We start from the raw sequence: 57,671 nt of genomic DNA, 5'->3' as shown, positions 1-57,671 counted from the left end.
TCGGAGAACTGGCACGGCGGGGTGGCACGACCACCCGCGCGCTGCGCTACTACGAGTCCCTCGGCCTGCTGCCCGCGCGCCGCGCGGCGAACGGTCAGCGGGAGTACGACGAGGACGACCTGAGGCTGGTGCACGAGATCCGCTCGCTCACCGGCATCGGGTTCGCCCTGGAGGACACCCGGCCGTTCGTGCAGTGCCTGCGCGACGGGCACACCACCGGCGACGCCTGCGCGGCGTCCGTCGAGGTGTACCGGCGCAAGCTGGCCGAGCTGGACGACTGCATCACCCGGCTGCACGCCGTGCGGGACCAGGTGCGCGCGCAACTCGAGGAAGCCGAGCAGAGGAGCAGGCCGTGCGGACGTTGACCGACGACGAGTTCACCGGGGCCGTGGCCGCCGGGAACGTGCTGGTGGAGTTCGGCGCCGACTGGTGCGGGCCGTGCCGGATGCTGGAACCGGTGCTGGCCGAGATCGACCGGGAGCGCGGGGACTTGACCGTGCTGAAGGTGGACATGGACGCGAGCCCGCGCACGGCGCGCGACCAGCGGATCATGTCCGCGCCCACGCTCCAGCTCTACAAGGACGGCCGGTTGGTGGCACAGACCGTGGGCGCTCGGCCGAAGATCCACCTGATCGCGTGGCTCGAACCACACTTGTGATGCGTCGGGGGGTGAGGGCGGTCACTGTAGGGGGATGCTGCTGCCGGCGCTGGGTTCGTCGTCGTCGTCGTCGTTGTCGTTGTCGTTGTCGTTGACGTCGTCGTTGGGGGTTGGGTCGGGGATAGCGGCCAAGGTCGCGCTGCGGTTCCCCCAGCGGGAGTTGACGTACGAGCAGTTGGCGCGTGAGGCGCGTCAGGTCGCGCACGGGTTGGTGGGCAAGCGGCGGGTGGCGGTGTGGGCGCACGTCAGGGCCGAGACGTGCGTGGTGGTGGTCGGGGCGTTGTTGGCCGGTGTGCCGGTCGTGCCGCTCAACCCCAAGATCGGGGAGCGGGAGCTCGCGCACATCCTCGCGGACAGCGAGCCCGAGTTGGTCATCGACGACGAGTTGCCGTTCGGTGAGGCGGTGGAGCTGCCCGAGCCGGATGGTGAGGCGCCCGCGTTGATCGTCTACACGAGCGGCACGACAGGACCACCCAAAGGTGTGGTGCTGCCGAGGCGTGCGTTGGCGACGAACCTCGACGCGCTGGCCGAGGCGTGGGCGTGGACCGAGGACGACGTGGTGGTGCACGGCCTGCCGCTGTTCCACGTGCACGGCCTGGGGGTGGGGGTGATCGGGCCGTTGCGGCGGGGCGGGACGGTGCACCACCTCGGGTCGTTCAGCGTGGCGAAGGCCGCCGAGGCGTTGCGCGACGGCGGCACGATGCTGTTCGGCGTGCCCACCATGTACCACCGGATCGCGGCCGAACCGGAGCACGCCGAGGCGTTCGGGAAGGCGCGGCTGCTGGTGTCCGGATCCGCGGCGCTCCCGGCTGCGGTGCACGAGCGCATCGAGCGGTTGACCGGGCAGCGGGTGGTCGAGCGGTACGGGATGACCGAGACGTTGATGAACACCAGCGTCCGCGCGGACGGCGACCGGCGGCCCGGCACGGTGGGGTTGCCGTTGGACGGGGTCGAGGTGCGGGTCGTCGCCGACCAGCCGGGTGAGGTCGACGTGAAGGGCGTCGGTGACGAGCCCGGTGAGATCGAGGTGCGCGGGCCGAACCTGTTCCTGGAGTACCTGAACCGGCCGGACGCCACGCGTGAGGCGTTCCGCGACGGCTGGTTCCGCACCGGGGACCTGGCCGTGGTCGAGCCGGACGGGTACGTGCGGATCGTCGGCCGCCGCGCCACGGACCTGATCAAGAGCGGCGGCTACAAGATCGGCGCGGGCGAGATCGAGAACGCCCTGCTGGAGCACCCGTCGGTGGCCGAGGTCGCGGTGACCGGTGAGCCGGACGAAGACCTGGGCGAACGGGTGGTGGCGTGGGTCGTGGCGGACGGGGAGCCGCCCGCGCCGGAGGTGCTGAGCGACCACGTGGCCCGGCTGCTGTCGCCGCACAAGCGGCCGAGGGTGGTCCGGTACGTGGACGCGTTGCCGCGCAACGACATGGGCAAGGTGCTGAAGCGGGAACTGCGGTGAACCCCCTCGGCTGGCCGGGGTACGAGGCGCAGCTCGACCGGGCGCGGGAACGGTCCGGTGCCGTCGAGTCGGTGTCGTGGCGACGGCTGCCGCAGGCCGTGGAGATCACCTTCGACTTCCGGTTCCTGGGTGGGTCGATCGGCACGGCGGCCGGTGAGCTGATCGAGGAGGCGTTCACCGAGGCGCGGTCGGCGTGGCTGCCGGTGGTGTCGAAGATCGCGACCGGTGGCAGCCGGATGCAGGAGGGGATGCTGTCGTTGCGGCAGCTCCAGCGGGTGGCGCGGCTGTGCGCGCTGCACCGGGAGGCCGGTCTGCCGCACGTGTCCGTGCTGGGCGACCCGACGACCGGTGGGGTGTGGGCGTCGCTGGGCGCGGGAGCGGACGTGGTGATCGGGGTGTCCGGCGCGCAGGTCGGGTTCGCCGGCAGCCGGGTCCGGCCGGTGGACAACCCGGCCTACACGGCGGAGGGCCAGTTCGCGGCGGGCACGGTGGACGTCGTGGTGGGGCCTGAGGACGTCGACCCGACCGTGGCGAAGGTGCTCTTCCTGTTGTCGCGCGGTGATGCGGTGCCGGCGGAGGTGCCGCGCGCTCTGGGTGCACAAGAGCTGCCCGTGGACGGGTGGAGCGCGGTGCAGCGGGCACGTGCCGCGGAACGTCCCCGGGCGGTGGCCTACCTGGACGACTACTTCGACCTGCGGATGCCGATCAGCGGTGATCGGGCCGGTGGGGTGGACGCCGGGATGCTGTGCGGGATCGGGCGGCGGGGTGGGCGGGCGATCGCCTTCGCCGCGCAGACCGGCACGGCGAACACCCCGGCCGGCTTCCGGACCGCGGCACGGCTGGTGCGGCTGGCGTCGCGGTTCGCGCTGCCGGTGCTGACGTTGGTGGACACGCCCGGCGCGGCGAACGACGTGGCGGCCGAGCGGGCCGGTGTTGGGGCGGCGATCGCGGAGCTGTTCGCGGCGGTGGCGGAGGCGCGGGTGCCGATCACGACGTTGGTCATCGGGGAAGGCGGGTCCGGTGGGGCGTTGGCGCTGTCGTCGCCGGAGCACACGTGGATCACGCCGGACGCGTACTTCTCGGTGATCGCGCCGGAGATGGCGGCGGCGATCTTGAAGCGGGAGGACGTGCGGCGGCTCGCTGACGAGTTGCGGTTGCGGCCGCAGGATTTGGTGGAGTTGGGGGTGGTGCGGGGTATTTCGGAGGGTTGAGGGGTTGGGAGGTGGGGTTAAAAGCGTTAAAAGCATGTCCTCGCCGGACGGGCAGATCAGCAGGATGACGCCTGGTTTGGTGGTTATGCGCCGGGTCCGTGGTGGTGCGGGTTTCGTGTCATCCCACCGACCTCCCTCCGGGCTACCACACGTATCAAGGGGGCAGCCAGCAGTGGACGTGTCAGGCAAGGGACACACAGGCCCCCTTGACACGCGCGGTAGGGCACAGCCAGGTCGGCGGGATGACACGAAGCCCTCCCTTTGGTGGGGAAGGCGTGCCAGTGGGCGGGAAAGGGCGGGGTGGCGGCGAAGGGCCGGGGTTCCTGGTGGTCAGGTCGGTAGTTGGCGGTTGAGCCAGGTGCCGTGGGGGTGGAGGTGGGCGATGCGCACGTCGTCGTCGCGGCGTTCCAGCCTGATCAGCAGGTGGTCTTCGGAGAGCCGTTCGGCGGCGCCTTCGCCCCACTCGACGGCGACCACGGCGTCGACGAGGTCCGTGTCGAGGTCGAGGTCGTCCAGTTCGTCCAGGTGGCCGCCGAGCCGGTAGGCGTCGACGTGCACGAGGGGGACGCCCCGGCCGTCTGGGGCGGGGTCGTGGACGCGGGCGATCACGAAGGTCGGGGAGCTGACCCGGCCCGTGACGCCGAGGCCGTCGGCGAGGCCGCGCACCAGTGCTGTCTTGCCCGCGCCCAACGGGCCGGACAGCAGCAGGAGGTCGCCGCCTTGCACCAGTTTGCCCAGTTTGCGCCCGAACTCCTCGGTGTCGTGCACCTCGGGGAGCGTCACGGTCACGCTCGTCGCCACCACCGCCGCCTGCTTTCCGACCGTTCGGCGGCACTGCGCCGAACCAATCCGACCAGGTGTCCGGTGACCAGGTCGGGTTGTTCCAACATGAGCATGTGGCCCGCGCCGGACACGCGGACCAGTTCGCCGTGCGGCATTTCCTCGGCCATCCGCTCGGCGTGCGAGAAAGGTGTCAGCTTGTCCGCGTCGCCGCTGATCACGAGCACCTCGCAGTGCCGGAGACCCGCCAGCGCCTTGTAGCGGTTGTGCGTGCCGAGGGTTTCCAGGAACTCGGTGAGCACCTGCACCGTGGTGCCGTTGATCATCTGTTCCATCAGGTCGACCAACGACGGGCTGACCTTGCCCGTGCCGAAGGCCAGTGCGCGGATTCCGCTCCACGTGAGGGTGGAGGCGCGGCGGCGGACCCATTCGACCAGGCTCGGTTGCAGGCCCGCGAGCCTGCCGACGCCCAGGGTCACCGGGTTGTAGCGGGACAGGACGGACTTCGGGAGGCCGGCGCCGCCGACCGCGCCGGCGGCCGTGCCGACGAGGGCGACGCCGCGCACGCGGTCGGCGAAGAGGTCGGGTCGTTGCTCGGCCAAGGCCATGATCGTCATGCCGCCCATGGAGTGGCCGACCAGGACCAGCGGGCCGTCGGGGGCCATGGAGCGGATCACGGCGTCGAGGTCCTTGGCGCACTGGTCGATCGTGCTGCCCTCGGTGGTGGAGCGACCGGAACGGCCGTGGCTGCGCTGGTCGTAGAGGATCTGGCGGACGCGTGGTTCGGCGAGGGTGGCCAGGTCGCGGCGTTGGAAGTGCCAGCAGCGGCGGTCGAGGGCGAAGCCGTGCACGAGGACGACGGTGACGTCGGGTTTGCCGCCGTCTTCCGGGTCGACTTCCTCAACTGAGAGCGGCACGCCGTCGTCGGCGGCGACGGTCGACTCGCGGGTCGGGGTGAGGCGGCCCAGTGGTTCGTCGGCGAGCGGGTCGTCGGCCTGGCGGTCGTTCGAGACCTTCTTCTGGTTCGCGGCCACGCCCACCGCGACACCCGTCGCGGCGGCGCCGAGGATGCCGCCGGCCCAGCCGACGGCCTTCCACAGCGTGTTCACGGGCGTGTCCCCACATACGTCCGGGTGACACGCGGTCGGTACATGCCGGTGACGATCTCGTAGTCGATGGTGCCGGTGGTGTCGGCCCACTCGCGGGCCGTCGGCTCGCCCCTGTCGCCGGATCCGAACAGCACGACCTCGTCCCCCTCCGCCACCACGTCGTCGCCGCAGTCGACCACGACCTGGTCCATGCAGATGCGGCCGACGACCGGGCGGCGGCGTCCGGCCAGCCAGACGTCCATCCGGTTCGACAGGCTGCGCGGCACGCCGTCGGCGTAACCGACGGGCACCAGGGCCAGGTTCGTGTCGCTCTTCGCGGTCCAGCTCAGACCGTAGGACACGGATTCCCCGGCGGGGATGCGCTTCGCCAACGCGACTGCGGACCGGAACGTCATCACGGGGCGCAGGTCGGTGGGGACGGGGACCGGGTTGAGGCCGTAGATCGCGATGCCCGGGCGGACCAGGTCGAGGTGCAGGTCGGGGCGGGTGATGAGGGCGGCGGAGTTGGCGATGTGGCGGCGCGGGTCGAGGCCCGCGGCCAGGGCCGCGCGGTAGGCGTCGTCGAAGCGCTCGGCCTGGGCGTCGGTGCCGCGGTGGCCGATCTCGTCGGCGACGGCCAGGTGTGACCAGATCGAGTGAACTTCGACGTTGTAGGTCTTGGCGGCGCGTTCGACCAGCTCGGCCCAGCCGGACTCCGGGCAGCCGTTGCGGGACAGGCCCGTGTCGATCTTGAGGTGGACGCGGGCCGGCTTGCCCGCCTTGTCGGCCGCCGCCGAGATTTCCTCCAGTTGGGTGACGGAGGAGGCGGACAGGTCGACGTCCTGCTCGACGCCGGGCGCGTAGTCCGTGCCGGGCGGGTCCAGCCAGGCCAGGATCGGCACGGTGAGGCCGGCCGCGCGCAGCGCCAGGGCTTCGGCGAGGGAGCAGGAGCCGAGCCAGGTCGCGCCCGCCTCGACCGCCGCTCTGGCCACCTCCGCGGCGCCGTGCCCGTACCCGTCGGCCTTGACGACGGCCATCGTGTCGGCGTTGGGCGCGAGGGCGTCGAGGTGGGCGACGTTGTGCCGGAGGTTGTCGAGGTCGATCACGACCTCAGCGCGAGGAGCAGCCATAACGCCGCTCATGGTGACACAGCCCCACCAACCCCGATCGCGCGTGTCCTACGTTCGCGTCGCGTGTGTCGTACCTCCAGAACGCGCGTGTCCTACGTTCGGAACGACCGTGTCCTACGTTCAGGTCGGCCGTGTCCTACGTTCAGGTTGACTGAATTCAACGCTCGCGATGGTCTTGGTCAGAGAGGGCGGACGGCGCGGATGGCGTCGGGGAGCGCCCGCAGGAGCGAGGTGGCGGGGATCGGGGCGCCGTCGGCGGCCAGTTCGGCGGCCAGGACGTGGACCTTCGCGGCGCAGCCGGCGGCGAGGACCGGGTCGAGGCCGGCGGCCAGGAGGGAGCCCAGGACGCCCGACAGGACGTCGCCGGAACCCGCCGTCGCGGCCCACGAGGTGCGGGCGCGGTTGACGAGGACGCGGCCGTCCGGGCCGGCGATCACGGTGGCGTGGCCCTTCAGCAGCACGACGGCGTTGTAGCGCTCGGCGGCCTTCCGCGCGGCTGTCACCCGATCAGGGCCGACCGGGCCGGCCAGTCGCTCGTACTCGCGGTCGTGCGGCGTCAGGACCAGCGGGGTGTCGGGGTCGCGGGCGTCCCACAGGTCGGGGTTGTTGGCGAGCATGGTGATCGCGTCCGCGTCCGCGCACACCGGGACGCCGGCCTCCAGGATCGTCCGGAGGACCGCCTCCGCGCCCAACCCCGTGCCCAGACCCGGCCCGACGACCCACGACTGCACGCGGCCGGCGTCCGTGATCGAGCCCGTGCAGATGGCCTCCGGCCACCGCGCCCGAACGCCCTCGACCGCCGCACCGGCATACCTGACCAGGCCGGACGTCGACAGCAGCGCCGCACCGGTCGCCAGCACCGCCGCGCCGGGGTACGTCGCCGAACCGGCCGCGACACCCGTCACGCCCTGCGTGTACTTGTCGTCCTCCGGCCCCGGCACCGGCCACGCCAGGCCGACGTCGGCGACGTCCAGTTCGACCAGGTCCGGCCCGTGCAGCTCGCCGTCCAGCCCGATGTCGACCAGCCGCACGTCACCGCAGTCGGCCAGCGCGTGCACGGGCTTGAGGCAGCCGAACGTCACGGTGGTGTGCGCGCGCACGGCGGGCCCCGAGATCGCGCCCGTGTCCGGGTCGATGCCGCTGGGCAGGTCGACCGACAGCACGGGCGCGTCGAGGTGCGCGACGTGCTCGGCAGCGTCCGGGCGCAACGGGCCGCGGGCGGAGAGGCCCACGATGCCGTCGATCACCAGGTCGACGTCCGCCAAGCGGTCGACCACCCGGCCACCGACGCGACGGAACGCGGCCAAGCCCTCGGCGTGCACACGATCAGGTGTCAGCAGGACGGCGGATACGGCGACACCGCGTTTGCGGAGGTAGTAGCCCGCCCACAGCGCGTCACCGCCGTTGTTGCCCGCGCCGACGAGCAGGCCGACCCGCCGCTTGCCCGCCAGCAGCTCCGCCGCGACGACCGCCACGCCGAACGCCGCCCGGCGCATGAGCGCACCGGTCGGCACGACCGCCATGACGCGTTCTTCCGCCGCCCTGACCCGATCCGTCGTCCACAGACCCCGCATGGGGCCAAGCCTGCCCTACTCGACCGTGACGGACTTGGCGAGGTTGCGCGGCTTGTCCACGTCGTAACCGCGGCTGCGGGCGATCTCCGCGGCCAGCACCTGCAACGGCACCGTGGAGATCAACGGCTGGAGCAGCGTCGGCACCGCCGGGATCTCGATCAGGTGATCCGCGAACGGGCGAACCGTCTCGTCACCCTCTTCAGCGATCACGATCGTGCGCGCACCCCGTGCCTGGATCTCCGAGATGTTCGACACCAGCTTCGAGTGCAGCACCGCCCGGCCCTTGGGCGACGGCATGACCACGACGACCGGCAGGCCCTCTTCGATCAACGCGATCGGGCCGTGCTTCAGCTCGCCCGCCGCGAAGCCCTCGGCGTGCATGTAGGCGAGTTCCTTGAGCTTCAACGCGCCTTCGAGCGCCACCGGGTAGCCGACGTGCCGACCGAGGAAGAGCACGGCCTTCGAGTCGGCCAGCTCACGGCCCAGCGCGCGGACCTGCTCGATGGTGCCCAGCACCTTCTGCACCGCGTCCGGCATGGCCTCCAGCTGGTGGAACTCCTGGGCCACCTCGTCGGGGTACTTCGTGCCGCGCGCCTGCGCCAGGGCCAGGCCGACCAGGTAGTTCGCCGCGATCTGGGCGAGGAACGCCTTGGTCGACGCGACGCCGATCTCCGGGCCCGCGTGCGTGTAGAGCACCGCGTCGGACTCGCGCGGGATCTGCGCGCCGTTGGTGTTGCAGACCGCCAGCACGCGAGCCTTCTGCGACCGTGCGTGACGGACGGCCTCCAACGTGTCGGCAGTTTCACCTGACTGGGAAACGGCGACGACGAGCGTGTCGCGGTCCAGCACCGGGTCGCGGTAGCGGAACTCGCTGGCCAGCTCGACCTCGACGGGCAGCCGCGTCCAGTGCTCGATGGCGTACTTGGCGACCAGGCCCGAGTGGTAGGCCGAGCCGCAGGCGACGACGAAGACCTTGTCCACGTCACGCAGGTCCTGGTCGGAGAGGCGCTGCTCGTCGAGCACGATCCGGCCGTCGCGGAAGTGGCCGCGCAGCGTGTTGGCCAGCGCTTCCGGCTGCTCCTCGATCTCCTTGAGCATGAAGTACTCGTGGCCGCCCTTCTCGGCGGCCGACAGGTCCCAGTTGACCGTGAACGGCTTGGCCTGCGCGGCCTCGCCGTCGAAGTCGGTGACGCGGTAGCCGTCGCGGTCGATCACCACGACCTGGTCCTGGCCGAGCTCGACGGCCTCGCGGGTGTGCTCGATGAACGCGGACACGTCGCTGGCGACGAACGTCTCGCCCTCACCCACGCCCACTACCAGCGGTGACGACCGGCGTGCGGCGACGACCACGTCCGGGTGATCTGCGTGCGTGACGACGAGGGTGAACGCACCTTCGAGGCGGCGGACCACCGTGCGGACGCTCGCGACCAGGTCGCCCTTGGTGTCGCCCTCGTCGTACGCGCGGGCGATGAGGTGCGCGGTGGTCTCGGTGTCGGTGTCGCTGGCCATCTCGACGCCGACGGCTTCGAGCTCGGCGCGGAGGGCGGCGAAGTTCTCGATGATGCCGTTGTGGACGACGGCGACGCGGCCCGTGACGTCGCAGTGGGGGTGGGAGTTGCGGTCGATCGGCGCGCCGTGGGTGGCCCAGCGGGTGTGGCCCATGCCGGCGCCTCCGGTGAAGGCGTCGCGGCCGACCTCGTCCAGGCGTGCCTCCAGGTTGCTCAGGCGGCCGGCCTTGCGTTCGACGGCCAGACCGCCGGCGCCGTCGAGGACGGCGACGCCCGCCGAGTCGTAGCCCCGGTACTCCAGCCGCCGCAGCCCGTCGAGCACGACGTCCAGCGCCGACCTGTGTCCCACATATCCCACGATTCCGCACACGCCGCTCAGAGTAACTAGACCAGGGCCGTCACCCGAAAGGGCCACTTCACCGCGTTTGCGCAGGTCAAGACATCAATTGGTGTAGACCAATCGGAGCGTGCGCGCCGTCACCACGATCGACTACCGTTCGCGGGGTGAGCGGCTACTCGGCGAAGCAGGTGCTCGACCAGCTCAGCAGGCCCGGTGAGCACCCCGTGCTGCGCGGCGACCTGGCGTTGGTCGGACTTCCGGGCCTGATCTACACGCCCGCGGTCGGGCTCGGGCTGCCGGCGGTGGCCTTCGGGCACGGCTGGTTGCAGCCGGTCAACCGCTATCGGGCGTTGCTGCGGCACCTGGCGTCGTGGGGTTTCGTGGCCGCCGCGCCGGGCACGCAACGCGGGCCGCTGATGTCGTCGCGGCTGATGGCCGGGAACCTGCGGACGGCGCTCGACGTGTGCACCGGCGTGCGGCTGGGTGACGGCGGGATCAGCGTGGACGCGTCACGGCTCGCGGTGGCGGGTCACTCGATGGGTGGCGGCGCGGCGGTGCTCGCGGCGGCGGACGACTCGCGCGTGCGGGCGGTCGTGACGTTGGCCGCCTCCGAGACCCGGCCGTCGGCCCTGGACGCGGCCCGGCGGGTCACCGTGCCCGGATTGCACCTGGCCGGTGGGGAGGATCGCATCGCGCCGCCGGTCGGGCACGCGGAGGCGATCGCGGACGCGTGGCAGGGGCCGGTGCAGCTGCGGTCGTTGCCGAAGGCCAGCCACCTCGGGTTCGCGGAGGGGCGGCACTGGAGCGAGCTGCTGCTCGACGGCAAGGGTGAGCGGGCGGCGCAGAAGCTGGCGCGGGCGCTGATGACGGCGTTCCTGCTGCGGACGCTCAAGGGCGAGAAGAAGTGGGACGCGCTGCTGGACGGCGACGTGAAGGGCGCTGTGCTGACGTTCCAGCGCGGTCCGCTCGTTCGCCACTGAGCCGCCACCCACTGCCAGGTCACCCCTACCCTCGCCAGTTCACCCCACCTCGCCAAGTCCTCCACCTGCCAAGTCAACCCGCCTGCCGGGTCGGGCGGGTCGGGCGTCACGGCCAGCCGGGCGTTGCGGGCGGGCCAGGCGTGGTGGTGGCGGGTAGGTGGGTGTGCGGCATGGCTCCTGGGTTCCTCCGGCCCCTCGTCGTCGTGTGCCTGGTGACTGGTCCCCGGTGGTCGCGTCCGTTGCGGTGGTGGCGCGGGGCGGTGGTTGCGGGGGCGGTCATATCAACCGATGTACGGGAACAGTGTTTCCGTACATTTTCGGGCGATGTTCACCCGATTGGGTTGGCACTTGACGTCGAGGGGCCGGGGGAACGTCAGGTCAGCCAGCTTTGGCTGCCGAAATCGTCGTCGTCGTCCACCCGCGCCGGGCGGCGGGGAGCGGTCGGGCGTGGTGGGGGTGGGGGTGGCGGTGGGGCTGCTGCTGGTGGTTGGACCGGGGGTGGCGGCGGGGTCGGCGTCCACGACGTGGTCGCCGGCGGCGGGGTTTCGTAGGTCGGCTCGTCGTCTTCGGCGCCGAACTTGAACTCGCCGCTCTTCTTCTCCGTCGCCGCCTTGGTGTTCCAACCGCCGGCGGCTTTCTGCGCCTTCTCGTTCTCCTCCAGCCGCTCGACGATCTTCTGCGCGACCTGGCCCTGCTTGGCGAAGCTGTCCTTCGCCTGCTCCTTCGCCTCACGCGTGTGACGTTCGCGCAGCTCACGCCGGTCGGCGTGCTCCCGCTGAATCTGGTCCATGCGGCTCATCGCCGCGGCCAGCCGTTCCGACGCGACGCTCATCGGCCCTCCTCACCCAGCACACCCTGGACGCGGCTGAGGCTGGCGTCGTCGTCGAACAGCGACCCGGTCGTGCGCCACTGCCCGGGGCTGCTGCGCTCGCTGTCGCCGCCGCCACCCTGCTGACCGCCGCCGGCCATGCCGCCGCCCATCATCCCGCCGCCCATCATGCCGCCACCGGTGGAACCGGCGGGCTGGCCCGCGGACTGGGACTCCTGCATGGACGGGAGCGTGGCGGAACCCGCCTGGCCCGCCTGCGAGGCGTTCGTGTCGGCCGCCAGGCCCTGGTCGGCGGAGTTGGACGGAGGGCTGCTCCACGTGTTGTCCGAGCCGGCCGACGACGAACCGCCGCCCAGCACCGAGTCCGCGCCGTTGAAGCCCGAGCCGCCGAGGACGGAAGCGCCGGACGTCGACGTGGTGCCCGCGGTGTCGTACTGCGCGAAGCCACCACTGCCACCGGCGAAAGCGCCACCACCGGCACCGGCGAAACCACCGCCACCGCCGCCACCACCGGCGAAACCGCCGCCACCGTTGCCGCCACCACCACCGCCGCCGTCGAACGCGGCGGGCTGGGCCTGGAAGCCCTGGGCCTGGCCTACCGGCTGGGCCTGGAAGCCCGACGGTTCGGTGAAGCCGCCGCTGACCGGGGCCGCGGCGGGGCTGCCCGCGAAGCCCGAGTTGTCCGGTGCGGGCATCGTGGCGAACTGGGGTTCGGTGAAGCCACCGCCGCCCGCACCACCGGCGAAACCGGCGTCGGGCGCCGTCGGCGCGTTGAACTGCGGCTCCGTGAAGCCACCCCCGCCCGCACCACCGCCGAAGCCGGCGTCGGGCGCGGTGGGCGCGTTGAACTGCGGCTCGGTGAAGCCGCCGCTCGCGACGCCCCCGGCCACGGCCGGTTCCGGTTGGCCGATCAGCGTCTCCGCCTCGGCGGGCATGGTGGTGACGTCCGACGGCAGGTCGCCGCTGGGCACGTCGGCGGGCAGCGGCACGGCGTTGTCCAGGCCCGGGATGCTCGGCGTCTCGTTGGAGTCGGCGGTGTCCTCGCCGAACTCGACCCCGTACTCCTCGGGCGTGCCGTCGCCGTTGTCGACCGTCAGGTTGATCTCACCGGTCAGCGGGTCGACCTCGGCGGTGATGGCCAGGCCGTCCAGCTCGATCAACGCCTTGCCGTCCGCGCCTGCCTCGATCGGGATCGCGCCGTTCGCGGCGCCCTCGCCCTGGCCGCCCACGCCGATGCCGGCGCCGGGGGTGCCGGGCGCGGCGCCTGCCGCACCGGGCACGGCGCCGGTGGTCGCCGTCGCACCGGCCAACGCGCCGGCCAGCGCCGCCCCGCCGTTCTGGCCCATCAGGGCCTTCGCCGCGTCGGGGTTGTTGCTGAAGTCGACGTCGTAGGTCTTCGGCTCGCTCTGCGGCGTGTCGACGGTGATCTGCACGTGGCCGTTCTCGTCCGGCTCCGTGATCTTGATCTCGTTGTCGCCGCTCTTGATGGTGACGGTCTCGGGCGGCTCTTCCTCGCCCTTCAACCCGTCGGGCTTGCCGTCGCCGTCCAGGTCGTCCGGCTTGCCGTCGCCGTCGGTGTCGCCGGGCACCTTGAGCTCGTCCGGCTTGCCGTCGCCGTCCTTGTCCAGCGGGTTCTCGGGCTTCGGCATCTCCGGCATGGGCGGCGTGCCGCCACCGCCGCCGGAACCGCTGCCGCCACCACCGGTGCCGCCGCCGCTGCCGCCGCCACCCGTGCCGCCACCACCACCGCCGCCACCACCGGTGTCGTCGCCGCCGCTCTCCTCACTGGCGGGCGCCGGGAACGGGTTCTCGAACTCCGCCATGTAACTGGCGAGCGTCTCCCACTGGGCGTCCACGGAGGACTTGGTCTCGGTGCAGCACGTCTTGAACTGCTCGTAGAGCTGCCAGAACTCGCGGTTGAACGAGTCGCGGATCCACTTCTTGCACTGGTTGATCGCGTAGTCGCGGTTCTCGTCGTTCAGGCTGCAGTCGTCGGAGTTGATCCGGTCGGCGATGTTGCTGCCGGTCTTCGAGTCGACCCAGCCGGCGATCTCCGACACGCGGTCCTTGGAGTAGTCGCCCTCGCCGCGCGCGAACGACACGACCTTCTCGGCCATGTACGTGTCGGCCTGGCCGATCTGCTCCCGGTACATGCCGAGGACCTCGTCGGCCTTGCTCTTGCACAGCTGGTAGACGCCCTTGACCGCGGTGCGGGTCAGCTTGGCCGCGCCCTCGAACGCGTCGGCCAGCTCGGTGATCTTCGGCGAGATCTTGCCGGTGTAGTGCTCGTGGGACTTGGTGGCCGCCTGGCCCTCCCACTCGCCGTACAGGCCCTTGAGCTGCCCGTCGACGTCCGACTTCATCTCGTCGATCTTGGTCTTGGCGGTGGTGAACTCGTCGGCTTCCATCAGCAGCTTGTGGAAGTTGATCCCGCGCTGCTCGTCGTACGGCTTCTGGATCTGCTCGGCGTAGTTGATCGCCGTGGTGTTGCCCATGCAGTCGCCGGGCCGGTTGTTCCAGATGCCCTCGAACTTCTCGAACACCTTCAGCCCGGCCTTGCCGGCGTCGAACAGCTCGTCGGACAGCTTCACGCCCGAGCCGGACGAGGTCGGCGGCTGCGTCGCGTCGAGCTTGTCCTGGCCGTCCTCGACGGCCTTGGTCTGCTCTTCGCTGTTGTAGGCGTTGGTGTCGCGCTCGGCCTTGGCCTCGTCGTAACGGGCTTCCAGGTCGCTGCTGGCGCGGTCGTAGAGGCTGGTGTCCCAGCTGTCGTAGTCGTACCGGTCCTGGTACGTCTCGGCTTCGTCCGGGATGTTCCACGGCGCGGTGGACGCGACGTAGTCGTGCAGCAGCGACTTCTTGGTCTCCTCGGAGACGTTGGGGTCGTCGAGGAGCGATTTGACGTCGTTCCAGCTCGGCTCGGCCATCAGTACTGGCTCCCCAAGTCGGCGGCGTTGGTGGATTCGACATCGCCGTAGGTGGAGGCGCCGGACGCGATCTTCCCGGCGAATCCGCCGAGCACGCTGGTCATGTTCGCGATGCCCTTGCCGAAGTTCTGGATACCCGTCTGGTAATTGGTGAAGTGCTGCTGGTGCGCTTCACCGAAATCACGGGCGACCGTCTGGGTCTGGCCGACGTCCTTCAACCCGTCGGCCGTCTCCTTCGCCGCATCGGAAATGCCCTTCGAGGCTTTTTGCATAGCCTCGGTACTGGTGCCGTAACCGGCCACGGCGCTCCACTCCCCTCCGTGGCGCGACGGCCACGACCCAACTCGACGACTCGCCCCTTTTCGACGCGACGCTTCGGCGTGCGGTTCCCATCGTGGCAGGCCGTGGGGCCGTCTGACGGCGGTTCCGGCCTGGTCCTTGCAGGTGTAAACGCCGCGCGCGGGCTTCAGCCCTGCCGCGGCGGTTGCTGCGGCGGGTAGTAGCCCTGCGGGGGACCTTGAGGGTACGGGTTCTGCGGCGGGGGCGGCGGTTGCTGACCGTACGGGGGTTGCCCACCGGGAGGAGGTGGTTGCTGACCGTACGGGGGCTGGCCACCGGGAGGCGGCTGGTGGCCGTAGGGAGGTTGTTGCGGCCCGGGTGGGCCGTACTGCTGGGGGTACTGCCGCGGCTTCTTCGTCGACTTCACGATCACGACGACGAGCACGACAACCCCGGCCAGCGCCAGGAGCAGCAAGAGGTCCAGCAGCACGGTCGTTCCCCCGAACGGTCTGGTGGTCGGTGCGATCCTCGATCAGCGCACCGAGGGAACCACACCGGCGATGCGCCGCGCGCGGGCTTCAGCCTACTGCGGCGGACCGGTCGGCGGCTGAGGTGGCTGGTGGCCGCGGGGAGGGTGCGGGGCCCGCTTGCTGCCGCTCTTCGCCGCCAACACCGCGACCACGACGACGATGCCGATCAGCACCACCGCGATGATCGCCAGTTCGACTACACCGATGCTGCCCATCCCAGACCCCCCGAACGACTCGCGCGTCAGTGCACCGACGAAACCACACCGGCGAGCCGTTGCGCGGCGGATTCCGCCAGCTCGGGCGTGGCCGCCTCGACCATGACCCGGACCAACTGCTCGGTGCCGGACGGTCGCAGCAGCACCCGGCCGGTGTCGCCGAGCTCGGCCGACACGGCGGCGACCGCCTCGTTGACCGCCGCGTCCTTCGCCACCGCCGCCTTGTCGCCGACGACCACGTTGATCAGCACCTGCGGCAGGCGGTGCATCACGCCCGCCAGCTCGGCCAGCGGCTTGCCGGTCTCGGCCATCCGGGACATCAGCCGCAACGCGGTCAGCAGGCCGTCGCCGGTGGTGGCGTGCGCGGGGAGGATCACGTGCCCGGACTGCTCGCCGCCGAGGGCGAACCCGCCCGCGCGCAGCTCCTCCAGCACGTACCGGTCGCCGACGGCGGTCGTCTTGAGGGCGATGCCGTGCTCGCGCATCGCCAGGTGCAGGCCGAGGTTGCTCATCACGGTCGCGACCAGCGTGTTGTCGGTCAGCTCGCCGGCTTCCTTCATGCCGAGCGCGAGGACCGCCATGACCTGGTCGCCGTCGAGGTCGTTGCCGTCGGCGTCGACCGCGACGCAGCGGTCCGCGTCGCCGTCGTGCGCGATGCCCAGGTCGGCGCCGTGCTCGACCACCGCGGCGCGCAGCTTCGCGACGTGGTTGGAGCCGCAGTCGTCGTTGATGTTCAGCCCGTCGGGCGCGGTGTGGATCTCCACGACCTCGGCGCCGGCACGGCGGTAGGCGTCCGGCGCGGCCACGGACGCGGCGCCGTTCGCGCAGTCCACGACGACCTTGAGGCCGTCCAGGCGGTGCGGCGTCACCTTCAGCAGGTGCTGCACGTACTGGCCCTCGGCGTCCTCGATGTCGCGGACGCGGCCGATGCCCGCGCCGGTCGGGCGGTAGTCGCGGTCGCCGAGCTTCTGCTCGATCTCGTCCTCGACCGCGTCGGGCAGCTTGTGCCCGCCCGCGGCGAACAGCTTGATGCCGTTGTCGGGCATGGGGTTGTGCGAGGCGGAGATCATCACGCCGACGTCCGCGCCGAGCGCCGACACCAGGTAGGCGACCGCCGGTGTGGGCAGCACGCCCGCGCGCAGCACGTCCGCGCCCGCCGATGTGAGGCCGGCCACCACGGCCGCCTCCAGCATCTCGCCGCTGGCCCGCGGGTCGCGGCCGACGACCGCGACCGGGCGGTGCGAGCGGTCGTGCTCGGCCAGCACGCGTGCCGCCGACGCGGCCAGGGACAGCGCGAGTTCCGGGGTCAGGTCCGCGTTGGCGAGACCGCGTACGCCGTCGGTGCCGAACAGCCGAGCCATGATCGCCGTGACCTCCATGCACACGCGACAACAGGGGGAAAAACACTGCGGGAGCAGCAGTTCGACGAAGAACTGACTGCTCCCGCAGGGTGGTGCTCGCTCGACCAGGGAAAGGTCAGCGCTTGCTGTACTGAGGCGCCTTGCGGGCCTTCTTGAGGCCGTACTTCTTCCGCTCCTTGACCCGGGGGTCACGGGTGAGGAAGCCGGCCTTCTTCAGCACCGGGCGGTCCTCGGAGTCGACGGCGATCAGCGCACGCGCGATCGCGAGGCGCAGCGCACCGGCCTGGCCGGTGGTGCCGCCGCCACGCAGGGTCGCGATGACGTCGAACGTCTCCGGCTTCTCGGTCGTCACCAGGGGCTCGCGGATGAGCTGCTGGTGCACCTTGTTCGGGAAGTAGTCGTCCATCGACTTCCCGTTCAGGGTGAACTTGCCGGTGCCGGGGAGGAGCCGCACGCGGACGATGGCCTGCTTGCGCCGGCCGACCGTCTGCGCGAGGTGGTGCGCACCCGCGGTGAGGGTGTGCCGCACGACGGGCGTGCCCTCGACCTCGGCGTCCTCGGCCTCGGCTTCCGGGGTCTCGGCCTCGGTGGCCTCAGCTTCGGGGGCGTCGGCCTCGGTGGCCTCCGCCGCAGGGGCCTCAGCCTCGGTCGCCTCCGCCTCGACGGCTTCGGTCTCGACGGCTTCGAGCTCGGCCTCAGGGGTCGTCACGTCGATGTCCTCGGTCTGGTGCTCGGTCACTGGGCGACCTTCTTGATCTCGAACGGCTGCGGCAGCTGCGCAGCGTGCGGGTGGTTCGGGCCCGTGTAGACCTTGAGCTTGCCCGCGATCGCGCGGCCGAGGCGGTTCTTGGGCAGCATGCCCTTGATCGCCTTCTCGACCAGCCGGTCGGCGCGGGTGTCGAGCACCTCGCCGAACGAGCGCTGGCTCAGGCCGCCCGGAAAACCGGAGTGCCGGTACACGAACTCCTGATCACGCTTCTTGCCGGTCAACGCCACCTTGTCCGCGTTGATGACGATGACGAAGTCACCGGTGTCAACGTGTGGGGCGTAAGTCGGCTTGTGCTTGCCGCGCAGCAGCGTCGCGGCCTGGGTGGCGAGCCGACCGAGCACCACGTCCTGGGCGTCGATCACGTGCCAGGTTCGGGTCACCTCGCCGGGCTTCGGGCTGTACGTGCGCACGGGTCTACCTCGTCGTCACTTGCGTCTGGGGTCATTGCGGCGGCTGCTCAGGCCAGAGACCCCAGGTGGGCAGAGGACCAGAACACGAGGTACGCATAGTGCGCACCAGTTACCGCACAACAACGTAGGAAGATACCGGTTGGGGTCGGCGTGGGTCAAAACGACCCCTCCCAAACCCCTCCGGACCGGCCTCGACCGACCCGGAGCGCACCCTGGCGAACCGGCCGAAACACGTACGCGGGCCCCGGATCCTCGAGGATCCCGGGGCCCGCGGGGGGTCGTGCGGCAGATCAGGCCCAGCGGCCCTGGTTCTTGGACTCAGCGGCCTGGTAGGCGTCGGTCGCGGACTGGACGGCCGTGCCGATCTGGGCCAGCACCTGCTGGAGACCCGCGGCGGACTCGTCCCACGCGCGCTGCGCCTCCTGGTAGCTCGACGACGCGCCACCGTCCCACTGCGCGATGACGGGCGCGAGGCGCGACTTGAGGTTGTCCAGCTCGGACTGGATCTTGCCGGCCTGGTTGCTGATGTCGCCCGCTGCGCTGCTCAGCTGCCCGAAGTCAACCTTGATGTTGTTGGCGTCGACCATGATCTCCCCTTGGAAGTGAAGTCAGAAAGAAGAAGGAAAGCGAAAGAAAAGGAAACGCGACCTGAATTCGGATGGATCAGCCGCCGAGCCGGTTGGTGATGGCCGACATCTCCTGCGCCTGCTCCTCTTCCTGCTGGATGTAGGTCGCCGCGCTGCCGTCCATCTGCTCGGCGATGTCCATCAGGGCCTTCTGCAGCTTGTCGGCGTCCTCGCGGAAGCGCTCCATCAGCTTGTTGAAGGCGATGGCCGCGCCACCCTGCCACGCGCTGGACAGGCCGTCGATCGTGTTGCCGAGCTGACCCAGGACGCCCTGGACGTTGCCGTTGGTGCTGACGATGTCCTTCGCTGCGCCGACGAGCTCTTCATGTCCGGTGGAGTAACCAGCCATTGGGTGCGACCCCCTTGGTCGAAGTGATCAGGCGTTCTTGGTTCGTACGCCTCTTACGACGCAGACCTTGCCATGCCTGGTTCCACGCTGTCGCGACTTCTCGGGAAGTAGTTGCGGTTGTAAACGCGGAGGGCTCCGGAACGGGGTCAGTAGAGGATTCGCGCTTGCGAAAAGTCCTCGTCATCGCCCCTTTCGGGGGGAAGTTGACCGCTCGGGCCCGCCACCGCGCGGGAACCGAGCGCCGGGCGTGGCGGAACTGCATTTGCATTCGCGTCCGTTTGCTCTCGCGATTTCTCCGGCGTGAGCAGTTCCTGGCCCGGGGGCAGCTCCTCCACGGGCAGGCCGCGGTGGTGGCGGAAGCCGGTGGCGACCCGCTGCACGTCCGGCGACGTCGGCGCGTGCCCGTCCGGCCGCACCTGCCGCGCCTTGGCCTGCTCGGCGAGCTGCCGGTTCCGGTCGCGCTGGGCCGCGTTCTTCGCGCCCGCGGCGTCCGCCGCGCGCCGGCCTCTGGTCACCGCCGCGTCGAGGTCCGAGCGGAACCGGGCGAAGGCCTCCGGGATGCCGGTCATCACAATCCCCACAAAGTCAGCTGGTCACGGTCAGCGTGCGGACGACCTGCTCGCACGCGGGGCGGACCCGGTCGTGCCCGTCCTGCGGGTACTGGCACCCCACGCTGACCTGCACGTCGTCCTGGAACAGCACGTACCAGTCGATGACGGCCGAGTCCACCACTTCCCGGTAGTAAACGACATCTTTGGTGGCGAAGTCGGCGGAAGCGTCGAAATCGGACACGTTCGACCGCTGGTCGTACTGGCCGCGCAATTCGGTCTCGGCGCGCGTCGGGTCCTCGGTGGCGTTGTAGTTGAGCCGCCGCTCCTCCACCGCGATCACGTCCCGGGTGGATTCGGGCGCCTCGGGTTTGAGCAGCACCTTGCGGGTCTCGACCTGGCCGCCGGTCTGCTGCCAGCCGCTCGGCACGGTGAAGCTGTAGTCGTACTGCGCGATGATCCGGCCCTCGGTGGCGCCGGAGGTGGTCGTGGACGTGGTGGGCGTAGTCGGCCCGCCGGTCGCGGGGTCGCCGTTCCACAACGCGTACGCCACGGACGCGCCGACGACGGCCACCACCGCGGTGACGGCGATCACGAGCAGCGGCACGCGGCTGCGGCGCGCCGGGGCGGGCGGAGGAGCGGGCACGGGCGGCGGGAAGTACGACGGCTGCGGGAACCCGGTGGGCGGCGACGGCGTGATCCGCCGGGTGATCTTGCGGGTCTGGTCCTCGGTGATCTTGCGGGTGACCTCGCCCTGGCCGGCGGGCAGCGCGCCCGTGCGCAACGGGTCGACGCTCACCGCTCTCAGCGCGCCCCGGGCCACCACGGTCTCCGGCTGGTCGATGCTCGTCGGCACCACGCCGGACTGCTCCAGCACCAGCCGCGCCACGAGCGGTATGCGGCTGGAACCGCCGACCAGGAACACACCGGCGAGGCCGCGCGGGTCGAGGCCCGCGTCGCGCACCGCGCTCACCACCAGCGCGGCCGCCCGGGTGAGCGGCGTGCTGATCAGGCGTTCCAGGTCGGTGCGGGTGACGTGCGCGTCGGGGAACGGCGGCGGCATCGGCACGTCGGTGTAGGCGTGCCGGGACAGGGTCTCCTTCGCGCCGCGCACGTCCTGGCGCAGCACCCGGCGCTTGCGGCGGTCGGACAGCTCCCGGCCCTCGACGAGCTGCCGCCACGCGTCCGGGTCGCCGGGCGAGACCAGCGAGCCGATGTGCTCCAGCAGCGCCTGGTCGACGTCCGCGCCGCCGAAGCCGGGGTCGCCCTTGGTGGCCAGCACGCGGAACGTGCCGCCGTGGCGGGCCACCACGCTGGCGTCGACCGTGCCGCCGCCGAGGTCGAGCACGGCCAGCGCCGCGCCGTCCGGGATGGCGTGGGTCGCCGAGTGGAACACCGCCGCCGCGACCGGCTCGGGCACCAGCCGCAGCTCTTGGCCGAGGCCTCGGGCGGCCTGCAGCAGCACCCTGGTGCGGATCGCGCCCCAGTCGGCCGGGTGGGTGAGCACGAGCAGGTCGACCCGCGCGCCACCGGCCACGTGCCGCGCCTCGTCGACGGCCCTGGTCAGCACGGCTCGCACGACGTCGACCACCGGCAGCACGCTGGAGCCGAGCAGCAGCTCGCCCTCGTCGACCCGGCGCTTGGGGTGCGGCTCGTAGCGGGACGGGTCCACCGCCGCCTGGCGTTCGGCCTCCTGGCCGACGAACAGCGTGCCGTCGGCCGCGGCGAACACCGCGGAGGGCACGATCGGCTGGCCGTCGACCACGACGACCTGCGGTTCGCGGCCGTGCAGCGACATGGCGACGCAGGTGCTGGACGTGCCGAAGTCCACCGCCACGTGCAAGCTCATCCGTCATCCCCTCGTCGGCCGGGGCGGGCCTGCATATGCATACCTCACGGGACCGACGGTCCGCCGCCGGGTCGCCGAGCCGATACCGATGCCCGGCCGGAGGTCAGCCGCCCTTCTCCGCCAGGGCCCTCAGCTCCGCCGCCCGGTCGCTGTCGAGCCGCTCGTAGAGGTCGATCGCCCGCCTGCGGTGCTCGGCGGCCGTCGCCCGGTCGCCCCGGCGGTCGAAGACGTCCGCCATGCCGGCCAGCGCGGCGGCGTGCACCCATGGGATCGTCGCCTGGTCCAGGGTGCCGAGCGTGCGCCGGAAGTAGTCCAGCGCCTCGTCCAGCCGCCCCTCCTTGCGGTGGATCTCCGCCACCACGTTCGCCGCCTCGGCCGCGGCGGTGGCGTCCGCCAGCCGCTCCATCGCGGCCAACGCGCGCATGGCACTGTCGAGCGCTTCGTCCTCCCGGCCCAACGCGCTCAACGGCCGGGCGACCTCCATGAGCACAGCCGCCTCCGCGTGGTCGTCCCGGACCTGCGCGCTCGCCTCGATCGCCTCCCGGAAGCGCTCGATCGACTCCTCGTGCCGGCCCAGCTTCGTCAACGCCGCCGCCGCGTTGCGCAGAGTCGCCGCGAGGTGCGCCGGGAACCCCTTCTCCCGCTGGATCCGAACGCCGCGCTCCGCGTGCTCCAGCGCTTCCTCGTACCGCCCCAGGTGGTCGAGGCAGGCGCAGATGTTGCCCAGCAGCACGGACGCGGGCGCGTGCTCGCCGCCCGCCTCCATCAGGGCGTGCGCCTCGCGATACCGGACCAGCGCCTCCTCGTTGCGCCCGCAGGCCCAGTAGCCGCCGGCCAGCCCGCTGAGGACGCGCGCCCGTGCCCGGTCGTCGCCCAGCCGCACCGTGGCGTCGAGGGCGATCTCGTGGGTGGAGATCCAGTCCGGGACGTGACCGCCGTGGTAGTAGAAGCCCCAGAGCAGGTAAGGCAGCTGCCAGGCGTGCTCGTCGAGCCCGGTGCGGGCGGCGTGGCGCACGGCGGCCGCGATGTTCTCGCGCTCCGCCTCGAACCACTCCACGGCCGGACCGGCGGTGTCGAGCCCCGGCAGCTCGAGCGACCCGTCGGTGGTGCGCACGGGCAGCCGCGGCCGGTGCGGGTAGAGCACCTCGTCGCCGACCTTCACCGCGGCGAGGTAGTAGTCGAGCAGCCGGACGACCGCCGCGTGGTCCGGTTCGGCGGTGCCCTGCGCGTACTGGCGGACCAGGTCGTGCAGCCGGAACCGGCCCTGGCGGGGTTCCTCCACCAGGTTCACCTCGACCAGCGCGCCCAGCACCTCGTCCACCACGTCCGCGGGCAGCCCCGACAGCGCGGCGCCGGAGTACCGGTCCACGTCCTCGCCGACGTGGTGGCCCAACGCCCGGAACACGCGCCGCTGCACGTCGTCCAGCGTCCGGTAGGACACGGCGAACGCGGACGCGACGTCCCGGTCGTCCGCGGCGAACTCGCGCAGCCGCCGCCGCTCGTCGCGCATCCGGTCGATCAGGTACTCGGCGGACCACGCCGCCCGGTGGTGCAGCCTGGCCGCCGCGAGCCGGATCGCCAGCGGGAGGTGGCCGCACAGCTCCACCAGCCGGGTCAGCGTGGCCGCGTCGAGGCTGGTCCGGCCCGCCACCTGCCGGAAGAGGTCGACGGCGACCGGTTCGGGCAGGACCGGCAGCGACAGCGCGTGGCTGCCGTCCAGGCCCACGAGCCTGCGCCTGCTGGTCACGATCACCAGGCAGCCGGGCGTGGCCGGCAGCAGCGGCCGGACCTGCGCGGCGTCGAACGCGTTGTCCAGCACGACCACCGCGCGCAGCCCGGCCACCTCGGAGCGCCACAACGCCACCCGCTCGTCCGGCCCGACCGGCACGCGCTCGCGCGGCACGCCGAGCGAGTACAGCAGCACGGCGAGCGCGTCGAGCGACTCCCGCGGCTCACGGCCCTCGGTGTAGCCGTGCAGGTCGATGTAGAACCGGCCGTCGGGGTACCGGTCGGACAGCAGGTGCGCGGCGTGCACCGCGAACGCCGTCTTCCCGACGCCTGCCATCCCGTCCACCGCGCACACCAGTCCGCGGTCGGCGACCCGCGCGACCGCCGCCAGCTCGTCGGCCCGCCCGGTGAAGTCGGGCAGGTCGCGGGGCAGGTGGTCGCGGAGGCGGACGGACGGCGCCGCGCCGTCGTCCTCGGCGAGCAGCGCCGCGTGCAGCGCCCGCAGGTCCGCACCGGGTTCGACGCCCAGCTCGGTGGTGAGGACGGTCCTCATCTCCGCGTAGGCGGTCAGCGCCTCGGCCCGCCTGCCGGACATCCGCAGCGCCGTGATCAACTGCGCCCAGAACCGCTCCCGCAGCGGGTGCTGCTTGGTCAACGACCGCAGCTCGGCGACGTGGCCGGCGCCGCGACCGGCCGCCAGCTCGGCGTCGAAGCGGCGCTCCAGCACGCCGAGGCGTTCCTCCAGCAGCGGCTCGACGTCGTCGTGGCGCAGCGAGTCCGACGGCACGTCGGACAACGGCGTGCCGCGCCACAGCTCCAGCGCCTCGGCGAACCGGCCCCGTGCGGCCAGTGCCCGGAACTCGTGCAGGTCCAGCGCGTGCGGCGGCAGTTCCGCCAGGTAGCCGCCGGTGGTCGTGCGCACCACGTTGGCCTCGCCGAGCGCCTGGCGCAGGCGCCGCACCACCATCTGCAACGTCGCCTTGGCCCGGTCCGGGTTCGGCGCGGCGCCGTCCCACAACCGGTCGACCAGCTCGTCGGCCGTCACCGGCTGGTTCGCCCGCAGCAGCAGGGTCGCCAACAAGATCCGCGCCCGTCCGGCCGGGATCGACACCAAGGCGTCGCCGTGCCACACCTCGAGCGGACTGAGCACGTTGAACCGCGACGCGATCACGCCCACCGACCTTCGACGGCCGACGGGCGGGAGGTGGAGCGGGCCGGGCCGGGCGCGGACGGCCGCGGGGACGAGGGTGCGGAGAACTCCGGAACCGTGAACCGCGCCGCCAACACTCCTCCTCGTACGTCACCAGGCTACAACTCGCCGCCGACCGCGCGAACGGCTCGACCGGCGCGCTCGCCCGTGGTCGGCCAGGCCAGGCTCCGCGGCACGGTCGCACCCGACGCTTCAGCCGACCGTGGCGAGGCGGGCCCGGATGTCGGCCTCGTGGGGCAGTCCCCTCTCGACGCACACGGCCAGTGCCCGGACCAGGTGGGTGCGGGCCGCGTGCGGGTCGTCCACCATCAGCAGCAGGTCGGCGTAGTTGGCGTGCAGGCGCACGAGGTTCAGGCCGCTCCACGAGTCGGTGCCGCGCGCGAGGATCGACTCGTAGGTGTCCACCGCGTCCCGCAGCCTGCCGAGCCGCACCAGGATCTGCGCGAGGGTCTCCTCGACCGCGCCGAAATCCAGCTCGCCGGGCATCCGCTCGCTCAGCGCGACCGCCTGCAGGCAGACCTCCAGCGACTGCTCGGGGTCGCCCTTCAGCAGGAGCGTGCCGGCGTAGTTGTTCAAGCTCACGACCAGGCCGGCCAGGTCGCCTTGCTCGGTGCGCCCCGCGATCGCGCGCTCGCTGTACTCGGCGGCGAGGTCGTACCGCCCCAACGCCTGGTAGGCGCCGGCCAACTCGCTCAGGGTCGTGTTGACGCCGTGCGAGTGCCCGATCCGCTCCCGGATCTCCAACGCCTGGTGCAACAGCGGCAGCGCCTCCTCGCCGCGCATGGTGTTGCGCCGGATCGAGCCGAGGGTGTGCAGCGAGACGGCTTCGGCGAACCGGTTGCCCAGCCGACGCGCCGCTTCGAGCGCGATCTGGTTCAACGCCCACCACTCGACCCACACGGAGTTCAGGTACAGGTACCCCCACAGGGCGGTGGGCAGCTGCCAGGCGTGCTCCAGCCTGCCGCGATCCCGCGCGAACCCGATCAGCGCCCGCAGGTTGCCGAACTCGCCGTCCAGCCACTCCACCACCTGCCGGTGGTCGCGGAAGGCCAACAGCGGCACGGTGTCGTCGACCGGGGTGAGCGGGAGCTCGGTCCGGCTCCGGCGCAGCACCCGGTCCGCCCGGTCGACGTTGTGCAGGTAGAAGTCCAGCAGCCGGTCGACGGCGCGTTCCCGCTCCTGCTCGGGCTCCTCGACCTCGGCCCGACCCTCCGCGTGCAGCCGCAGCAGGTCGTGCATCACGAATCGACCCGGCCGCGGCTGCTCCAGCAGGTGCGCGCGGAGCAGCTCGCCCAGCGTCCGCCGGACCTCGGCGCGGTCGACGCCGGTCAGCGCGGCGGCCGACTCGGTGGTGAAGTCGCGGCACGGCACCACGCCGAGGAGCCGGAACAGCCGTCGCGCGGTCGGCGTCAGCTTGCGGTGCGACAGCGCGAACGTGGAGCGGACCGCGGAGGGCAGGTCGCCGGGGATCGCCAGCTCGGCGAGTCGGTCACCCGACCGCAGCGCCGCCGCGTACTCCGCGACGCTGCCCGGTTCCGCGGTCAGGGTCGCGGCGGCCACCCGCAGCGCCAGCGGCAGGCCCGCGCACACCCGCACCAGCTCGGCCACCGCCTCCGGTTCGGCGTCCACCCGGTCCGCGCCCAGGATGCGGCGCAGCAGGTCCACCGACTCCGCCGGGGACAACCCGTCCAGCCGGACCAGCACGGCGTCGTCGAGCGCGACCAGGCCGCGCAGGTCGTTGCGACCGGTGACCACGGCGAAGTTGCCCGCTCCGGGTGGCAGCAGCGGGCGCACCTGCGCGACGTCGGCGGCGTTGTCCAGCACGACCAGGATCCGCCGGTCGGCGATCCCCGACCGGTACAGCGCGATCTGCTCGTCCAGCGCGATGGGGATGCGTTCCGGCGCGATGCCCAGCCCTCCGAGCAGGTGCGTCAGCGCCTGGCCGGGGGTCAACGGCCGCAGGTCGTGGTCGTAGCCGCGCAGGTTGACCAGCAGCTGCCCGTCGGGGAAGTCCGCGGCGACCCGGTGCGCCCAGTGCACCGCCAGCGCGGTCTTGCCCAGCCCTCCCATGCCCGTGATCGCGACCACCGCGGCGGCCCGCACGTCCCCGGCCAGCCGGTCCAGCACCACGATCTCCTCGTGCCGGCCGGTGAAGCTGCGCACGTCGGCCGGGAGCTGCCGGGGCGCGATCGGCCGGCCGCGCGACTCCGACGCCGCTCCCAGCACCTCCTGGTGCACCTCGCGCAGGTACTCACCCGGGTCCACGCCCAGCTCGTCCGCCAGCAGGGCGCGCACCTCCTGGAACGCGGCGAGCGCACCGGCCTGCTGACCGGACCGGGCCAGCGCCAGCATGAGCTGCCCCCAGAACTTCTCCCGCAACGGGTGCTCACGGGTCAGCGAACGCAGCTCCGGCACCAGCTCGGCGGACCGCCCCGCGGCCAGGTCCGCCGCGATCCGGCGCTGCAGCACCGCCAGCCGCTCCTCCACCAGCGGCGGCACGTCCTCGGTGTGCAGCACGTCCGACCGCACATCCGACAAAGGCGTGCCCCGCCACAGCGCCAACGCCTCGGTGAGCCGACCCCGACCGACCAGGTCGCGGAACTCGTGCAGGTCCAGCGCACCGGGCGCGATGTCAGCCACGTAGCCGCGCGTCACCGTGCGCACGACGTTCGCCTCGCCCAAAGCCTGCCGCAGGCGCCGCACCACCATCTGCAACGTGGCTCTGGCGCGGTCCGGGTTGGGCGCTTCACCGTCCCACAACCGGTCGACCAGCTCGTCGGCCGTGACGGGCTGGTTCGCCCTCAGCAGCAGGATCGCCAACAACAACCGCGCACGCCCGGCGGGGATCGGCACGAGCACGTCACCGTGCCACACCTCCAGCGGCCCGAGCACCCGGAAACTCGTCATCATCACCACCGCGGTCGAACCGGCTCTTCGAGTTCGCGCCGCACCCCGTCCGGCACGGCACGGCCGTCGACCCGCGCCCGGAGCGGGCCGAGGATTCCGAACTCGATCACCAGACCCCCTGAGCCACTCGGCGAGGACATCCTGCACGACCTGTCTCGGGCGGCTACCCGGTCGCCCCGGCACGGACGAGCCGCACGAAGTCGTCCCACTCGGCGTCCAGCCAGGCGGACGCCTCCTCCGCCGACGCGAACTCGGCCGGTCGCACGCGATCGGGCGGGGGAAGCGGCGGGCCTGCTCCGTCGAGCAGCCACCGCGCGGCGTTGGACGCGGTGAGCGCGTACCAGGTCAGCGCACGTGCGGCGGCGCGATCGGTGTCGTCGCCCTCGGTGGCGGACAGCTCGGCCGCGTACCCCCGCAGCAGGCTGTGGGTCGAGTACCGGCCCGGCGCGTCCTCCGACCACAGGTGCGCTTCGGTCAGCTCGGCAATCGCGGCCGCCGCGTCCGGCACGGGCAGCCCGGCGACCGCCGCCGCCGCGGGCACCGACACGGTCGGCACGGGGTGGCGGCCGAGCAGGCGGAACAGCCGCGCCGCCGCCGGTCCCAGCCGCCGGTACGACGACCAGAACACCCGGCACACGCGGGCGTCCTCCTCGCCGGAGTCCAAGTGCTCCAACGGGTCGTGCTCGGTCTCCAACTGGTCGGCGATGTCCGCCAACGTGAAGTGCGGGTTGACCGCGGCCCGCGTCGCCACGACCGCCAGCGCCAGCGGCAGGCCGGCGCAGAGCCGCACCAGGGAGTCGATCGCCGCCGCGTGCTCCGCCAACCGGTCCGGACCGAGCCTGCGGTCGAGCAGCGCCCGCGACCCGGCGTCGTCGAGCGGCTCGAGGGTGATCCGGCGCGCACCGCCGGCGACCAGGCCGGTGAGCCGGTTCCGGCTGGTGACCACGACGAAACCGCCGTCCGGCAGCAGGGGCCGCACCTGGTCGGCGTCACCGGCGTTGTCCAGCACCACCAGCAGCCTCCGGCCCCCGACCAGGCGGCGGTACAGCGCGACCCGCGCCTCGAACGACGCGGGCACCCGCGCCGGCGGCACCTCGAACGCGTCGAGGAAACCCCGGATCACCTCACCCGGCGGCACGGGTTCCCCGGTCGGGGCGAACCCGCGCAGGTCCACGTGCAGCCGACCGTCGGGGAACGCCTCCGCGGCCAGGTTCGCCCAGTGCACGGCCAGCGCGGTCTTCCCGATGCCCGCCATGCCGTCGATCACGACCACGCCCGGACCTGCCTCGGCGCACGCGGACAGGTCGGCCAACGCCGCGTCACGGCCGACGAAGTGCGGGCTGCGCGGTGGCAGCAGGTGCGGCACGACCGACCGCGCCCGCGCCAGGTCCGGGTCGGCGACGAGGATGTGCCCGTGCAGCTCGCGCAACGCGGGGCCCGGCTCGACGCCCAGCTCGGCGGCCAGCACCTCGCGTGCCGCGCGGTAGGCGGCCAACGCCTCCGCCTGCCGGTCCGCCCGGTACAGCGCCAGCATCAGCTGCGCCCGGAACCGCTCGCGCAGCGGATGCGCCCGGACCAGCGACCGCAGCTCGGTGACCAGCTCGTGCGCCTTGCCCGCGGCCAGGTCGGCGTCGAGCCGCCGTGCCAGCACGCCGAGGCGTTCCTCCTCCAGCGGCACGACCTCCAGCCGGTGCAACGCGTCCGACCGCACGTCGGACAACGGCGCGCCACGCCACAGCGCGAGCGCCTCCGCGTGCCGCCCGGCGTCCGCCAGGGACCGGAACCGGCGCAGGTCGAGCCCGTCGGCCGGGACGTCGGCGAGGTAGCCGCCGGTGACGGTGCGGACCACGTTCGCGGGGCCGAGCGCGCGGCGCAGCCGGGTGACGGTCATCTGCAGCGTGGCCCTGGCGCGGGCCGGGTCGGGCGCGCCGCCGTCCCAGAGCCGTTCGACCAGCTCGTCCGAGGTGACGACCTCGCCCGCGCGCAGCAGCAACGTGGCCAGCAGCACCCGCGCCTTGCCCGCCGGTACGACGATGGGACTGCCCGCGTGCCGGACCTCCAGCGGTCCGAGCACCCTGAACTCAACCGTCACCAGGCTCCCCCTGCACGGTGACGAGTGTACCGGCGTGATCACGGGCCGTGACGTGACGACGACGGTCGGCTGACCCCACAGGCTCCGGGGTGAGGCCGTCGTGAGGGGTCTGTGAGTCGCTTCGCGCACAGTGGGGTCGTTCACCGCCGCGACCCCCAGTGGGCGCGGGACCGGAGGTCCGCACGAGGGGGGAAGCCCCGGTCCCGGTGGCGGGCCGTCGTCGAGGAACGCGACGCGCCCGCCCTGCCCGACGCCGCGGTGACGACCTGACCCGCGGGCCTCGGCACTCTCCCCGTCGAAGGCCCGCGGTGTCGGTCCGGGAGCCGCGCGGTGCGCGCCGAAGCGGGTCACCGGCCCCGCGACGGCAGGTCGGCCACCTTCGCGCGCAGCGCCTCGGCGGTGCCGTGGCCCAGCTCGTCCAGGATGTCCAGCGCCGCCCGCCACACCTCGCGTGCCGCGTCGTGGTCGCCCGCCAGCACGTGCGTGTCGCCGAGCCGTTGCAGCGTCGCGGCTTCCTCGTAGCGGTCGCCGCTCTCCCGGTACCGCGGCAGCGCCTCCCGGTAGCAGCGGACGGCCTCGTCCAGGTCGTGCAGGCGGTGGTGGACGTAGCCGAGGCTGTCCCACGTCGCCGCTTCCGCCAGCACGTCGTTGACCTCGCGGAACAGCACCAGCGCCCGACCGCAGTCGGCCAGCGCGCGGTGCAGGTCCTCGCCGAGCATCGCGCGGGCCCAGCCGACGGCGTTGAGCGCGCGGGCCGTGCCGGCCCGGTCGTCGAGCTCCTCGAACACCGCCAACGCCTGCTCGGCGTGGTGCAGTGCCTCGTGCAGCCGGTCCCACGCCTCGTACAGCCCGGCCAGGTGGCGGTGGATGTGCGCCTGGCTCTGCCGGTCGCCGAGCTCCCGCACCAGGTCGAGCGCGGCGGTGAGGTGCGCCTCCGACTCGGCGAACCGCCGCAGCGTGATCAGGATCCGGCCGCGCGCCCGGTTGGTCGAGGCGAGCGCGACCCGGTCGTCCAGCCGCCGTGCCGCGGCCAACGCGATCTCCAGGCACCTCGCCTGCTCGTGCCAGAACGACCGCAGCCGGGCGAACGCCGTCGTCGTCCACGCCAACTGCCAGGCGTGCGCGTCGAAACCGTGCGCGGCGGCGTGCCCGACCGCGGCGAACAGCGTCGCCTGCTCCAGGCCGAACCAGGCCAGCGCGTCGGCCCGCTCGGTCAGCTCGGTGACCACCACGCCCGGCGCGGCCTCGGCGATCGGCACCTCCTCGCGCTGCGAGTACAGCAGCCGGTCGGCCGTGTTCGCGGTGTGCAGGTAGTGGTCGAGCACCCGCCGCAGGGCTTCGCGCGGGCCGCTCTGGTCCTCCTCCGCCGCGACGAGGTCACGCGCGCAGGCGTGCACCAGGTCGTGCAGCGTGAAGCGGCCCGGCACCGGCTCCGCGATCATGTGCAGCCGGCTCAGCTCGCCCATGGAGTGGCGGGCGGCGCGGAGCGACACACCGGCCAGGCTCGCCGCCGCCGGGATCGACACCTCCGGGCCCGCGTGCACGCCCAGCAGCAGGAACATCCGCGCCGCGGCCGGGCTCAGCCGCTCGTAGGACCACGAGAACACGGTCTTGACGCTGGTCGTCGCCTCGCCCGTGTCGAGCGCCTCCAGCCTGGTCCGCTCGTCGGCCAGCTCGCCGGCCAACGCCCGCAGCGCGAAGTCCGGGTGCGCCGCCGCACGGGCCGCCACCACCGACAACGCCAGCGGCAGCCCCGCGCAGTGCCCGATCAGGTCGCGCACCGCGTCCGGCTCGGCGCCGACCCGCTCCGCGCCGAGCTGCCGCACCAGCAACGCGGTCGCCTCGTCGTCGGACAGCACGCCGAGCGGCAACGGCTGCGCGCCCTCGCGCACCACCAGCCCGTCGAGCTGGTTGCGGCTGGTCACCAGGGCCAGGCACCGGGAACCGCTCGGCAGCAGCGGCCGCACCTGCTCGCTGTCCGCGGCGTTGTCCAGCACCACCAGCACCCGGCGCTCGGCCAGCAGGCTGCGGTACAGGCCCACCTGCTCGTCCAGCCCGGACGGGATGCGCTCCGGCGCCACGCCCAGCGCGCCGAGGAAACCGCGCAACGCCTCGTCCGGGCTCATCGGCACGCCCGTCGGGTCGAACCCGCGCAGGTTCACGTAGAGCTGGCCGTCCGGGAAGCGGTGCGCGCTCCGGCTCGCCCAGTGCAACGCCAACGCCGTCTTGCCGACACCGGCCGCGCCGTTGATCGCCGAGATCACCACCGCGCCCGCGCCACCCGCCGAGTCGACCAACGCCCACAGCGCCGCCAGCTCGCCTTCGCGCCCGACGAAGAACCGGGTGTGCATCGGGAGCTGCCGCGGCGTGCTCGACGCGTCCCGCCGGGTGCCCGCGCGCACGCCGACCGGCGCGGCGGTGAGGATCCGCTGGTGCAGCTCCTGCAACCGCGGGCCCGGGTCGACGCCGAGCTGCTCCGCCAGCAGCTCGCTCACCGACCGGTAGGCGGCCAGCGCCTCGGCCTGCCGGTCCGACCGGGACAGCGCCTCCATCAGCTGGCCCCAGAACCGCTCGCGCAGCGGGTGCTCACGGGTCAGCGACCGCAGCTCGGGCACCACCTCCGCCGACCGGCCCGCCGCCAGGTCGACGTCGAGGCGCCGTTCCAGCGCGTCGAGGCGTTCCTCCAGCAGCGGCGCGACGTCCTCGCCGTGCAGGACGTCCGACGGCACGTCCGACAGCGGCGCGCCCCGCCACAGTGCCAGCGCCTCGCTCAGCCGGTCGCCGTCGACCAGCTCGCGGAACCGGTGCAGGTCCAGCGCCCCCGGCGGCACGTCCGCCGCGTACCCGCCGGTGGCGGTGCGGACCACGTTCGCCGCGCCGAGCGACTGGCGCAGCCGGGTCACCACCATGTGCAAGGTCGCCCTGGTGCGGGCCGGGTTCACCGACCGGCCGTCCCAGAGCCGGTCGACCAGGAGGTCCATCGGCACCACGCTGCCCGCGCGGAGCAGCAGGCTGGCCAGCAGCACCCGCGCCTTGCCCGTCGGCACCGCCACCTGCCTGCCGTCGTGCCAGACCTCGAGGGGCCCGAGCACCTTGAACTCAGTCTCCACGCCACCCCCTTACCCCGCGGGGCGAAAGCATAAGGCAGCACACCGACACCGCCCGTGCACCGTGAGTCAAGTGTGAGGGCCGTCCGGCACAGTCACCGACGGCCACCGCGCCGGCCGCACGGCAGTCGCGCACACCGGGGGGGTACTGCCGTTCACGCAGGTGGAACGGCCGGCGGTGGCACCGCGGCCCGCGCCCGACGCTCGTCGTTCCGGGCGCGGGCCGCCGACTCCCGACGCTCGACGCACACCGGGTGCGAGCACTTCGGACGTCCACACCCCCGAACCGGCCGTCTCCCCGGCAGGTCGCGCCCGACGATCGGAAACGCGGAAGGCCCCGCCGGAGCGAGGCCTTCCCGTCGTGCGCGAAACCCTTCAGTCCGGGTCGATCCACGCGAGCTGGATGCGCTGCTGCCCCAGCTTGCGGGTGACCAGCGTGCCCCGGCCGGGAGGCTGCGGCGACGCCTTGAGGTTGCCCACGATCGCCCCTTCCTCCTTCGAGCCCGAACCGACCAGGATCGGCGCCGAGATCTCCTTCAGCTTGCCGAGGATCGGGTCGTACATCGCCCGCGACGCGCCACCCATGCGCCGCACCGCGACGATGTGCAGCCCCACGTCCTTCGCCTGCGGGATGAACTCCGCCAGCGGCTGCAACGGGTTCTGCGAACCCTGCGGCGCGACCAGGTCGTAGTCGTCCACGATCACGAACAGCTCCGGACCCTTCCACCAGGACCTGTTCTTCAACTGCTCCTGGGTGACGTCCGGGCCGGGCAGGCGGTTCGCCATCGAGCCCCGGACGTCCTTGATCATGTCCGTGAGCTGCGCCGACGACACCGCGTAGGACAGCAGGTGGTCGGTCTCGATGTAGCCCAGCATCGTGCGCCGGTAGTCGACCAGCATGATCAGCGCCTCGGACGAGGTGTAGCTGGTCATGATGCCGCGCACGATCGTGCGCAGCAGGTTGGTCTTGCCCGACTCGCCGTCGGCCAGCGCCATGAAGTGCGGGTCGGCGTCGAAGTCCACGTACACCGGCGCCAGTTCGTCCTCGTTGACGCCGATCGGCACCAGGTGGCCCCGGTTCGGGCGCTGCTGCTGCACCTGCGCCATGAAGTCGTGGTACGGCAGCAGGTCGGGCAGCAGGCGGACCTGCGGCGCGCGCGGCCCGCGCCACGCGGCGCTCACCTTGGCGATCATGTCCTGCACGCCCGCCGCCACGTTCTCCGCGTCAGACGACGCGTCGATCCGCGGCAACGCGGTCAGGAAGTGCAGCTTCTGCGGCGACAGACCGCGACCCGGCCGGCCGGGCGGCACGTTGACCGCGACCTTCCGGTCCACCTCGGACTCGCTGACGTCACCGAGCCGCAGCTCGAACCGCGTGCCGAGGAGGTCCTTCATCGCGGGCCGGATCTCCGCCCACCGGTTCGCCGCCACCATCACGTGCACGCCGTAGGACAGACCCTGCGCGGCCAGCGCCTGGACCATCGGCTCCAGCGCCTCGAACTCCTGCCGGAAGTTCATCCAGCCGTCCACGATCAGGAACGCGTCACCGAAGTCGTCGTCGCGGATCTCGCCGCGCCGCCTGCGGTTGCGGAACTCGACCATCGAGTCGATGCCCTGCGCGCGGAACCGCTGCTCGCGCTCGGAGATCAGGCCCGACAGCTCGGCCACCATCCGGCGCGCCTTGTCCACGTCCAACCGGCTGGCGAACCCACCGACGTGCGGCAGGTTCTCCAGCGACGCCAGCGTGCCGCCACCGAGGTCGAGGCAGTAGAACTGCACTTCCTGCGGCGTGTGCGTCAACGCCATGGACGTGATCAGCGTGCGCAGCATCATCGACTTGCCCGACTGCGGACCGCCGACGATCGCGCCGTGGCCCGCGGCGCCGGAGAAGTCCGCCCACAGCAGGTCGCGCCGCTGCTCGAACGGCTTGTCCACCACGCCCAGCGGCACCTGCAGCTTGCCGTTGGAGAAGAAGCCGGGCGCGGTCAGGCCGCGGTCCTCGGTCGCCTGCAACGGCGGCAGCAGCGTGTCCAGCGACGGCGGCTCGTTCAGCGGGGGCAGCCACACCTCGTGCGCCGGCGGGCCCTGGCCCACCAAGCGCTCGACGATGACCTCGAGCTCGGACGGCTCGTTCGAGTCGTCTTCCTTCTTCTCCTGCTTGACCTGCTCGACCGGCTTGATCGGCTCCTTGGGGATCTCGATGTAGTCCGGCACGAAGTAGCGGGGCCGCTTGTCGCTGGTCACCGGCGCGGACGGGCCCGCGACCTGCAAGCCGGCGGGCCGGTACGGGCCGGACACGTACAGCGCCTTGAACCGGGTCAGCGGCGAGCCCTGCACGCCCAGGTACCCGGAACCCGGGATGGGCGGCAGCTCGTAGGCGTCCGGCACGCCGATCGCGGCACGCGACTCGGCGGCGGAGAACGTCTTCAGACCGATCCGGTAGGACAGGAACGTGTCCAGGCCGCGCAGCTTGCCCTCCTCCAGCCGCTGCGACGCGAGGAGCATGTGCATCTGCAGCGACCGGCCGACGCGGCCGATCTGGAGGAAGATGTCGATGAAGTCCGGCTTCGCCGTCAGCATCTCGGAGAACTCGTCGATGCAGATGAACAACGCAGGCAGCGGGTCGAGGTCGGCGCCGTTCTCGCGCGCCTTCTCGTAGTCCCACACGTTCTTGTAGTTGCCCTTGGCCAGCACTTCCTGGCGGCGCGACACCTCGCCGGCGATGGCGTCCTTCATGCGGTCGACCAGGGTCAGGTCGCCCGCCAGGTTGGTGATCGTCGCGGCGACGTGCGGCGCCTTGTCCAGGCCCAGGAACGTCGCGCCACCCTTGAAGTCGACCAGGATCATGTTGAGCGAGGTCGACGAGTGCGTGGCCAGCATGCCCAGCACGAGCGTGCGCAGGAACTCGGACTTGCCGGAACCGGTGGCGCCGATGCACAGGCCGTGCGGGCCCATGCCCTCCATCGCGGCTTCCTTGATGTCCAGCTCGACCTGCTGACCGAACTCGCCGATGCCGAACGGCACCCGGTAGCGGTCGCGCACCGGCCGTGGCCGCCACGCCGCCTGCACGTCGAAGGTCATCGGGTCGCCGGGGATGCCCAGGAACTCCAGCAACGGCGGGTTGTTGCTCATCGACAGCGGGTCCTCGTCGCTGCCGCCGACGTCCACGCCGCCGACCCGGTACGGCGACAGCCGCCGGGCCAGCGCCTCGGCCTCGACCACGCTCAGCCAGTCCGGCCCGCCGAACCACTCGACGCCGCTCGCGCTGCGCGCGCCGAGCTTGCCGTCCTCGATCACCAGCCGCAGGCCGCGGCGGGCGGTGAGGTTGCCCAGCGACTCGGACAGGTCGAACAGCGTGACGCCGACCAGGCCCTCTTCCAGGATGATCTGCTCTTCCCGGGTGACGTCGCCGTCGTCGATCAGGATCACGATGTGCGGCTGGTCGGCGGGCGGCGGCGCGTTGCGGGTGAACCGCTGGCGGTCGCGCAGCTGCTCGTCCAGCATCTGCTCGACCTCGCTCAGCGAGCCCGCCATCATCCGCATCTGCCCGATGCCGTCGACGATCGCCGGGTGCTGCACGTGCGGCAGCCACTTCATCCACTCCCACTCGGCCTTGGTGCGGCCGGTGGTGACCACCGCGACCAGCAGGTCGTCCGGTGAGTGGAAGGTGACCATCTGGGCCAGCAGGGCGCGGGCCAGGCCGCGCTTCTCCTCGATCTCGCCGAGCAGGCCGACGGCGGCGAAGCCGCGCAGCGCGATGGAGATCGGCAGGTCGGGCACCAGCGAGTGGGCGCGCACGAACCGGCGCAGCGCCAGCGTCGCGATCGGCTCCAGCTCCTCGACGGGGCCGGTCTGCGGCGGCACGAGCCGGGTGGCCAGCCGCTGCGAGCCGCGGCCCGCGCGCAGGTGGCAGAAGTCCGGGTCGTTCTGCCGGCGCTCCCACATGCGCCGTGTGGTGGCCAGCGACCACAGCATCTGCGGGTCCGGGTGCACCCACTCGCGCTCGGCGCGCTGCTCGTTGGCGGCCTCGCGGGCGCGGTCGCGCATCTGGCCGAGGTACCGCAGGTAGTCCTTGCGGTCCTCGTTCATCTCGGCCTTCTTCTGGCCCTTGCCGCTGCCCATGCCGCCGGCCATCATGCCGATGGTCGACACCAGCATCATGCCCGGCATGATCATCGCCGCCGGGCTGCGATTGCTGTAGCTGAACATCAGCAGCATCATGCCGACGGACGACACGATCATGACGACGGGCATCGCCTTCATCATGATGTTGCCGGGGATGACCCGTGGCACCTCGGGTGGTGGTTCGAGGTGGACCTCACCGCCGGGTGGGCGGGGAGCAGCGAGGCGTGCCGTGCGCTTGAACTGCAGCGTGCTCACCTAACAGGCACCTCTTCAGCGTCGATCCGTAAACGATCAGCCCGACTGCGCTCGAATCCCGATCGGGCGTGTGGGCCCGCCACAGTCGCAACGACACTATGGCGCATCGGAACCCCGAACGACGGGGGGTCGGGCAAATCCGCGGCCAACGTGTTGCGACGTGTTCCACCGAACAGCCCTGCCGCGACGCCCGCTGCCCCCATACTGGGTCCGCTCCTCCAGGGGCGGGCCGAAGCACGTCCGGCCGGACCAATAGGGTCGGGGCGGAACCACAGCACACACTCATCAGGACTTTAGGGGGCGCTGGTGGCGACCGGTACGACGGTGTTCAGCCGGGTGACGGTGGTTGCGCCGCGAACGCGTATCGACGTCGCGCTGCCCGCCGACGTCGCGGTGGCCGACCTGCTGCCGATGCTGCTGGACATGGCCAAGGAGGCCACTCCGGACGGTGGCGTGCGGCACGGCGGTTGGGCGTTGGCCAAGCTGGGCGAGGGCCCGCTGGACCCCAGCCGCACGTTGGCGTCGCTCGGCGTGGTCGACGGCGAGCTGCTGCAGCTGCGCAAGCGGAACGAGAACCCGCCACCCCCGCTGTACGACGACGTGGTCGACGCGATCGCGGAGTCCGACCCGGACAGCTTCCGCCCGTGGACCAAGGACACGGCACGCCGGTACGGCCACCTCGCGGGCGCGTTGGCGCTGATCACGGCCGCGATCGCGGTGCTGATGGCCGGTCCGCTCGCGGGCGGCGGCAACCTCGTGCCGGCGATCTGCGCGGGCGTGGTGGCCATCGCGTCGCTCATCGCGGGCGCGGTCGTGGCGCGGTCCTACAACGCCGTCGGAACGGGCGTGCTGGTCGCCGCGGCGGGCGGGCTCCCGATGGCCTACGTCGCGGGCCTGTACATCGTGCCCGGCGCGATCGGCCGGCCGAGCCTGCTGCTGGCCAGCGTGCTGGTGCTGATCTTCGCGTCGGCCTCGATCCTGCTGATCGGCCGCGGCATCACGGTGTTCATCGCCGCCGCCACGGCGGGCGCGCTGAGCGGCATCGCGTTCCTGATCGGGATCTTCGTCGACCACCCGGTGCAGGGCATCGCGGCGGGCACCGCGGCGGTCTCGCTGGCCGCGCTGTCCGTGCTGCCCCGGTTGACGATCCAGCTGGCGAAGCTGCCGCTGCCGACCGTGCCGGGCAGCGCCGAGGACCTCAAGGAGGACACCGGCTTCCCGGAGTACTCCGTGATCGAGCGGCGCACCGCCAACGCGCACGAGTACCTGACCGGCATGATCATCGGCTGCGGCGGCGTCGCCGCGCTGTTCGCCGTGATCGCGGCGGGCGACGGCTCCATCTGGGGCCCGCTGCTGGCGATCGTGGTGACGCTGGTGCTGCTGCTGCGCGGCCGGGCCTACGCCAACGGCGCGCAGGCGGTGGCGCTGCTGGCCAGCGGCATGGTCGCGGGCACCGGTGTGCTGTTCGGGTGGCTCGTGCAGTCCACGCCCGGCGACCGGCTGCTGTACGTGTTCGGCACCCTCGTGGTGGTCGGCGCGGGCGCGCTGGTGCTCGGCGTGATCTTCCCCAACCAGAAGTTCTCCCCCGTGCTGCGCCGGACCGTCGACGTGCTCGAGGCCATCCTGATCGCCGCGGTGCTGCCGCTGGCGCTGGCGGTGATGGACCTCTACGTGGCCATGCGCCAGCTCATCCCCGCGTGAGGCCGTGATGCGCATCCGCAAGATCGCCGCGCTGGCCGCGGCGGCGGTCACCCTGGTGACCGCGCCCGGCGCGTACGCCCAGCCGACCAGCACCAAGAACCCGGGCACCACCACCGCGAACCCGACGACGACCACGAACGCGGCCGCGAGCAGGCCGAACTCGCAGCCGCCGCCGGTGGACCGGTCGTTCCTGCGGGCGCCCGAGTCGCCGGCCGAGGACGTCGACTACCAGCCGAAGCAGGGCTGCATCATCTCCAACACGGAGAACCGGCCCATCCCGAACAAGCCGTGGGGCCAGATGCAGCTGCGGCTGGAGGAGGCGCACCGGTTCGCCACCGGCAAGGGCGTCAAGCTCGCCGTCATCGACACCGGTGTCAACAAGGACCACCCGCGGCTGCTCGGCCGGGTCGAGGCGGGCGGTGACTACGTGGAGACCGAGAAGCGCGGTGTCCACGACTGCGACGGCCACGGCACCGAGGTCGCCGGCGTGGCCGCGGCCAGCAAGGACGAGGCGACCGGCTTCGTCGGCGCCGCGCCCGACGTGACGGTGCTGGCGTTCCGGCAGACCAGCAACAGCTTCAAGTTCGAACACCCGACGAACCGGCAGCTGAGCCGGGATTCCGCGGGCAAGGTGGGCACCCTGGCGAAGGCCATCGTCTCCGCGGTGGCCCAGGGCGCGAACGTCATCAACATCTCGCTGACCGCGTGCGCGTTGCCGAGCGAACCGAGCGACCAGGAACGCGAGCTGCAGGCCGCGATCAACTGGGCCGTGAACGACAAGAACGTCGTCATCGTGACCGCCGCGGGCAACATCGACCCGAAGAGCGGCTGCCAGGGCCAGAACGACAACCAGGACCCGAACAACGTCAACGTGGTCGCGTCGCCGCCGTGGTACGCCGACGACGTGCTGTCCGTGGCGTCGATGAACTCGGAGGGCGGGGTCTCGCCGTTCTCGGTGTGGGGCCCGTGGGTCAGCGTGGCCGCGCCGGGCGAGAACATCGTCACGCTCGACCCGGCGGGCCAGGGCCTGACCAACGCGAACTTCGAGAACAACCGGCCCGTCGCGATCCAGGGCACCAGCTTCGCCGCGCCGTACGTGGCGGGCGTGGTCGCGCTGGTGCGCGAGCGGTTCCCCGACCTGACCGCGCGGCAGGTGATGGACCGCATCAAGGCGACCGCGCAGCACCCGGGCAACCCGGACGGCCGGGACCACAAGGTCGGCTACGGGATGATCAACCCGGTGGCCGCGCTGACCGCCGAGCTGCCGTTCGAGCAGTCGGGCCAGAAGCGGCCGACGCCGGAGCAGCTGATCACCAACCTGGGTCCGCTGAACCCGCCGAGCAGCACGCCGATGATCGTGGCGCTGTCCGGCACGGGCGCGGGCGTCGGCCTGCTCCTGCTGACGCTGTTCATCGTCCACACCGTGAACCGCAACCGCGCCAGGCGCGGTGTTTGATCGCACCGCGGTGTTTGATCGCACCGCCTCCGGCGGCGCGGCTCGGTCGCCTGGAAGTCGGGCATCCGCCGCTGATCCTGCGACAATCGAAAAGCGTGATTGCCGCAGGATGAGCACCGGATGCCCGACGCGACCTCGCGCGTGTCCCACCTTCAGAACGCGCGTGTCCTACGTTCAGGACGCGTGAGTCCTACGTTCGGAACGACCGTGTCCTACGTTCGGAACACCTGAATTCAACGCTCGGAACACGCGAGCAGGCGGTTCTCAATCCTCGCCGAGCACCGGCGGGGCGGACTTCTTGGGCTTGCCGAAGACCTGCTCGGTCGAGCCGGCCAGCTGGACCTTCGACTTGTGCTCCTTGTCGCCGCCCTGCTGGCCGCCGGCGCCCATGCCGCCCATCATCCCGCCGCCCATCATCCCGGCGCCGCCCGCCGGCGCACCGGACGGGCCACCGGCCGCCGCGGCAGCCGCCGGACGCGGGCCAGGCTCCGCCGGGTGCGGCTCGGCCACACCCGTCGACCCACCCGGCTGCATCCGCTCCGCGGACTCACCGCCGGGCACGCCACCACCACCGGGCACACCGCCGCCACCACCACCGGGCACGCCACCGCCGCCACCACCGCCCGGCGCACCGCCACCGGACCCACCGGCGGCAGCGGCCGGCTTCGTCTCGGCGGGCGGCGCGGCCGGCGGCTCCGGCACGGTCGGCTTCGCCGGCGCCGTGAACGACCAGTTCTGCTCCGGGTACTTGTGCTCCATCTTCACGTCGGCGAAGTCGTCCGAACCGGACACGCCGTCGCACAGCCGCAGGAACGCCTCCAGCACGTCCCGCACCGACTCGTGCAGCTCCTTCGCCGGGTCGTGCAGCTCGTCCAACGCCTCCACCACGCGCCGGTCGCCGTCCACCGGCAACGCCGCCGCGCCGGACACCGTGTCGGCCGCCTCGGCGTACACCCGGGACATGTCCTCGACGATCCCGCGGATGCCCTCGGCGGTCTGGTCCAGCGCCTCGCCCATCGCGTGCATCGCGTCGGACATGTCGTGCCCGGCCAGGCCGACCTTCTGCATGTGCTCCACGAACGCGTCCGCGTCCTTGCCCTGCCACGCCGAGTCCAGCTTGCCCAGCGGCTTGGTCAGGTCGCGCGTCACGTGCTCGGCGACGAGGCCGGCCTTGCGCCAGCGCTCCGCCTCCTCGTTCAGGTCGTTCCAGTCGCCGAGCACGGGCGCGAAGTAGTCCGCCACGAGGTCGCGCACGCCGAGCCTGCGACTGATCCCGGACAGGTAGTCCAGCTCCGGCCCGACGTCGGCGGCGATCTGCTTGCCGTCCTTGCCCCGCATCAGCTCAACCCCGCCCGCCGGTCGACCGCCTTGATCAACGCCACCGCGTCGTCGTCCTGGGCGCCGTAGTGCTCGGCCACGTCGTGCAGGCCCTTCGCCGCGGACGTCAGCACCTCGCACGCCCGGTCGAGCTGCTGGTTGAGCAGCCCGGCGGCCCGGCCGTACGCCTCCGCGTTGCGCAGCGTCCGCCCCAGCTCGCCGAAGCTCTGGGGGCGCATCGGCGCCTCCCGCAGCTCGGACCGCGCGCGGGTCAGCTCCTCGGCCGCCTCTTCGACGCGCTTCGCGTACAGCTCCAGCCAGCGCGGGTCGACCGAAACCTGCCTGCCGCCCGCCGGCCCGCGTGTGACCTCGTTCACCCGGACACCTCCTGCACCCTCTGACGGGAACCGGCCCACGCCGGTTCCCCCAAAGGGCTCAGCATTACGGGCTCAGCCGCCCTGCTGCTTGGCCTTCTCCTCGGGCAGCAGGCCGGTGCCCTTCTCCACCTTGATGTGGTCCCAGCTGCGGGACGCGTCGTTGCGGTTGAGCTGCGGCCCGTCGGGCAGCAGCCGCAGGATCGACTCCGGCCCGGGCGTGAACCCGTCCGCGCCGAGACCGAGGGCGCCGCTGGTCGTGGTGTCCGGGATGCCGTACTTCACGCCACGTCCGGTGATCAGGTGGATCGGACCGGTGTCGAAGTCCTGGGTGGACGTCGCGCTGCGCACCACGGCCGACTTGCCCGGCGCCATCACGAACTGGCTGACCACCTCGCCGGTCGCACCGGTCTGGTTGATCTCCACCGGCACCACGTTCGCCGGGATCGGCAGCGTCGGCGCGATGGTCACCCTGGTGTGCTGCGACTTGTTGTCCGAGGTGACGTTCTGCGCCTGCCAGTTCAGGCAGATCACCCGGTTGTTCTGGTTGGTCGGGTCCAGGATCTCCGGCACGTCCGGCGGGTAGTCGGCGAAGTCGAGCTGCTCGACGGGCGGCGCGGTGTTGATCCGCGCGATGTCGACCAGCTTCGGCTCCGCGCCCTGCGCGTACGCCGCGCGGAGCAGGTCGGCCGCGGCCCGGCTGATCTTCTGCAAGCCGTCCTTCAGCACCACGTGGAACTCGGAGTCGGTGCCGGCGCGGCGGACCTCGATCACGGCGCCGACCTTCAGGTTCTCGCCCTGGACGTAGGTCACGGTGTCGCCGCGGTTCGGGATCGGCGGCGCCACCAGTTCCTTCGCCTCCGGAATCGCGTTGAGCAGGCCGGTGCTCACCGCGCGCGCCTTCTTCTGGCCCAGGTTCAACGCGGTGCGGACCTCGTCGTTGCCGAGGTCGACCTTGGCGCGCACGGTGGACGTCGAGGTGATCTTGGAGTTCACCGGCGCCTTGTAGATCAGGTACGCCTGCTTGTCGTCGGTGCCGGCCTGCACCAGCAGGGCGCGGTTGCCGTCGAGCAGCTCACCGCCGCCGCTCATGCCCGCCAGGACGGTGGTGGTGAACTTGCCCTCCGCCGACGGGTCGTTCAGCGACTCGTCCAACGACAGCGTGTCGCACACCGACCAGTCCGGTCCGATCCGGTCGGCGGGCTTGGGCAGCACGTCCGGCCCGTCGGGGATGCCGGTCAGCCGGCCCTTGGGCAGCTTCGCCAGTGCCTTCTCGCTGACCAGCTTCGGCTCGCCGCCCGCGACCTGCGGCCCGGCGTTCACCTGACCCGCCGCCGCGTCGGCGCCCGCGACCGACGCCTGGCTCTTGTCCGGGTTGGACCGCTGCAGCAGCAACAGCCGCGCGGACGCCAGGTTCGTCATCGGGATCAGCGTCTTGGTGTTGCCGACGGTGTGCACGACGTAGACCTGGCCGGTCTCCTTGGAGATCGCGATCTGGGTCTGGTCGTCGACCTGAGGGTCCGGCGAGAAGAAGCCGAAGATGAGGAAGCCGAGCAGACCGATGACGCCGAGCAGGACGCCGACCGCGGTGGCGCGCGAGTGCGTGCGCATCGGGTCGTGCAGCATCACCGCGTCTCTGCGCACCAGGGCGGACTGCATCCTGCGCAGCACGAAGCGGTAGGCCTGGACCTGTGACTTGGTGGTGGGTGTTGATGCCATTCTCGGCTCGCTGCTCTCCCAGTCGCGGTACGGTCTGCACGATAGCCGGACGGCGGGTGGTCCGTGTGCGGGTTGGTCAGACCCGGTCGGTCCCACCCGGCGCACGCCGACGGAAAGAGAACCAGAGCGGATGTCCGTGACCACCCCACATCCGGGCCAGCCCAACCCCGCCATGGCACGCGCGCAGGCAGCCGGCGGCGCCGTGCGCGCCGCACTGCTCCGGGCGCGCCGCCGCACCGCGGGCGCGAGCCTGGGCTCCCTGCCGGTCGCCAACCTGGTCGTGCTCGAGGTCGGCGTCGCCATCGGCCTGGTCCTGCTGGCGGTCGGCGCCACCGGCGACACGGTCGCACCGGTGCCGATGTACGTCGCGGGCGGCATCGTGCTGATCGCGTTGATCATCGCGTTCACCAGGTCGCGGGGTCGCTGGCTGACCCAGTGGATCGGCCTGGTGGTGCGCTACAGCTTCCGGTCGCACGGCCGCACGGCCAAGCGCACCGGCCCGGTGGAGATGAAGCCGCCGTCGGAGGAGGAGTCCTCGGTCATCGGCCCGGACGACCCGCGGGTGGCGCTGCTGCGCCTCGCGGTGCCGGACCTGGTGGTGGCCCGGGGAGTCGACCACGAGCGCCGTCCGCTCGGCATGGCCTGGCACCAGGGCGCGTGGACCGCCGTGCTGCTGGTCGACCCGGCGCCGGGTCTGATCACCGCGGTGGGCAGCGCGCCGTCGCTGCCGCTGGGCGCGCTCGCGCCGACGTTGGAGGACCGCGGTGTGGTGCTCGACGCGATCTCGGTGATCTGGCACTGCTACCCGGGCAGCGCGGCGCTGCCGACGAACTCGCCCGCGCTCAGCTCCTACATGGAGGTGCTCGGCCCGCTGCCCGCGGCGGCCCGCCGGACCACGTGGATCGCGGTGCGGCTGGACCCGCGGCGGTGCGCGGCGGCGATCCGGGAACGCGGCGGCGGCGTCGTGGGCGCGCACCGGGCGTTGATCGGCGCGCTGTCCCGCGTGCGCAACGCGTTGGAGTCGACGGGCGTGTCGATCCGGCCGCTGGACCCCGACGAGCTGATCCGGGCGGGCATCTCGGCGGCCGAGCTGACCTCGGTGGCCGGGTCGAACAACTCGGTGTCGTTGCGGGAGAAGTGGTCCGGTGTGACGGCGGGCGGCGTCGGCCACGCCAGCTACGCGATCACCGGCTGGCCGGCCAAGGGCATGCGCCACAACCTGAACGCGCTGACCGGCGTGCGGGCCCTGTCCTCGACGCTGTCCATGACGATCTCGCCGAGCAGCGAGCAGGGCCAGGTCGGCCTGCGCGGCATGGTGCGGGTGAGCGCGCGGACGCCGACCGAGCTGAACCGCGCCGACGACCGGCTCAAGGCGCTGAGCGACAAGCTCGACATCACGCTGACCCCGTTGAACGGCCTGCAGGTCGCCGGCCTGGCCGCGACGCTGCCGCTCGGAGGTGTGGCGTGAGCAACTCCCGGTTGATGGACTCGCAGGGCAAGGGCGTCGCGCCGGAGTTCCTGGTGTCGCCGCAGATGCTGGACGTGGTGAGCCCGTCGGGCGACCGCGGCGGCATGGTGCTCGGCTCCGGTCTGCAGGGCGAGCCGCTGACGATCTCGGTGCTGCGGTCCGCGCCGACCCGCATGGTCGTGGTCGGCGGGCTGTACCTGGCCAGGCAGATCGCGTTGCGGGCGATGGCGACCGGCGCGTGGATCACCATCGCGACGGGCCGCCCGGCGGCCTGGCAGCCGGTGGTGCGCGCGGCGGGCGCCGGTGCGGACGGCCGTCCCTCGCCGCTGGTGCAGCTGCGCCGGCTGAGCCCGGTCGAGCTGCCCCGCCCGTCGGAGGACAGCCCGCTGCTGGTCGTGCACGACGGCGGCCACGTGCCGCAGGAGCTGTTCCCGCCGCGGTCGCCGTGGCAGACCACGATGTACGTGCTGCCCTATTTGCACCCCCAGGCGGCGACCACCGCGAATTCCGCGGACCTCGTGCTGCTGCAACGGCTGCCGGTCGGGCAGGCGCAGTTGGCGTCGCAGATCTGGCGGCTGCCGCCGCAGATGGCGCACCAGCTCACCACGCTCAAGGACGACCAGGTGATCGCGCTCGGCACGAACCTGTGGCGGCCGTTGCGCCTGGTCACCACCCCCGGTGAACAGCAGATCCTCGGTGCGGTCCGCCGCGGCGACTGACCTGCGCACAGCATCGACGTGCCCCTGGACCACGGTCCGGGGGCACGTTCCGTGAGTGGGGTCCAGTCACTCCGCGCACCCATTCGTTCACAGCACGAATAAAACTGTGTACGAGCCGTTCGTCGGTTATTCCGGGCAAATTCTTGCGCCTCCCCCGCAGTGCGAACTAGGAACAACTCACCGTGTCCGGCCGGTCGCGCGGGGGCGACACCGGCCGGACACCCACCCTGCGAAGAGGAGACCCCCCTGCCATGGGAGACGTTCGCGCGTCCTGGATCAAACGGCTGGCCGGTGTCGGGCTGGCCACGGGCACGGCCTTCGCGGTCACGGCCGCACTGACCACCTTCACCTCGGCCGCCGCCGAGGGCGAGATCGTCGGGCACGCCGCGCCCAACGCGGTCAAGGACAGCTACATCGTCGTGCTCAAGGACGTGAGCACGAGCAGCGTCGCCACGTTGAGCGACAAGTACCGGGCGAACGTCAAGCACACGTACACGAGCGCCCTGCGCGGCTTCTCGGCGACGATGACCGAGCTCCAGGCCCGCAGGCTGGCCGCCGACCCGTCGGTGGCCTACGTGCAGCAGGACGGCGAGGTGACGATCTCCGCCACGCAGGCGCCGACCCCGTCGTGGGGCCTGGACCGGGTGGACCAGGCCGCGCTGCCGCTGGACAACTCCTACACCTACCCGAACGAGGGTGAGGGCGTCACCGCCTACATCATCGACACGGGCATCCGGTTCTCGCACAGCGACTTCGGCGGCCGCGCCGTGACCGGTCGCGACACCGTCGACAACGACGCCGACGCCACCGACTGCAACGGCCACGGCACGCACGTCGCGGGCACCGTCGGCGGCACGAAGTACGGCGTGGCGAAGAAGGCCAAGCTGGTCGGCGTGCGGGTGCTGAACTGCGCGGGCTCCGGCACGTACGCGGGCGTCATCGCGGGCATCGACTGGGTGACGGCGAACGCGGTCAAGCCAGCGGTCGCGAACATGTCGCTCGGCGGCGGCGCGGACGCCACCGTCGACCAAGCCGTGCGCAACTCCATCGCGGCGGGCGTGACCTACGGCCTCGCGGCGGGCAACGACAACGGCGCCAACGCGTGCAACACGACTCCGGCGCGCACGCTGGAGGCGATCACGGTCGGCTCCACGACCAGCACCGACGCCCGGTCGTCGTTCTCGAACATCGGCACCTGCCTGGACATCTTCGCGCCGGGCTCGTCCATCACGTCGGCGTGGTACACCAACGACACCGCCACCAACACGATCAGCGGCACGTCCATGGCGACGCCGCACGTGGTCGGCGCGGCGGCCGTCTACCTGGCCGCGAACCCGACCGCCACGCCGGCGCAGGTGCGCGACGCCCTGGTCAACGGCGCGACGAGCGGCGTGGTCGGCAACGCGGGCACCGGTTCGCCGAACAAGCTGCTGCGCCTCGTCGGCACGTCCACCCCGCCGCCCGGCGGCTGCCCGGCCAAGACCAACGCGACCGACGTCGCCGTGCCGGACCTGGGCACCGCGTCCAGCCCGATCTCGGTGACGGACTGCGGCGGCAAGGCCGGCGCGTCGGCCACCGTCGAGGTGCACATCAAGCACACGTACCGGGGTGACGTGGTCGTCGACCTGATCACGCCGAGCGGTGCGGTCAAGCAGCTCAAGGTCCAGTCCGGTTCGGACAGCGCGGACAACGTCGACGCCACGTACACGGTGAACCTGTCGGCGGAGAACGCCAACGGCAACTGGCAGCTGCGCGTGCGTGACGCGTACAGCCAGGACACGGGCTACATCGACAGCTGGACCCTCGACCTGTAACCGGTCCCTGATCCAGTCGCACGACAGCGGCCCCTCACCGTTTCGCCGGTGAGGGGCCGCTTCACGTTTCACCTGATCAGGGACGGTGTCGCCCCAGTGGGACTGTGCCAGGGTCATAACCAAGTCGATCCTGGAGGTGGACCCGTGTCCGCAGCTCTGCAGCACCCGATCGGCCCGCACACGGTCGAAGAATGGCTGGCCCTGCCTCCCTCGGGGGACGGGTCGCGCACCGAGCTGATCCAGGGACATTTCCACGTGTCAGCCGCACCCTCCTACCTGCACCAACTGGTCGCGTTCGAGCTGGGAGTGCAGATCCGCAGCGCGGTTCGCGCCGCTGGACGCGGCAACCTGCGCGTGGTGCCGGCGGTGAACGTGAAGATCTCCTCGACCTTGCGCACGGGGTTGATACCGGATCTCGCGATCGTCGACAGGCCGACGGGCGTCGCCTTCCCTGCCGAGGCGCTGATGCTGGCAGTGGAGGTCTGGTCCCCCGGCAACACGCGCGCCGAGAGGGAGGCCAAAATGGACGCCTACGCCTCCGCGGGTGTGCCGTTCGTCTGGACGATCGACCAGAAAACCGATCTGCACGAGTTGAAACTCACCGCGTACCAGCTCGACGGAGGCCGCTACATGGTGGCCCAGGCGGTCCGGACCACAGGTCCGGTGACGGTCACCGCCGCACCGGTCCCAATCACCGTGGACCTGGGCGAACTCCGCCTCTGACCCTCACACCCGCGCAGCGCAGGAAATCAAGTCGACCATGGGGGTAGACCTGTGTCTGCAGCCGTTCGAGAAGATCCTCAGCGGCCAGAGGGTCCGATGATCGGCCCGTACACGATCGAACACTGGCTGGCCTTCCCGCCTTCGGAGGACGGATCGCGCACCGAGCTGATCTTTGGACACTTCCACGCGACTCCCTCACCCTCCGGCGAGCATCAGCTCGCAGTCACCCGCCTGATCCGGCCGTTCGAGGATTCGATCGCCGCCGCCGGCCGGACCGACCTCTACGCCGTGATCGGCGTGGGGGTGAAGATTTCGTCGACCCTGCGCACCGGTCTCATCCCGGACGTCGTACTCATGGACAGGATTCCGGCGGGTGCGTCGTTCCCCGCCGAGGCCCTGGTCCTCGCTGTCGAGGTCTGGTCTCCGGGCAACACCCGCAACGAACGCGAGGCGAAGATGGTCGCCTACGCCGCCGCCGGCGTGCCGTTCCTCTGGACCATCAGCCGCAAGGGGAACGACCCCGGACTGGAACTGACCGCACACCGGCTGCACGACGACCGGTACCTGGTGGAGAACACCGTGAAGTCCGCCGGACCCACGACCGTCACCGCCGCGCCGGTCCCGGTCACGCTGGACCTGGCCGACCTCGTCTTCTAGCCCTCACACCCGCGCCGCGCACAACCGGAGCGCCTCCAGAACACGTGGCCACGTGCAGTGGGTCGGCTCCGTGGTCCGGTTGTGCGCGGCGATCCGCAGGCGTTCCTCCCGGTCGTTCGCCAAGCGCGCGATCCCCGCGGCCAGGTCGTGCGTCAGCAGCCCTTCCACGCCGTCCCGCACGAAGTCCGCCACCCCGGTCCCCGGCCGCGCGATCACCGGCACCCCCGCCGTCCGCGCCTCCAACGCCGCCAGCCCGAACGCCTCCTGCGACGCCGGGTTCACGAACACGTCCGCCCTGGCCAGCAGGTGACCCACCCCCTGCCGGTCCAGCCGTCCCGGCAGGCTCACCCACCCCAGGTCGTGCCGCTCGACGTACCGCCGCAGGACACCCATCTCCGGCCCGGCCCCGGCCAGCGTCGCCCGCAGCGGCACGTCGGCGCGCACCGACCGCAACGCCCGCAGCAACGCCATCGGCTCCTTCCGCGCCGCGAGCCGACCCACCGACACCACGTGCACCGCGTCGTCCGGCCGCTGCGTCGGTATCCCCCGCCACGCCGACGGCACGATCCCGTTCGGCACCACCCCGACCGGCATCCCCGGCGCCACCGCGCGCACCCGTTCCGCCGCCGCACGGCTCACCGCCGCCACGGCCACCGGCGCCGTGCTCCACGACGCCAGCCGGTCCAGCGCCCGGTAGCACCGCTGCACCACCGGGTCCCACATGCTGTGCACCACGACCACCGCCGGCAGTCCCAGCCGCGCCGCCGACCGCACCCCCGACCACGCGAACGGCGAGATCGCGCCGACGTGGACGTGCACCACCGACGGCGACAGCGCGGCGATCACCCGGTCGAGGTGCGTGCCCGCCCGCGGGTGCACGGGCAGGTCCCACGGCAGCCGCACCGCGATCCGGTGCACCGAGTACCCGTCACCGGGCGACGCGTTCCTGGTCGCGGTCACCACGTGCACGTCCTCGCCCGAGCAAGCCTGCTCCCTGGCGAGTCCGGCGACCTGCACCTCGATCCCGCCCAGGCGCGGCAGGAAGCAGTCTGTGACGTGGACGATGGACAAGTGCGCTCCCGTCAAGCCGCCGAACGGACCAACTGACACTCTTGCACCCGTGAGCCGAACGTGCGTCTTCTTCCACGCCCACCCCGACGACGAAGCCCTGCTGACCGGCGGCACGATGGCGCGCCTCGCCCGGGAGGGGCACCGCGTCGTGCTGGTCGTCGCCACGGCGGGCGAACAGGGCCTGAGCGCCCACCGGACCGATCTCGGCACTGTGCGCACCAGGGAGGCGCACGCGTCGGCCCGCGTGCTCGGCTGCGCGCGGGTGGAGTTCCTCGGCTACCCGGACTCCGGCCTGGACGGGCGGCAAGGGTTCGCCCGCGCCGACGTGGGCGAGGCCGCCGAGCGGCTGGCCGAGCTGCTGCACGAGGAACACGCGGACCTGCTCACCGCGTACGACCCGCACGGCGGCTACGGGCACCCCGATCACGTCCAGGTGCACCGGGTCGGCGCCCTGGCCGCCGAACTCGCCGGCACGCCCCGCGTCTGGGAGGCGACGGTCGACCGCACGTGGCTGCTGCGCGGGCTGCGGCTGGCCCGGTTGGTCCGCCGGTTCGACCTCGCACCGTTCGAGCACGCCTACACCTCGCGCGCCGAGATCACCCACTCGGTGGACGTCCGGCGGTACGCGGACGTGAAGCGGGCGGCCATGGCGGCGCACGCCACCCAGACCACCGGCGGCGAGTCGACCCGCACCCTCGCCGCGCTGCTCACCCTGCCGCCGCCGCTGTTCAAGGTGGTCCTGGGCACCGAGTGGTACGTCGAGCGCAAACGGTTGCGGGCCCGATGACGCGGTGGCTGCGCGGTGTCGCGTCGCTGGCGTCGCTGGGCCTGGCGGCGTGGCTGGTGGTCGCGCTCGTGCCGACCGTGGGCGGGGTGGCGTGGTCGGCGGTCGGCGCGCAACTGCGCGTCATCGGCGCCGGCACCGCGCTCTGGCTGACGGCGTTGTGGCTGGCCGGGCTCTGGGCCTACACCTACGTGCTCACCGGCTCGCTGCCCGGCCTGCGCCACACCCAGGCGTTCAGCCTGAACGCGGCGGGCAGCGCGGTCAGCAACGTGCTGCCGTTCGGCGGCGCGGCCGGGGTGGCGGTGACGGCGGTGATGGCGTCGAGCTGGGGTCACTCCGCGCGGGCGATCACCACGTCGGCGCTCGTCACCGGGCTGTGGAACTCCCTGTCCCGGGCGGCGCTGCCGCTCCTCGCGCTGGCCGTGCAGGGCGCCGCGGTGCTGGGTGACGGCGTGCTGATCGCGGCGGTCACGGCGGCGGGGGTGCTGCTGCTCGCCGTGGCCGTGCTGCTGCGCCTGCGGTGGCTGTGCAAGCTCCTCGGCGGTCGGGCGGCCCGGTTCCTCCTGCGGCTGCGCCGGCAGACGGGGCAGGTCGTGCGGACCGGCTGGCGGCGGATGACCGCGGGCATGCTCGCCTACCTGCTGCTCCAGGGCGTGCTGCTGTGGTGGTGCCTGGCCGCCGCGGGCGTCCACCTCGGGCTCGGGCCGACGGTGGCGGCGTTCGCGGTGAGCAGGCTGCTCACGCTGGCCGTGGTCACGCCCGGCGGCGTGGGCGTCACCGAGAACGGCACCATCGCGCTGCTGGTCGGACTGGGCACGCCCGCCGCACCGGCCGTCGCGGGCGTGCTCCTGTTCGCGTTCTTCACGTACCTGGTGGAGATACCGCTCGGCGGCGTGGCCTGGTTCAGCTGGTCGGCGCGGCGGGCTCGGTCCGGGTGACCGCGCCGCGCACGTTCCGGGTGACCGCGGCCCGCGCGGCGAGCTCGTCGTCGGCCGGGTAGTCGACCCGGACCAGCGACAACCCGTGCGGCGGCGCGACCGTGACCGCGCTCGACCGCGCGGTCAGCGACAGCAGCGACGCGGGCCACTCCACCGGCTTGCGCCCCTCGCCGACGGCCAGCAGCGCGCCGACCAGGCTGCGCACCATCGAGTGGCAGAACGCGTCCGCGGACACGTGCGCGGTCAGCACGGCGCCGTCGCGCACCCACTCGAGGCGTTGCAGCTCGCGGATCGTCGTCGCACCCTCGCGCCGCTTGCAGAACGCGCAGAAGTCCCGTTCACCCAACAACAACCGCGACGCGGCGTTCAACGCGTCCAGGTCAAGCGGACGCGGCCAGGCCAGCGTGTCCAGCCGCCGCAACGGGTGCGCACCGGACGCGGCGTCGGTGACCCGGTACTCGTAGTGCCGGCGCAACGCGGCGAACCGCGCGTCGAACTCGGCGGGCACCACCCGGGCCGAGAACACCCGGACGTCCGCGGGCAGCGCGCGGGCCAGGCGCTTCGGCAGGCCCGCGACGTCCACCCGGGACGGCAGGTCGACGTGCGCCACCTGCCCGGACGCGTGCACGCCGGCGTCCGTGCGGCCCGCCACGGTCAGCTGCACGTCCTCGCGCAGCACCGTCGACATGGTGTCCTCCAGGACTCCGCACACCGTGCGGCGGCCCGGCTGACGTGCCCACCCCGAGAACTCCGTGCCGTCGTAGGCCAGGTCGAGTCGCACACGAACGAGCCCGTCGTCCCCAGCGGGAACGACGGGCTCGTCGGTGAAGTGCGCGTCCGTCAGGACTCGTCCTTCTTCTCGGCCTTCGGGGCCTCGGCGGCCTCGTCCGAAGCGCCCTCGGCGGGCTCCTCGGCGGCGTCCTTCGTGGCGGACTCGGGCGCGTCGGCGTCCTGGTCCTGCGCGTCCTCGACCTTGGTCTCCTCGGCCTCGACGGCCTTGGGGGCCTCCGCGTCCTTGGCGAACTTGGTCTTGCGGGCGCGCTCCGCCTCGGAGGTGACGGTCTTCTCCGCGACCAACTCGATGACGGCCATGGGCGCGTTGTCGCCCTTGCGCGGCATCGTCTTGGTGATGCGGGTGTAGCCACCGGGGCGGTCGGCGAACTGCGGACCGATCTCGGCGAACAGCTTGTGCACGATGTCCTTGTCGCGGATCACCTTGAGGATCTCGCGACGGTTGTGCAGGTCACCGACCTTCGCCTTGCTGATCAGCTTCTCGGCGTACGGGCGCAGCCGCTTCGCCTTGGCCTCGGTGGTCGTGATCCGACCGTGGGTGAACAGGGACGTGGCCAGGTTGGCCAGCATCAGCCGCTCGTGGGCCGGCGAGCCCCCGAGACGGGGTCCCTTGGTGGGGGTGGGCATCGAATTGCTCCTCGGATTTCTTTCTGATCCTCTGCTCCGGCCCGGCCGCTAAGCGACCTCAGAGCTGCTCGGTCTCCGCGTAGTCCTGGCCGTCGTCGTGGTTGTCCACGGCGGTGTCCGTGCCCCAGCCTTCGGCGGGGTAGTCGGACGCGGCGGCCGACGGGTCGAACCCAGGGGGGCTGTCCTTCAGCGCGAGGCCGAGGCCGACGAGCTTCATCTTGACCTCGTCGATCGACTTCGCACCGAAGTTGCGGATGTCCAGCAGGTCCGCCTCGCTGCGCGAGACCAGCTCGCCCACGGTGTGGATGCCCTCGCGCTTGAGGCAGTTGTAGGACCGGACGGTGAGGTCCAGGTCCTCGATCGGCATCGCGAACGCCGCGATGGTGTCCGCCTCGGCGGGCGAGGGGCCGATCTCGATGCCCTCGGCGTCGACGTTCAGCTCGCGGGCGAGACCGAACAGCTCGACCAGCGTCTTACCGGCCGACGCGACGGCGTCGCGCGGCGTGATGGACGGCTTGGTCTCGACGTCGAGGATCAGCTTGTCGAAGTCGGTCCGCTGCTCGACACGGGTGGCCTCGACCTTGTAGGTCACCTTCATGACGGGCGAGTAGATCGAGTCGACCGGGATGCGGCCGATCTCGGCGCCGGCCTGCTTGTTCTGCACGGCGGGGACGTAGCCGCGACCGCGCTCGACCACGAGCTCGATCTCCAGCTTGCCCTTGCCGTTCAGGGTGGCGATGTGCAGGTCGGGGTTGTGCACGGTGACACCGGCCGGAGGCACGATGTCGCCCGCGGTCACCGCGCCCGGCCCCTGCTTGCGCAGGTACATGGTCACCGGCTCGTCCTCCTCGGAGCTGACGACCAGCTCCTTGAGGTTGAGGATGATGTCGGTGACGTCTTCCTTCACACCGGGGACGGTCGTGAACTCGTGCAGCACACCGTCGATGCGGATGCTGGTCACGGCCGCGCCGGGGATGGACGACAGCAGGGTGCGGCGAATCGAGTTGCCGAGGGTGTAGCCGAAGCCCGGCTCCAGCGGCTCGATGACGAACCTGGAGCGGGTCTCGTTGACCGCTTCCTCGCTGAGCGAGGGACGCTGGGAAATCAGCACTGGGTTCTTCCCTTCTAACCCCGACGCCCGCTATTTGACGTCGTGGAAGCCGGTCGCGGAGACCGGCAAACGCATGCGGCACACCATTCCGTGCCGCCGCGGGACCCGACTGGAGGGGCCGCGGACGGCCCCTCCAGGAGGATCACTTCGAGTAGAGCTCGACGATGAGCTGCTCGGTGACGGGCGTGTCGATCTGCGCCCGCTCCGGCAGCTGGTGGACCAGGATGCGCAGGTTGCTCTGCACGACCTGGAGCCACGCCGGGATCGGCCGGTCGCCGAAGGAAGCACGCGCGGCCTCGAAGGGCAGCGTGGGCAGCGACTTCGGCTTCACGTCGATGATGTCGAACTTCGACACCCGGAAGCTCGGGATGTTGACCTTCTGGCCGTTCACGATGAAGTGACCGTGGCTGACCAGCTGGCGGGCCTGACGACGGGTGCGCGCGAGACCCGCGCGGTACACCACGTTGTCGAGCCGGGACTCCAGGATCTGCAGCAGGTTCTCACCGGTCTTGCCGGGACGACGAACCGCTTCCTCGTAGTAGCGCCGGAACTGCTTCTCCAGGACGCCGTACGTGTAGCGGGCCTTCTGCTTCTCCTGCAACTGCAGCAGGTACTCGGACTCCTTGATCCGACCGCGGCCGTGCTGGCCGGGCGGGTAAGGACGACGCTCGAACGCCTGGTCCCCGCCGACGAGGTCGACCTTGAGACGGCGCGAGATGCGAGTGGCCGGTCCGGTATAGCGAGCCATGTTGTCTTACTCCTCCCCGTGCCTCAGACCCGGCGCCGCTTGGGCGGGCGGCAGCCGTTGTGGGGCTGCGGGGTCACGTCCTGGATGGTGCCGACCTCGAGGCCGGCGGCCTGCAGCGAACGGATCGCGGTCTCCCGGCCGGAGCCGGGACCCTTCACGAACACGTCCACCTTGCGCATGCCGTGCTCGGCCGCCTTGCGGGCGGCGTTCTCGGCGGCCATCTGCGCGGCGAACGGCGTCGACTTGCGCGAGCCCTTGAAGCCCACGTGGCCGGCGGACGCCCAGCTGATCACGTTGCCCAGCGGGTCCGTGATGGACACGATGGTGTTGTTGAACGTGCTCTTGATGTGCGCCTGGCCGTGCGAGACGTTCTTCTTTTCCTTGCGCCGGACCTTCTTGACCCCGGCGCCCGTACGGGACTTGGGTGGCATGTCTGGGTGAACTCCTACTTGCTAGAGACGCGAGGTCTTACTTCTTTCCGGCCTTCTTCTTGCCGGCGACGGTCTTCTTCGGACCCTTACGAGTGCGCGCGTTCGTCTTGGTGCGCTGCCCGCGGACGGGCAGGTTGCGACGGTGGCGCAGCCCCTCGTAGCAGCCGATTTCCATCTTCCGGCGGATGTCGGCCTGAACCTCGCGGCGGAGGTCACCCTCGACCTTGAAGTGGTTCTCGATGTAGTCCCGCAGCTTCGTCAGGTCGTCGTCACCGAGGTCCTTCACCCGGATGTCCGGGGAGATGTCGGTGGCGGTCAGCAGCTCCTTCGAGCGCGTCCGACCAATGCCGAAGATGTAGGTGAGCGCGATCTCCAACCGCTTTTCGCGGGGGAGGTCGACGCCAGCGAGTCGTGCCATACGGCGCTTGCTCCTAACAGTGGTGTCGCTCCAGGTCTGCTCCTCGCCCGATCCCGGGACTGACTCGCTGTGTCAGTTCCGGTCGCTCTCGCGACCGGTGTCCCGGCCCCGGCCTGGAGTCCGGGGGTGTGCCGCACGCGGTGCTCGGTGTGCGGCAGGTGCGAAGAGGCTTACTCATGGTCGCGTCCGGTGAAGACTCGACTCGTGCCGGTCGTGCTCCGCTCAGCCCTGGCGCTGCTTGTGGCGCAGGTTCTCGCAGATCACCATGACCCGCCCGTGACGGCGGATCACCTTGCACTTGTCGCAGATCTTCTTGACGCTCGGCTGGACCTTCACGCCTGAGCTTCTCCTGCGTCAGCCGACGCGCCCGTGCTGGGGCGCGTCGGAGGTCACTTGTAGCGGTAGACGATGCGCCCGCGGGACAGGTCGTAGGGCGAGAGCTCCACGACAACCCGGTCCTCAGGGAGGATGCGGATGTAGTGCTGACGCATCTTGCCGCTGATGTGTGCCAGGACCTTGTGACCGTTCTCCAACTCGACGCGGAACATCGCGTTGGGGAGCGGCTCGACTACGCGGCCCTCGACCTCAATGGCCCCGTCCTTCTTGCCCATGTCCTCCGCGTTTCGTGACGGTGGGTGTTACTTCCGGAGTGCGGGCACGCGGCACCCCGACTCCTCCAGGCCCTTGCGAACCCTGGCCACCTCCGGGGAAGAATCCCCGTGCATGACGGAACCGGCGCGACGTATGCGCCACCTGTCCATAGTACGCGGGTCAGCTCGAACGCCCAAATCGGGCCAGGCGGCCGGCCAGCAGGACCAGGCCCCACGGTCCCGCGACCCAGATCCACCAGGGGTAGAGGGCCTCGTCGACGGAGAGGCTGATGATCCCCCAGATGAGGAAGTTGACGGAGCTCGCGGCGAGCCACGCCCCTGTCATCACCTTAGCGGCCGTGCTCGCGCGGCGCCGCACCGGCGGGTGCGCGCGGAGGCCGTCGCGGGGCAGGTCCGCGGTCAGTGCGCTCAGCTCGGCGTACGTGCGGGCCTCGTAGACGGCGCGGGTGCGCTCGTCGAACTCGGCGAGGGTCAACCGGCCCTCGGCGTGGGCGCGGGACAGCTCCTCGGCGACCAACGCACGATCGTTGTCGGCCGCTCGCGTGAAGGACTCGAAGGACTCGAAGGACTCGTTCACGGTCCGCCACCTCCTCGGTCCTGACACCTCCGGCCCAATGGTAACAGCGTTACCGTTTGGGGTCGGTGCTCCACCAGAGGACGCCGAGCACGGCTCCCGGGGGAACGGCCACCCAGAGGAACCACGGGTGCACCAGGCCTTCGCCGGCGAGGAGGCTGACGAGCAGCCAGAGGGCGAAGTTGAGCACGCTGACGCTCAGCCAGATCGTGCTGAGCACCTTCAACGCCTTGCGTCCGCCGCTGCCCGTTTTCACCGGTTTGGGTGTCGGCAGTACTAGGGAGGTGGGTGACTCGGCGGACGCCTGCGACACGCTCGGCAGGTCGATGGTCAGGGCGGCCAGTTCGCCCCGGGTCTTGGCCTCCCAGGTGCGCACCACGCGGGCGTCGAACTCGGCGAGGTCGAGGCTGCCGTCGGCGTGCGCGCGGTGCAGCCACTGCTGGACCAGTTCGCGTTCGGCGTCGGAGGCCCGCATGTCCTCGGGCCGCACAGGCTGGGTCACCCGTCAATGGTGCCGGGGGGATCGGGGGCGGAACATGGGGCTAGCCCCCCGTTGTCCGTGGCCTGGGGGCCAAGGTTTAAAGATCAAAAGCTGTCCTCGCCGGACGGGCAGATCAGCAGGATGACCCCCACTGCCCTGGTTCTGTGGCGGGTCCGTCGTTGGTCCGGGCTCCGTGTCATCCCACCGACCTCCACAAGGGCTACCACACGTATCAAGGGGGGCGACATCAGAAGCACTGGTCAGGCAGAGGTGAACTACGCCCCCCTTGACACGCG

Annotated in this window: 50 protein-coding genes (1 of these 50 running past the window's edge); 14 read left to right on the top strand and 36 right to left on the bottom strand. The window is 71.8% G+C overall.

What is annotated here, in order from left to right; all coding sequences use genetic code 11:
• The 4 genes in view from ADK67_RS22530 to ADK67_RS22515 are tightly spaced (at most 34 nt apart) and all read left to right on the top strand, a layout consistent with a single transcriptional unit that may run on beyond the window.
• A protein-coding gene (locus ADK67_RS22530) for a MerR family transcriptional regulator (protein WP_053718462.1) crosses the window boundary here: on the top strand, window positions 1-365 show its 3' portion. It extends 7 nt beyond the left edge of the window; the window shows 365 of its 372 coding nt (coding positions 8-372); its start codon lies beyond the left edge, outside the window; its stop codon occupies window positions 363-365.
• Window positions 353-658 carry a thioredoxin family protein gene (locus tag ADK67_RS22525; protein WP_053718461.1) on the top strand — a complete coding sequence of 102 codons (306 nt, stop codon included), beginning with the start codon at window positions 353-355 and terminating at the stop codon, window positions 656-658. Before ADK67_RS22530 ends, ADK67_RS22525 begins: the two co-directional genes overlap by 13 nt.
• Window positions 659-692: 34 nt before the next feature.
• Window positions 693-2,117, top strand: coding sequence for an acyl-CoA synthetase (locus ADK67_RS22520; RefSeq protein ID WP_082403698.1), 1,425 nt, complete (start codon window positions 693-695; stop codon window positions 2,115-2,117).
• On the top strand, window positions 2,114-3,328 hold the full coding sequence (locus ADK67_RS22515; RefSeq protein ID WP_053718460.1) for a carboxyl transferase domain-containing protein: 1,215 nt from the start codon (window positions 2,114-2,116) through the stop codon (window positions 3,326-3,328). The genes ADK67_RS22520 and ADK67_RS22515 overlap by 4 nt, the downstream gene beginning before the upstream one ends.
• A gap of 330 nt (window positions 3,329-3,658) precedes the next feature.
• Here the strand turns inward: ADK67_RS22515 and tsaE are convergent, their stop codons facing one another.
• The 5 genes from tsaE to glmS all read right to left on the bottom strand — a co-directional run bounded on the left by tsaE (window position 3,659) and on the right by glmS (window position 9,778).
• The gene (gene tsaE / locus ADK67_RS22510) at window positions 3,659-4,117 is read right to left on the bottom strand and encodes a tRNA (adenosine(37)-N6)-threonylcarbamoyltransferase complex ATPase subunit type 1 TsaE (RefSeq protein WP_231648312.1); all 459 of its coding nucleotides are present in this window, start codon (window positions 4,115-4,117) and stop codon (window positions 3,659-3,661) included.
• Window positions 4,114-5,217, bottom strand: a complete 1,104-nt coding sequence (locus tag ADK67_RS22505) for an alpha/beta fold hydrolase (protein WP_053718458.1) — start codon at window positions 5,215-5,217, stop codon at window positions 4,114-4,116. The genes tsaE and ADK67_RS22505 overlap by 4 nt, the downstream gene beginning before the upstream one ends.
• Window positions 5,214-6,326 carry an alanine racemase gene (gene alr / locus ADK67_RS22500; protein ID WP_197289575.1) on the bottom strand — a complete coding sequence of 371 codons (1,113 nt, stop codon included), beginning with the start codon at window positions 6,324-6,326 and terminating at the stop codon, window positions 5,214-5,216. The genes ADK67_RS22505 and alr overlap by 4 nt, the downstream gene beginning before the upstream one ends.
• Window positions 6,327-6,505: 179 nt before the next feature.
• Window positions 6,506-7,900 (bottom strand): bifunctional ADP-dependent NAD(P)H-hydrate dehydratase/NAD(P)H-hydrate epimerase, encoded by a 1,395-nt coding sequence (locus ADK67_RS22495; RefSeq protein ID WP_053718456.1) that lies wholly within the window; start codon window positions 7,898-7,900, stop codon window positions 6,506-6,508.
• A gap of 15 nt (window positions 7,901-7,915) precedes the next feature.
• A complete protein-coding gene (gene glmS, locus ADK67_RS22490; RefSeq protein WP_053718455.1) occupies window positions 7,916-9,778 on the bottom strand; it encodes a glutamine--fructose-6-phosphate transaminase (isomerizing) in 1,863 nt (620 codons plus the stop codon).
• 134 nt (window positions 9,779-9,912) lie between these two features.
• On the opposite strand from glmS, the gene ADK67_RS22485 reads away from it, so the two are divergent.
• Window positions 9,913-10,728 (top strand): dienelactone hydrolase family protein, encoded by an 816-nt coding sequence (locus tag ADK67_RS22485; RefSeq protein ID WP_053718454.1) that lies wholly within the window; start codon window positions 9,913-9,915, stop codon window positions 10,726-10,728.
• Window positions 10,729-11,101: 373 nt separating this feature from the next.
• On the opposite strand, the gene ADK67_RS51105 is transcribed toward ADK67_RS22485, so the two are convergent.
• The 17 genes from ADK67_RS51105 to eccCa all read right to left on the bottom strand — a co-directional run bounded on the left by ADK67_RS51105 (window position 11,102) and on the right by eccCa (window position 36,841).
• Complete coding sequence (locus tag ADK67_RS51105) at window positions 11,102-11,560, bottom strand: hypothetical protein (RefSeq protein WP_053718453.1); 459 nt, start codon at window positions 11,558-11,560, stop codon at window positions 11,102-11,104.
• A complete protein-coding gene (locus ADK67_RS22475; RefSeq protein WP_053718452.1) occupies window positions 11,557-14,481 on the bottom strand; it encodes a WXG100 family type VII secretion target in 2,925 nt (974 codons plus the stop codon). Before ADK67_RS22475 ends, ADK67_RS51105 begins: the two co-directional genes overlap by 4 nt.
• Window positions 14,481-14,783: a hypothetical protein gene (locus ADK67_RS22470; RefSeq protein WP_053718451.1), complete on the bottom strand. Its 303-nt coding sequence runs from the start codon at window positions 14,781-14,783 to the stop codon at window positions 14,481-14,483. Before ADK67_RS22470 ends, ADK67_RS22475 begins: the two co-directional genes overlap by 1 nt.
• A gap of 164 nt (window positions 14,784-14,947) precedes the next feature.
• Window positions 14,948-15,250 (bottom strand): hypothetical protein, encoded by a 303-nt coding sequence (locus ADK67_RS49235; protein WP_197289574.1) that lies wholly within the window; start codon window positions 15,248-15,250, stop codon window positions 14,948-14,950.
• Window positions 15,251-15,343: 93 nt separating this feature from the next.
• Window positions 15,344-15,505, bottom strand: a complete 162-nt coding sequence (locus ADK67_RS51100; protein WP_157620759.1) for a hypothetical protein — start codon at window positions 15,503-15,505, stop codon at window positions 15,344-15,346.
• Between the two features lie 26 nt (window positions 15,506-15,531).
• Window positions 15,532-16,866, bottom strand: coding sequence for a phosphoglucosamine mutase (gene glmM / locus ADK67_RS22465; RefSeq protein WP_053718485.1), 1,335 nt, complete (start codon window positions 16,864-16,866; stop codon window positions 15,532-15,534).
• 115 nt (window positions 16,867-16,981) lie between these two features.
• Window positions 16,982-17,605: a 30S ribosomal protein S9 gene (rpsI, locus tag ADK67_RS22460; protein ID WP_082403694.1), complete on the bottom strand. Its 624-nt coding sequence runs from the start codon at window positions 17,603-17,605 to the stop codon at window positions 16,982-16,984.
• On the bottom strand, window positions 17,602-18,045 hold the full coding sequence (rplM, locus tag ADK67_RS22455) for a 50S ribosomal protein L13 (RefSeq protein ID WP_053718450.1): 444 nt from the start codon (window positions 18,043-18,045) through the stop codon (window positions 17,602-17,604). Before rplM ends, rpsI begins: the two co-directional genes overlap by 4 nt.
• A gap of 290 nt (window positions 18,046-18,335) precedes the next feature.
• Entirely contained in the window at window positions 18,336-18,632 is a 297-nt protein-coding gene (locus ADK67_RS22450; RefSeq protein ID WP_053718449.1) for a WXG100 family type VII secretion target, read from the bottom strand.
• 76 nt (window positions 18,633-18,708) lie between these two features.
• Complete coding sequence (locus tag ADK67_RS22445) at window positions 18,709-19,020, bottom strand: WXG100 family type VII secretion target (RefSeq protein ID WP_053718448.1); 312 nt, start codon at window positions 19,018-19,020, stop codon at window positions 18,709-18,711.
• 146 nt (window positions 19,021-19,166) lie between these two features.
• On the bottom strand, window positions 19,167-19,589 hold the full coding sequence (locus tag ADK67_RS22440) for a hypothetical protein (RefSeq protein WP_157620757.1): 423 nt from the start codon (window positions 19,587-19,589) through the stop codon (window positions 19,167-19,169).
• Between the two features lie 16 nt (window positions 19,590-19,605).
• Window positions 19,606-21,417 (bottom strand): type VII secretion-associated protein, encoded by a 1,812-nt coding sequence (locus tag ADK67_RS22435; RefSeq protein ID WP_053718446.1) that lies wholly within the window; start codon window positions 21,415-21,417, stop codon window positions 19,606-19,608.
• Window positions 21,418-21,520: 103 nt separating this feature from the next.
• A complete protein-coding gene (locus ADK67_RS22430) occupies window positions 21,521-24,316 on the bottom strand; it encodes an AfsR/SARP family transcriptional regulator (protein WP_197289573.1) in 2,796 nt (931 codons plus the stop codon).
• Window positions 24,317-24,547: 231 nt separating this feature from the next.
• Window positions 24,548-27,262: an AfsR/SARP family transcriptional regulator gene (locus ADK67_RS22425; protein ID WP_053718444.1), complete on the bottom strand. Its 2,715-nt coding sequence runs from the start codon at window positions 27,260-27,262 to the stop codon at window positions 24,548-24,550.
• Between the two features lie 163 nt (window positions 27,263-27,425).
• Complete coding sequence (locus ADK67_RS22420) at window positions 27,426-29,354, bottom strand: AfsR/SARP family transcriptional regulator (protein ID WP_053718443.1); 1,929 nt, start codon at window positions 29,352-29,354, stop codon at window positions 27,426-27,428.
• 347 nt (window positions 29,355-29,701) lie between these two features.
• Entirely contained in the window at window positions 29,702-32,464 is a 2,763-nt protein-coding gene (locus ADK67_RS22415; RefSeq protein ID WP_053718442.1) for an AfsR/SARP family transcriptional regulator, read from the bottom strand.
• 372 nt (window positions 32,465-32,836) lie between these two features.
• The gene (gene eccCa / locus ADK67_RS22410) at window positions 32,837-36,841 is read right to left on the bottom strand and encodes a type VII secretion protein EccCa (RefSeq protein ID WP_053718441.1); all 4,005 of its coding nucleotides are present in this window, start codon (window positions 36,839-36,841) and stop codon (window positions 32,837-32,839) included.
• Window positions 36,842-37,147: 306 nt separating this feature from the next.
• Here eccCa and eccD point away from each other — a divergent pair, with 306 nt between their 5' ends.
• A complete protein-coding gene (gene eccD / locus ADK67_RS22405) occupies window positions 37,148-38,542 on the top strand; it encodes a type VII secretion integral membrane protein EccD (RefSeq protein ID WP_053718440.1) in 1,395 nt (464 codons plus the stop codon).
• 7 nt (window positions 38,543-38,549) lie between these two features.
• A complete protein-coding gene (mycP, locus tag ADK67_RS22400) occupies window positions 38,550-39,998 on the top strand; it encodes a type VII secretion-associated serine protease mycosin (RefSeq protein ID WP_053718439.1) in 1,449 nt (482 codons plus the stop codon).
• A gap of 264 nt (window positions 39,999-40,262) precedes the next feature.
• On the opposite strand, the gene ADK67_RS52675 is transcribed toward mycP, so the two are convergent.
• The 3 genes from ADK67_RS52675 to eccB form a co-directional block, all read right to left on the bottom strand.
• The gene (locus tag ADK67_RS52675; RefSeq protein ID WP_053718438.1) at window positions 40,263-41,336 is read right to left on the bottom strand and encodes a WXG100 family type VII secretion target; all 1,074 of its coding nucleotides are present in this window, start codon (window positions 41,334-41,336) and stop codon (window positions 40,263-40,265) included.
• Window positions 41,336-41,692: a hypothetical protein gene (locus ADK67_RS22390; protein WP_053718437.1), complete on the bottom strand. Its 357-nt coding sequence runs from the start codon at window positions 41,690-41,692 to the stop codon at window positions 41,336-41,338. The genes ADK67_RS52675 and ADK67_RS22390 overlap by 1 nt, the downstream gene beginning before the upstream one ends.
• A 72-nt stretch (window positions 41,693-41,764) precedes the next feature.
• Complete coding sequence (gene eccB / locus ADK67_RS22385; protein WP_053718436.1) at window positions 41,765-43,408, bottom strand: type VII secretion protein EccB; 1,644 nt, start codon at window positions 43,406-43,408, stop codon at window positions 41,765-41,767.
• A 130-nt stretch (window positions 43,409-43,538) separates the two neighbouring features.
• Here eccB and eccE point away from each other — a divergent pair, with 130 nt between their 5' ends.
• The 5 genes from eccE (at window position 43,539) to ADK67_RS22360 (ending at window position 48,789) form a co-directional block, all read left to right on the top strand.
• Entirely contained in the window at window positions 43,539-44,876 is a 1,338-nt protein-coding gene (eccE, locus tag ADK67_RS22380; protein ID WP_157620751.1) for a type VII secretion protein EccE, read from the top strand.
• A gap of 14 nt (window positions 44,877-44,890) precedes the next feature.
• Window positions 44,891-45,595 carry a hypothetical protein gene (locus ADK67_RS22375; protein ID WP_053718483.1) on the top strand — a complete coding sequence of 235 codons (705 nt, stop codon included), beginning with the start codon at window positions 44,891-44,893 and terminating at the stop codon, window positions 45,593-45,595.
• A gap of 251 nt (window positions 45,596-45,846) precedes the next feature.
• Window positions 45,847-47,409 (top strand): S8 family peptidase, encoded by a 1,563-nt coding sequence (locus ADK67_RS22370; protein WP_053718434.1) that lies wholly within the window; start codon window positions 45,847-45,849, stop codon window positions 47,407-47,409.
• Between the two features lie 144 nt (window positions 47,410-47,553).
• Window positions 47,554-48,132: a Uma2 family endonuclease gene (locus ADK67_RS49230; protein WP_053718433.1), complete on the top strand. Its 579-nt coding sequence runs from the start codon at window positions 47,554-47,556 to the stop codon at window positions 48,130-48,132.
• A gap of 96 nt (window positions 48,133-48,228) precedes the next feature.
• On the top strand, window positions 48,229-48,789 hold the full coding sequence (locus ADK67_RS22360) for a Uma2 family endonuclease (protein WP_053718432.1): 561 nt from the start codon (window positions 48,229-48,231) through the stop codon (window positions 48,787-48,789).
• Between the two features lie 3 nt (window positions 48,790-48,792).
• On the opposite strand, the gene ADK67_RS22355 is transcribed toward ADK67_RS22360, so the two are convergent.
• Window positions 48,793-49,860 carry a glycosyltransferase family 4 protein gene (locus ADK67_RS22355; protein ID WP_053718431.1) on the bottom strand — a complete coding sequence of 356 codons (1,068 nt, stop codon included), beginning with the start codon at window positions 49,858-49,860 and terminating at the stop codon, window positions 48,793-48,795.
• A gap of 49 nt (window positions 49,861-49,909) precedes the next feature.
• On the opposite strand from ADK67_RS22355, the gene ADK67_RS22350 reads away from it, so the two are divergent.
• The gene (locus tag ADK67_RS22350; RefSeq protein WP_053718430.1) at window positions 49,910-50,647 is read left to right on the top strand and encodes a PIG-L deacetylase family protein; all 738 of its coding nucleotides are present in this window, start codon (window positions 49,910-49,912) and stop codon (window positions 50,645-50,647) included.
• Complete coding sequence (locus ADK67_RS22345; protein ID WP_053718429.1) at window positions 50,644-51,582, top strand: lysylphosphatidylglycerol synthase transmembrane domain-containing protein; 939 nt, start codon at window positions 50,644-50,646, stop codon at window positions 51,580-51,582. The genes ADK67_RS22350 and ADK67_RS22345 overlap by 4 nt, the downstream gene beginning before the upstream one ends.
• Here ADK67_RS22345 and truA read toward each other — a convergent pair.
• The 10 genes from truA to ADK67_RS22295 form a co-directional block, all read right to left on the bottom strand.
• Entirely contained in the window at window positions 51,548-52,363 is an 816-nt protein-coding gene (truA, locus tag ADK67_RS22340; protein WP_053718428.1) for a tRNA pseudouridine(38-40) synthase TruA, read from the bottom strand. The genes ADK67_RS22345 and truA overlap by 35 nt on opposite strands.
• 59 nt (window positions 52,364-52,422) lie before the next feature.
• Window positions 52,423-53,001 (bottom strand): 50S ribosomal protein L17, encoded by a 579-nt coding sequence (gene rplQ / locus ADK67_RS22335; protein ID WP_053718427.1) that lies wholly within the window; start codon window positions 52,999-53,001, stop codon window positions 52,423-52,425.
• A 58-nt stretch (window positions 53,002-53,059) separates the two neighbouring features.
• A complete protein-coding gene (locus ADK67_RS22330) occupies window positions 53,060-54,112 on the bottom strand; it encodes a DNA-directed RNA polymerase subunit alpha (RefSeq protein ID WP_033436734.1) in 1,053 nt (350 codons plus the stop codon).
• A 142-nt stretch (window positions 54,113-54,254) separates the two neighbouring features.
• Window positions 54,255-54,860, bottom strand: a complete 606-nt coding sequence (gene rpsD, locus ADK67_RS22325; protein WP_053718426.1) for a 30S ribosomal protein S4 — start codon at window positions 54,858-54,860, stop codon at window positions 54,255-54,257.
• A 23-nt stretch (window positions 54,861-54,883) separates the two neighbouring features.
• A complete protein-coding gene (rpsK, locus tag ADK67_RS22320; protein ID WP_015105236.1) occupies window positions 54,884-55,291 on the bottom strand; it encodes a 30S ribosomal protein S11 in 408 nt (135 codons plus the stop codon).
• Window positions 55,292-55,328: 37 nt separating this feature from the next.
• A complete protein-coding gene (gene rpsM, locus ADK67_RS22315; RefSeq protein WP_053718425.1) occupies window positions 55,329-55,709 on the bottom strand; it encodes a 30S ribosomal protein S13 in 381 nt (126 codons plus the stop codon).
• Between the two features lie 222 nt (window positions 55,710-55,931).
• The gene (gene rpmJ / locus ADK67_RS22310; protein WP_010148647.1) at window positions 55,932-56,045 is read right to left on the bottom strand and encodes a 50S ribosomal protein L36; all 114 of its coding nucleotides are present in this window, start codon (window positions 56,043-56,045) and stop codon (window positions 55,932-55,934) included.
• 53 nt (window positions 56,046-56,098) lie between these two features.
• Window positions 56,099-56,320: a translation initiation factor IF-1 gene (gene infA / locus ADK67_RS22305; RefSeq protein WP_005166804.1), complete on the bottom strand. Its 222-nt coding sequence runs from the start codon at window positions 56,318-56,320 to the stop codon at window positions 56,099-56,101.
• A 160-nt stretch (window positions 56,321-56,480) separates the two neighbouring features.
• Window positions 56,481-56,897: a DUF1707 SHOCT-like domain-containing protein gene (locus tag ADK67_RS22300; protein ID WP_053718424.1), complete on the bottom strand. Its 417-nt coding sequence runs from the start codon at window positions 56,895-56,897 to the stop codon at window positions 56,481-56,483.
• 49 nt (window positions 56,898-56,946) lie between these two features.
• Complete coding sequence (locus tag ADK67_RS22295; RefSeq protein ID WP_157620749.1) at window positions 56,947-57,396, bottom strand: DUF1707 SHOCT-like domain-containing protein; 450 nt, start codon at window positions 57,394-57,396, stop codon at window positions 56,947-56,949.
• Window positions 57,397-57,671 lie beyond the last annotated feature (275 nt).

The organism is Saccharothrix sp. NRRL B-16348 (genome assembly GCF_001280085.1).
In the GTDB taxonomy this organism is placed as follows: domain Bacteria; phylum Actinomycetota; class Actinomycetes; order Mycobacteriales; family Pseudonocardiaceae; genus Actinosynnema.
This window is presented reverse-complemented; position numbering and strand designations above follow the sequence as displayed.

What these genes read in the sequence shown, in the direction of transcription:
- eccE (WP_157620751.1), top strand. Translation starts at nt 43,539, where the DNA reads ATGTCCGTGACCACCCCACATCCGGGCCAGCCCAACCCCGCCATGGCA.
- ADK67_RS22425 (WP_053718444.1), bottom strand. Translation starts at nt 27,262, where the DNA reads ATGACGAGTTTCCGGGTGCTCGGGCCGCTGGAGGTGTGGCACGGTGAC.
- ADK67_RS22435 (WP_053718446.1), bottom strand. Translation starts at nt 21,417, where the DNA reads ATGAGCTTGCACGTGGCGGTGGACTTCGGCACGTCCAGCACCTGCGTC.
- ADK67_RS22370 (WP_053718434.1), top strand. Translation starts at nt 45,847, where the DNA reads ATGGGAGACGTTCGCGCGTCCTGGATCAAACGGCTGGCCGGTGTCGGG.
- rpsD (WP_053718426.1), bottom strand. Translation starts at nt 54,860, where the DNA reads ATGGCTCGCTATACCGGACCGGCCACTCGCATCTCGCGCCGTCTCAAG.
- alr (WP_197289575.1), bottom strand. Translation starts at nt 6,326, where the DNA reads ATGGCTGCTCCTCGCGCTGAGGTCGTGATCGACCTCGACAACCTCCGG.
- ADK67_RS51105 (WP_053718453.1), bottom strand. Translation starts at nt 11,560, where the DNA reads ATGAGCGTCGCGTCGGAACGGCTGGCCGCGGCGATGAGCCGCATGGAC.
- ADK67_RS22360 (WP_053718432.1), top strand. Translation starts at nt 48,229, where the DNA reads ATGATCGGCCCGTACACGATCGAACACTGGCTGGCCTTCCCGCCTTCG.
- ADK67_RS52675 (WP_053718438.1), bottom strand. Translation starts at nt 41,336, where the DNA reads ATGCGGGGCAAGGACGGCAAGCAGATCGCCGCCGACGTCGGGCCGGAG.
- ADK67_RS22495 (WP_053718456.1), bottom strand. Translation starts at nt 7,900, where the DNA reads ATGCGGGGTCTGTGGACGACGGATCGGGTCAGGGCGGCGGAAGAACGC.
- eccB (WP_053718436.1), bottom strand. Translation starts at nt 43,408, where the DNA reads ATGGCATCAACACCCACCACCAAGTCACAGGTCCAGGCCTACCGCTTC.
- mycP (WP_053718439.1), top strand. Translation starts at nt 38,550, where the DNA reads ATGCGCATCCGCAAGATCGCCGCGCTGGCCGCGGCGGCGGTCACCCTG.
- ADK67_RS22450 (WP_053718449.1), bottom strand. Translation starts at nt 18,632, where the DNA reads ATGGTCGACGCCAACAACATCAAGGTTGACTTCGGGCAGCTGAGCAGC.
- glmM (WP_053718485.1), bottom strand. Translation starts at nt 16,866, where the DNA reads ATGGCTCGGCTGTTCGGCACCGACGGCGTACGCGGTCTCGCCAACGCG.
- ADK67_RS22440 (WP_157620757.1), bottom strand. Translation starts at nt 19,589, where the DNA reads ATGACCGGCATCCCGGAGGCCTTCGCCCGGTTCCGCTCGGACCTCGAC.
- infA (WP_005166804.1), bottom strand. Translation starts at nt 56,320, where the DNA reads ATGGGCAAGAAGGACGGGGCCATTGAGGTCGAGGGCCGCGTAGTCGAG.
- rpsM (WP_053718425.1), bottom strand. Translation starts at nt 55,709, where the DNA reads ATGGCACGACTCGCTGGCGTCGACCTCCCCCGCGAAAAGCGGTTGGAG.
- rplQ (WP_053718427.1), bottom strand. Translation starts at nt 53,001, where the DNA reads ATGCCCACCCCCACCAAGGGACCCCGTCTCGGGGGCTCGCCGGCCCAC.
- ADK67_RS22345 (WP_053718429.1), top strand. Translation starts at nt 50,644, where the DNA reads ATGACGCGGTGGCTGCGCGGTGTCGCGTCGCTGGCGTCGCTGGGCCTG.
- rpsK (WP_015105236.1), bottom strand. Translation starts at nt 55,291, where the DNA reads ATGCCACCCAAGTCCCGTACGGGCGCCGGGGTCAAGAAGGTCCGGCGC.
- ADK67_RS22475 (WP_053718452.1), bottom strand. Translation starts at nt 14,481, where the DNA reads ATGGCCGAGCCGAGCTGGAACGACGTCAAATCGCTCCTCGACGACCCC.
- ADK67_RS51100 (WP_157620759.1), bottom strand. Translation starts at nt 15,505, where the DNA reads ATGGGCAGCATCGGTGTAGTCGAACTGGCGATCATCGCGGTGGTGCTG.
- ADK67_RS22375 (WP_053718483.1), top strand. Translation starts at nt 44,891, where the DNA reads ATGGACTCGCAGGGCAAGGGCGTCGCGCCGGAGTTCCTGGTGTCGCCG.
- ADK67_RS22445 (WP_053718448.1), bottom strand. Translation starts at nt 19,020, where the DNA reads ATGGCTGGTTACTCCACCGGACATGAAGAGCTCGTCGGCGCAGCGAAG.
- ADK67_RS22520 (WP_082403698.1), top strand. Translation starts at nt 693, where the DNA reads ATGCTGCTGCCGGCGCTGGGTTCGTCGTCGTCGTCGTCGTTGTCGTTG.